We start from the raw sequence: 56,439 nt of genomic DNA, 5'->3' as shown, positions 1-56,439 counted from the left end.
ACGCCGATGGTGAACGAGAAGTACAGAAAGTCCCAATAGTTGGGCGTGGTCAGGCCTTCGGCAAAGCGCAGCGCCGGCTCCTTGCCGTCCCAGGTGTAAAACAGCCGGGCGTAGTGGACGCTGAAGATAACCCCGATCAGCAACCATGAACCGATCACCGTCAACGCGGTAAAGCCGTAGTGCAGGAGCTTGTGGGAAGTTTGCAGGTCCTTGCTGCCGACCAGTTCCAGGGTGATGGCCGCCAGACTGGCCAGCGCCGCGATGCACACAACGAACAACACCAGCCCGGCATTTTCATCCTCGACTTCGGCGATGCGTCTGACGTCCGGTGCTTTCGCGCGAGCTGTCAGCCAGAACATCAGGAGCAGATAGGTCCAGACGCCGGCGTTCCAGCCGATAAGGATTTTGCTGATGACCGAGTCGGCAGGGACCAGCAGGCCGACGGCAAGACCGAACAATGCGGCGGCGGAAAGACGAGGGTGGGTGCGGGCAAGGAAGCGCATGGGGACTCAATGGGCCAGGGTGGTTCAGACACCTTAGCCCAGCGCGGCGACCTGTGGCCACCGCGCAGGGAATGGTCAATCAATCAGGCTTGGCGAACCTGCGTACTAGTTTGATCACGACTACGAAGAACACCGGCACAAAGATTACCGCCAATGTGGCCGTAATCATCCCGCCAATCACCCCGGTACCAATCGCCTGCTGGCTCGCCGAACTCGCGCCCGTGGCAATTGCCAACGGCACCACACCCAGAATGAACGCCAGCGAAGTCATCACAATCGGCCGCAACCGCAGGCGCGCCGCTTGAAGCGTGGCGTCAATCAGGTCATGACCTTCGTCATACAGGCTCTTGGCAAATTCGATGATCAAAATCGCGTTCTTTGCCGACAGACCAATGATGGTGATCAGGCCGACCTTGAAGAACACGTCGTTGGGCATTCCGCGCAGGGTCACTGCCAGCACTGCGCCGAGTACACCGAGCGGCACAACGAGCAACACCGATGTCGGAATCGACCAGCTCTCGTACAACGCAGCCAGACACAGGAACACGATCAGCAGCGAAAGCCCGAGCAGAATCGGCGCCTGACTGCCGGACAAACGTTCCTGCAGCGACAGACCGGTCCATTCCTGACCCATACCTTTCGGGCCTTGTGCGACTAGCCGTTCAATTTCCGCCATGGCTTCGCCGGTGCTGTGGCCGGGTTTTGGTTCGCCGGAAATCGAAATCGCCGGGTAGCCGTTGTAGCGGGTCAATTGTGCCGGGCCTTGAGTCCACGTGGCTTTGACGAACGCCGACAACGGCACCATTTTCCCGGCGTCGTTGCGCACGTGCATTTTCAGCAGGTCATCGACCTGACTTCGGCGATCACCTTCAGCCTGCACGACCACCCGTTGCATGCGCCCCTGATTGGGGAAGTCGTTGACGTACGAAGAGCCGATGGCGGTGGACAGCGCATTGCCAACGTCTGCGAACGAAACCCCCAGCGCATTGGCCTGTTTGCGGTCCACTTCCAGCTGTACTTGGGGGGCTTCGGCCAGCGCGCTTTCACGCACGTTCATCAGGATCGGGCTTTTCTCGGCGGCGGCGAGCAGTTGGGTGCGCGCTTCCATCAAGGTTGCATGACCGAGGCCGCCGCGATCCTGCAGGCGGAACTCAAAGCCGCTGGACGTGCCGAGGCCATCCACCGGCGGCGGCAGCACGGCGAAGGCCACGGCATCCTTGATCTGGCTGAGGGCGATGTTGGCGCGGTCGGCAATCGAACTTGCCGAGTCGTCGCTGCCACGCTGCGACCAGTCCTTGAGCGTGGTGAACGCCAACGCAGCATTCTGGCCGCTGCCGGAGAAGCTGAACCCGAGAATCACCGTGCTGTCGCCCACGCCCGGTTCGCTGGCGTTGTGCGCTTCGATCTGCTCGACCACCTGCACTGTGCGGTTCTTGCTCGCACCGGGTGGCAGTTGAATGTCGGTGATGGTGTAACCCTGATCCTCGACCGGCAGGAACGAGGAGGGCAGGCGCGCGAAGCACAGGCCCAGACCCACCAGCAATACAACGTAGATCAGCAGATAGCGACCGGTGCGTTTCAGTGCGTAGCCGACCCAGCCCTGATAGCGATCGGTCAACTGCTCGAAGCGGCGATTGAACCAGCCGAAGAAACCGGTTTTCTCGTGGTGTTCGCCTTTGGCGATCGGCTTGAGCAGCGTTGCGCACAACGCCGGGGTCAAGGTCAGGGCGAGAAACGCCGAGAACAGGATCGAGGTGGCCATCGACAGTGAGAATTGCCGGTAAATCACGCCCACCGAACCCTGCATGAAGGCCATCGGAATGAACACCGCGACAAGCACCAGCGTAATGCCGATGATCGCGCCGGTGATCTGGGTCATCGCCTTACGCGTCGCTTCTTTCGGCGACAGGCCTTCAGTAGCCATGATCCGCTCGACGTTCTCCACCACCACGATGGCGTCGTCCACCAGAATGCCGATGGCCAGCACCATGCCGAACATGGTCAGCACGTTGATCGAGAAGCCCAGCGCCAGCATCGTCGCAAAAGTACCCATCAACGCTACCGGCACAACCAGCGTCGGAATCAGGGTGTAGCGGATGTTCTGCAGGAACAGGAACATCACCGCAAATACCAGCAGCATCGCTTCGCCAAGGGTGTAGACCACTTTGGTGATCGAGACCTTCACGAATGGCGACGTGTCGTAAGGAATCTTGTATTCCACGCCGGCCGGGAAGTAGCGCGACAGCTCATCCATCTTCGCCCGGATCAAGGTCGCGGTGCTGAGGGCGTTGGCACCCGGCGACAGTTGCACACCGACGGCGGTGGACGGCTTGCCGTTAAGACGGGTGCCGAACTGGTATTCCTGGCTGCCGATCTCGACCCGCGCCACATCCTTGATGCGCACGGTGGAACCGTCCGGGTTGGCCTTGAGCACGATGTCGGCGAACTCTTCCGGTGTCGAAAGCTGACCCTTGACCAGAATCGTCGCGGTGATTTCCTGAGTGCTCGGGTTCGGCAGATCGCCGATGCTGCCGGCCGAGACCTGGGCGTTCTGCGCGACGATGGCGGCGTTGACGTCGGCCGGTGTCAGGTTGAAGCCGATCAGCTTCTGCGGATCGACCCAGATCCGCATCGCCCGCTCGGCGCCGTACAACTGGGCCTTACCGACGCCGTCGATGCGCTTGATCTCGTTCATCACGTTGCGCGCCAGGTAATCGCTGAGTGCCACGTCGTCGAGCTTGCCGTCGCTGGAGGTCAAAGTGATCAGCAACAGGAAACCGGCGGAGACTTTCTCCACCTGCAAACCTTGCTGATTGACCGCTTGCGGCAGGCGTGACTCGACTACCTTCAGGCGATTCTGCACATCAACCTGCGCCAGCTCCGGGTTGGTGCCCGGCTGGAACGTCGCCTTGATCGTGGCGCTACCCAGGCTGCTCTGGGATTCGAAATACAGCAGGTGATCGGCGCCGTTGAGCTCTTCCTCGATCAGGCTGACCACGCTCTCGTCGACGGTCTGCGCCGAGGCGCCCGGGTACACGGCATAGATTTCGATCTGCGGCGGCGCGACATCGGGGTATTGCGCCACCGGCAGTTGCGGGATGGCCAGCGCACCGGCCAACAGGATGAACAGCGCGACGACCCAAGCGAACACCGGGCGGTCGATAAAGAACTGCGGCATAGAAGAGCGTCCTGCTTACTGACCAGAGGTCTGGGCAAGTGGAAGAGGGGTGTCGTCGATCTGCACCACTTCGCCCGGACGGGCGTGTTGCAGGCCTTCGATGACAATGCGGTCGCCGGCCTTGAGGCCGCCGGTGACGATCCAGCGGTCGTTCTGTACCGCGCCGAGCTGTACCGGTTGCTGGGCGACGCGCATCTGGTCGTCGACGGTCAGGACCTGCGCCACACCGGCGCTGTCACGTTGCACCGCGCGTTGTGGCACGGTCAGGCCATGCTGGATCACGCCTTGCTCCAGACGCACGCGAACGTAGCTACCCGGCAACAGATCGAGATCCGGATTGGGGAACTCGCTGCGCAGGATGATCTGACCGGTGCCCGGATCGACCGTAATGTCACTGAACAGCAGTTTGCCCGGCAGCGGATAAAGGCTGCCGTCGTCCTGGATCAGCGTGGCCTTGACCTGATCCTGGCCGACCTGTTGCAACTGGCCGGAACGGAATGCCCGGCGCAACTCGTTGAGTTCGCGGGTCGACTGGGTCAGGTCGGCGTGGATCGGGTTCAGCTGCTGGATCAGCGCCATGGGCGTTGTTTCGTTCTGGCCGACCAGCGCACCTTCGGTGACCAAGGCACGGCCGACGCGCCCGGAAATCGGCGCGGTGACGGTGGCGTAACCGAGGTTCAGCTTCGCGCGCTCGACGGCTGCCTTGTTGGCGGCAACGTCAGCGGCAGTCTGCCGGGCATTGGCGCGGGCGTTGTCGTAATCCTGAGCGCTGATGGCCTTGTCGTCGATCAACTGGGCGTAGCGCTGCTCCTGCAACTTCGCCTGGAACGCGTTGGCCTCGGCCTTGCGCAGGGCGGCTTCGGCGCTATCGAGGTCAGCCTTGAACGGTGCCGGATCGATGCGGAACAGCACATCGCCTTTTTTCACGTCGCTGCCTTCGCGGTAGGTGCGTTGCAGCACAACCCCGGCCACCCGGGCGCGGACTTCGGCAATGCGCGGCGCGGCAATCCGCCCGCTCAGTTCGCTGCTGATCGACAGGGGGCGCGCCTCAAGGGTTTCGATCCGCACGGTGGCCGGCGGCGCCTGTTCCTCGGCGTTGGAGGATTTATCACAGGCACTCAGCGTCAGCGCCAATGCGATCAGGCCGAGCCCAGCCAGCAGATTCTTCGACATGTACAACCCCCAATATTGATCTGCGCATCCTACGGACAGTCGCAGAGGGTAGCGGTGAAGCTTTGTAGGTGCTGTGTGAAATTGTGTAAGGGTTTTGCTCGGGGACGAGTGAGGGCGTATATCCTTTACGCCTTGATATTTATTGCGACAGATAAGCCGCCTTCGCGGGCAAGTCGAGTCGTCGCACCGCCGCTCCCACAGTGATTGTTGGTTTTCACAACATCTGTTTTCACACTGGACCTGTGGGAGCGGGCTTGCCCGCGAAGAGGCCCTGCCAGTCGCCACAGCACTTTCTGGATCATCAATGCCCAACATTCTTCTGGTCGAAGACGACACCGCCCTCGCCGAACTGATTTCCAGCTACCTGGAGCGCAACGGTTACTCCGTCAGCGTGATCGGTCGTGGCGACCATGTGCGCGAACGGGCGCGGCTCAATCCGCCGGATCTGGTGATTCTCGACCTGATGCTGCCGGGCCTCGACGGTTTGCAGGTCTGTCGCCTGCTGCGCGCCGACTCGGCAACGCTGCCGATCCTGATGCTCACCGCCCGCGACGACAGCCACGATCAGGTGCTGGGCCTGGAAATGGGCGCCGACGATTACGTCACCAAACCCTGTGAGCCGCGCGTCCTGCTGGCGCGGGTACGCACTTTATTGCGGCGCAGCAGCCTTGGTGAGCCGATGACCGCCAACGACCGGATTCTGATGGGCAACCTGTGCATCGACCTGTCGGAGCGCACGGTGACCTGGCGCGAACAGCCGGTTGAACTGTCCAGTGGCGAATACAACCTGCTGGTGGTGCTGGCTCGTCATGCCGGGGAAGTGCTGAGCCGCGACCAGATCCTGCAACGCCTGCGCGGCATCGAATTCAACGGCACCGACCGCTCGGTGGACGTGGCGATTTCCAAGCTGCGGCGCAAGTTCGACGACCACGCCGGCGAGGCGCGCAAGATCAAGACCGTGTGGGGCAAGGGTTATCTGTTCAGCCGTTCCGAGTGGGAATGCTGATTCGATGTTCAGAATCCTGTTTCGCCTTTATCTGGTGACGATCGTCTCCTACAGTGCGGCGATCTATCTGGTGCCGGATCTGGTAGTGATGGCGTTCAAGCAGCGATTCGTCACTTACAACCTCGACTATTCCCGAGGCCTGCAATCGCTGATTACCAAGCAGTTTCGCGCGGTGCCGCAGGATCAGTGGCCGGCACTCGCGGCGTCGATGGACAAGGATTTCCAGCCGCTGCACATCGTGCTCGCCCGTATCGATGACCCCGGCTTCACCGCCATCGAGCAAGAGCGGCTGCGGCGCGGCGAGAACATGGTGCGGGTGGGCGACTGGGGCTGGCGCACGCTGGCGGTCACGCCACTGAACGACGAAATGGCGGTGCAGATGGTGGTGCCGCCGGATCCGATGGACGTGAGTCTGTTGTACTGGAGCATCAACGTGCTGATCGGCGCGAGCCTGCTGGCGTGCCTGTTGCTCTGGTTTCGTCCGCACTGGCGTGATCTGGAACGCCTCAAGGGCACGGCCGAACGCTTCGGCAAGGGCCATTTGAGCGAGCGCACGCAAATCGGCCCGAGTTCCAATATCGGCAGCCTGGCCCACGTGTTCGACACCATGGCCGGTGATATCGAAAACCTGCTCAATCAGCAACGGGATCTGCTCAACGCCGTGTCCCACGAGCTGCGCACGCCGCTGACCCGCCTGGACTTCGGCCTGGCGCTGGCGCTGTCCGACGACTTGCCGCAAGCCAGCCGCGAGCGCCTGCAAGGGTTGGTCGCGCATATTCGTGAACTCGATGAATTGGTGCTGGAGTTGCTGTCCTACAGTCGCCTGCAGAATCCGGCGAAGTTGCCGGAGCAGGTCGAAGTGTCGCTGGACGAGTTCATCGACAGCATTCTGGGCAGCGTCGATGAAGAACTGGAATCCCCGGAAATCGTCATCGATGTGCTGCTGCACAATCAGCTGGAACGCTTTTCCCTCGACCCGCGCCTGACGGCCCGCGCGATTCAGAACCTGCTGCGCAACGCCATGCGCTACTGCGAAAAGCGCATTCAGATTGGCGTGCAGGTTTGTCCGAAGGGTTGTGAGATCTGGGTGGACGATGACGGAATCGGCATTCCGGAAGATGAGCGGGAGCGGATTTTCGAGCCGTTCTATCGACTGGACCGCAGCCGCGATCGGGCGACCGGCGGGTTTGGCCTGGGGCTGGCGATCAGCCGGCGGGCGTTGGAGGCGCAGGGCGGGACGTTGACGGTGGAAGGTTCGCCGTTGGGTGGGGCGCGGTTCAGACTTTGGCTGCCTACCCCGACTTGATGATCGCTGAGGTCCCACTCAGAGCGCTGATCGTTCCCACGCTCTGCGTGGGAATGCCGCCCAGGACGCTCCGCGTCCTTTGTGACGCAGAGCGTCACCGTATGCATTCCCACGCGGAGCGTGGGAACGATCAGCACGTCGGTCAAAGCAGTTCAGTGGACTGGATCAATCCAACCCCGGCCACCTGCATCCGCTCGATCGCCGATGCCAGTGATCCGTTCATGTCGATTGCCCGACACCCATCCAGCACCACAAACGTGTTGAACCCCGCCGCCCGTGCATCCAGTGCGGAGAACATCACGCAGAAATCCAGCGCCAGACCGACCATGTACACCGTGTCGATACCGCGTTCCTTCAGATAACCGGCCAGGCCCGTGGTCGTGACGCGATCCGCTTCCAGAAACGCCGAATAACTGTCGATGTCCGGGTTGCAGCCCTTGCGGATGATCAATTGCGCGTGGGGCAGATCGAGTCCCGTGTGAAACTCGGCACCGCGTGAACCCTGAATGCAGTGATCCGGCCACAGCGTCTGCTCGCCGTACGGCAGTTGAATCACCTCATAAGGCTGGCGACCGGGGTGGCTGGAGGCAAACGACGCATGCCCGGCCGGGTGCCAGTCCTGTGCGATGACCACTTGCTTGAACTGCCCGGCGAGCCGGTTGATCAACGGAACAATCAAATCACCTTCCGGCACGGCCAACTGGCCGCCGGGAATGAAGTCGTTCTGCACGTCGATGACCAGCAGGGCTGTACGTGGCGAAATCGGCATAAATCCATCCTTCTGGGAAAATCACCCGAGCAGCATAGTGACAAAATTCTTTAAACGTTCAGCCGGGTCTTAAACATTTTTGCCATGTCCTCCAGCTCGGAAGCCGGGTGGTGGCCGATCAGCATCCAGGCGTGTTCGCGTTCGGTCCAGTAAACCACGTTCATCCCGTGCCGACGTTCATGGGCCAGCGGCTGGCTGCCGCTGTTGGTGCGTGTGACGCATAGCGCCAGCGGGCCGTGGGTGGCGTCGAGCCAGGTCATCTGGGCGATGGGTACGCCGTCGTACTCGAGCAATTGCGCACGTTTGAACTGCGCACCGGGCAGTTTCAGTTTCGCCGGCGACAGACTCACGCCGAGCCGCACATCGACGGATCGCAACTGCGCCAATTGCGAGGCCTCGTCGGTAGGTAAGTGCTCAAGGGTCTGTGGCACATACAGCGCCATGTAATCGCCCACCCGTTCGCGCCAGTTGTGCGATTGCTGCGTTTGCCAGGCCAGGAACAAGCGGTCCGTCGCGACACCTGCAAGCGCCACGCCCGCTGCCGCTGCGCCGATGAACCATCGCCGGCTGAAACCGGGTTTCTGCGGTGACGGCGCGGCATCGAGCCGGGCCTGCAAGCGATCGAGCGGCGCCTGTTGCGCCAGTTCGTCGTAGGCAGCCTTGAACGGCAGGTTGCTGCGGCTCAGCCATTGCACCCGCAGGCTCAGCAGCGGATCGTCGGCGATGAGGCTGTCGAGCTGGCTGCGCTGTTCGCGGTCCAGTTCATCGTCCAGATACGCCACCAGTTGCTCGTCGGAAGGCGCATTCATTGCCGATCTCCTGCGGGGCTCTTCGGTACCGCTTGCAGCGGCGGGTATTCGGCCAGTTTCAGGCGTGCGGTGGCCAGCCGGCTCATGACTGTGCCGATCGGCACTTGCAGGATCTCGGCAACTTCGCGGTAGGAAAGCCCCTCGACGTAAACCAGATAAACCGTTTCGCGTTGGGTTTCCGGCAACGCATCGACCCGGCGGATCACCTGCGCCGCCATCACGTGGGTCTGCGCGGCGTATTCGCCATCGAACGTCAGCTGGCTGTCGGCGTCCGCCACGCCCTGGCCCTGGCGCACCCGGCGGGCGCGCACTTCGTTGAGCCAGATCGAATGCAGAATGCTCAGCAGCCAGCGATCCATGCGTGTGCCGGCCACATACTGCCCCGAACGCTCCAGCGCCCGCACGCAGGTGGCTTGCACCAGATCCTCGGCCACGTGCCGATTGCGCGACAGCAGCAAGCCGTAACGCCACAGGCGCGCCAGGTGTTGCCCGAGTTCGGCTCTGAAGGCCTGATCGCTGAAAATGTTCGCCTCCGCGTGTCGTGTCAGGTTTTCGATGAATCGTTGATGGCTTCGGCCAGGTCCCGGTATTCCTCACAGGTCGTGCCGCAGATCTTCTGGATGTGCTGCAACTGTTCCTGCGCCAGATCGACGCGGCCCTTGATGATGTAAGCCTCGCCCAGGTATTCGCGGACCTGCGCGTACTGCGGATCAAGCTTCACCGATTGCAGGTAATAACCGATGCCTTCGTCGGTGCGCCCCAGTTTGCGCGTGGCGTAACCGCGATAGTTGAGGGCCTTGGCGGTGTTCGGTTGTTCCAGCGTGTCGAGCAGGGCCAGGGCTTCTTCATAACGGCCGGCCTTGGCCAGACGGTAGGCGTAATCGGTCCGGTCGGCGTCGGGCACCAGATGGCTGGTCTGCATCACGCACTTCTGGGTCTTGGTGTCGAATACCTGGCCTTTGGGGCAGTTGGGTTTCTGCACCGGCGCCTCTTCATCGCCATTGGCGAAGGCGAGGGGGCTCGCGAAAACGGCGGCCACCAGCAACGGGGCGGCGAACATAACGGAACGGATAGTCATGGGCAAGGCTCCACAGGGGGTCATGTTTCACTTTGAACACCACAGGGTGAACATTTATTCATTGCTTTGTCAGGCTTTGTTAAAGGAAAGCCCTTTTTCCGGCGCTATGCTCGTCAGCATTCGTTGTCGATCTGCAGTTCTACCATGGGAGTTTGGCCATGAAAGATCAGGTTCACCACGCGGCCGCCAGCGGCTACAAAACTGCCGCCGACACCTACGTCAAAGGCCGGCCCGACTATCCGCCGGCGGTCAGCGATTGGCTGACAGGCACACTGGGCCTCGATGGCCACAAGACCGTTATCGACCTCGGCGCCGGCACCGGCAAGTTCACCGGACGGCTGGTGACGACCGGCGCCCAGGTAATCGCCGTGGAACCGGTGGCGCAGATGCTGGAAAAACTGTCGCTGGCCTGGCCGCAGGTGCTGGCCGTCAGCGGTACGGCAACGGATCTGCCGTTGCCCGATGCCTCGGTGGATGCCGTGGTCTGCGCGCAGGCCTTTCACTGGTTTGCCAGTCGCGAGGCGCTGGATGAAATCGCTCGGGTCCTCAAACCGGGCGGCAAGCTGGGCCTGATCTGGAACCTGCGCGACACCCGGATCGACTGGGTGCCCAAGCTGGACGCCATCGTCAATGCGCTGGAAGGCGATACACCGCGCTTCTACACCGGCGAGTGGCGCAAGGCCTTTCCCCATCCGGGTTTCGGGCCATTGCAGGCGCAGCACTTTCAGCATGGTCATACAGGCTCGCCGGAAGATGTGATTTTCAACCGGGTACGCTCCACCAGTTTCATTGCCGCGTTGAGCGATCAACAGCGCGCGAAGATCGACGAGCAGATTACTCAACTGATTGCCGGCGAGCCGCAGCTGCGGGGCAGGGAGGTGGTGACGGTGCCTTACGAAACCGCCGCCTTCGTCGCGGTGAAGAACGGCTAGAGTCCCGCATTTGGCCGAACCGCCGTGCTGATGCCTTGTTATAGTTCGGGCCTCATTTTCAGCCCGGTAAAGGATTTCTGCCATGACTCAATACACCGCCTTCAGCGTCGAACTGGCCGACAACATCGCCCATGTGCAGATCAATCGTCCGGAAAAGATCAATTCGATGAACGCCGCGTTCTGGAGTGAAATCGTCGAGGTGTTCCAGTGGATCGACGACACCGACGAAGTGCGGGTGGTGGTGCTCAGCGGCGCTGGCAAACACTTTTCCTCGGGCATCGACCTGATGATGCTGGCCGGCGTGGCCAATGAGCTGGGCAAGGACGTGGGCCGCAATGCGCGCCTGCTGCGCAAAAAGATCCTGACCCTGCAAGCCTCGTTCAATGCGGTCGACAATTGCCGTAAACCGGTACTCGCGGCGATCCAGGGTTATTGCCTGGGCGGCGCTATCGACCTGATCGCCGCCTGCGACATGCGCTACGCCGCCGAAGACGCGCAATTCTCGATCAAGGAAATCGACATCGGCATGGCGGCTGACGTCGGCACCCTGCAACGGTTGCCACGGATCATCGGTGACGGCATGCTGCGTGAACTGGCTTACACCGGTCGCACCTTTGGCGCCGAAGAAGCGCGCAGCATCGGCCTGGTCAATCGCGTCTACAGCGACAAGGACGGCTTGATCGAAGGCGTGATGGACATTGCCCGGGACATCGCCGGCAAGTCGCCGATCGCGGTCACCGGCACCAAGGAAATGATCAGCTACATGCGTGACCATCGCATTGACGACGGTCTCGAGTACGTTGCCACCTGGAACGCCGCCATGCTGCAATCCAACGATTTGCGCGTGGCCATGGCCGCCCATATGAGCAAACAGAAACCTGAATTTCTGGATTGAGAAACCATGACATCTCGCTGGACCACTGCAGTACTGGACACCGATCAACCCGGCGGCTGGGCCGTGGCGCGCAGCCCCGAGGGTTTCCTGTTCGATGACAACGGCGCGCTGTTCCCCCGGGAATGGCTCAAGCGCCAGAACTTGTCGATCCTGGCCGAGCACGGTATCGGCCATCTCGATGGCGAGCCGGTGTATCTGCTGGAACTGCACAGCACCAGCGAGGTGCCGGGCTGCAACTGGAAAGGCCTTCGGGCGTTCATGCTCGACGGCGATCACACGATCTACAAAGTGCTGGGTTACGCGGCGCAAATCGGGACCTGGGCTCGCGAACACCGGTTTTGCGGCAATTGCGGTCAGGCCATGACCCAGGTGCCACGGGAGCGGGCGATGTATTGCCAGCCCTGCGATCTGCGCAGTTATCCGCGAATTTCGCCGAGCATGATCGTGCTGGTGACCCGTGGCGATGAAGTGCTGCTGGCGCGCTCACCGCGTTTCGTCACCGGGGTCTACAGCACACTGGCCGGGTTTGCCGAACCGGGTGAGTCGGCCGAGGATTGTCTGATCCGCGAAGTGCGCGAGGAAGTGCAGATCGAGGTGAAGAACATCCAGTACATGGGCAGCCAGTGCTGGCCATTCCCGCACTCGATGATGCTCGGCTTCCATGCCGAATACGCCGGTGGCGAGATTGTCTGTCAGGAAGACGAGATCGAAGACGCCCAGTGGTTCAACGTGCACGATCTGCCGCCGTTGCCGGCGTCCAAATCGATTGCCCGATACCTGATCGACGTCTACGTGGCGCGGCGCTTAGGCCACGCTGAACCAGTGCTGCCAGGCTAGACGCACGGTCAACCCCAGCACCACGGTGATGAACACCGGACGAATGAACTTGGCGCCGCCGCTGATCGCGGTGCGCGCCCCGAAGAACGCGCCAACCATCACCGACAGGCCCATGCTCAGGCCGATGATCCAGTCCACTTGCCCGGAAAACACGAACACCGACAGCGCCGCAATGTTGCTGACGAAGTTCATGCTGCGCGCCACGCCGCTGGCCTTGACCAGATCGATCGGGTACAGCAGCAGACTGCTGACGGTCCAGAACGCACCAGTGCCGGGACCGGCCACGCCGTCGTAGAAACCGAGGCTGAAGCCCTGGGTCGATTGCCACTTCTTCTTGATCGGTGCATCGCTGTCCAACGGCGCTTTCGGCGTGCCGCCAAACAACAGGTATAGGCCACAGGCGAAGACGATCACCGGCAGCATCTTGTTCAGCCATTCGGCGGGCAGGTAATGGGCGACGATGGCGCCGGTCAGCGCACCGACCAGCGTGCCGACGATGGCGTGCATCCACTGCTTGGGATGGAACAGCTTGCGTCGGTAGAAGGTGAAACTGGCGGTGGCCGAACCGAAGGTCGAACTCAACTTGTTGGTGCCGAGCACCAGGTGCGGCGGCAGGCCGGCGGTGAGCAACGCCGGCGTGGTCAACAGACCGCCACCGCCGGCGATGGCGTCGATGAATCCGGCAATGAAAGCGACAAGGGCCAGAACGGCCAGGGTGGTGAGGTCAACGCTGAGTTCGAAAGGCATGGAATCGGCTTATTTCGGCAGGGCGCAGAGCTGGGCTGCGGGGAGGGCAGTCATGTTACTCATTTCCAGGTGTTGCGGCGACCCATATGGCCTCATCGCTGGCAAGTCCTTTCCCCGACTGTTCAACTGTTGCCCACCGAACAGGCACCCAACAAATCACCCTCCCACCATGCATGCCGATTGCCTGCATCCCCAATAAAACCGGGCCTCCTGTCGCTGGCACGCTTGCTGCTCTAGCTCACTCATCTTCATCAACTGTCCCGAGGACACGCCAATGAGTCAGCAAGCCGTTAAATTTGCCTACTGGGTGCCGAACGTCAGCGGTGGGCTGGTGGTCAGCAAGATCGAGCAGCGCACCGACTGGGGCATCGACTACAACCGCAAGCTGGCGCAACTGGCCGAAGCGGCGGGTTTCGAATACGCCCTGACGCAAATCCGCTTCACCGCCGGTTACGGCGCCGAGTTCCAGCATGAATCGGTTGCTTTCAGCCATGCGCTGCTCGCGGCCACCAGCAAGCTCAAAGTCATCGCCGCCATTCTGCCCGGGCCGTGGCAACCGGCGCTGGCGGCCAAGCAGTTGGCGACCATCGATCAACTCACCAACGGCCGGATTGCGGTGAATATCGTCAGCGGCTGGTTCAAGGGCGAATTCCAGGCCATTGGCGAGCATTGGCTGGAGCACGACGAGCGCTATCGTCGTTCGGAGGAGTTCATCCGTTCATTGCGAGGGATCTGGAGTCAGGACAACTTCACCTTCCGTGGCGATTTCTATCGCTTCGACAACTACAGCCTCAAACCGAAACCGCTGGGCCGCCCGGAAATCTTTCAGGGCGGCAGCTCCCGGGCCGCGCGGGACATGGCGGCACGGGTGTCGGACTGGTATTTCACCAACGGCAACAGCGTCGAGGGCATCAAGGCGCAGGTCGACGACATTCGCGCCAAAGCGGCGGCAAACCATCATTCAGTAAAAATCGGGGTGAATGCTTTTGTGATCGCCCGAGATACCGAGGAAGAAGCCAAAGCGGTGCTGGCGCAAATCATCGATCAGGCTGACCCGGAAGCGGTGAATGCCTTCGGTGATGCGGCGAAACAGGCGGGCAGGGCGTCGCCGGAAGGTGAGGGCAACTGGGCCAAATCGACCTTTGAAGACCTGGTGCAGTACAACGACGGCTTCAAGACCAACCTGATCGGTACGCCGCAGCAGATTGCCGAGAGGATCGTCGCATTGAAAGCGGTGGGGGTTGATCTGGTCTTGGCGGGGTTCCTGCATTTTCAGGAAGAGGTGGAGTATTTCGGCCAGCGGGTGTTGCCTTTGGTGAGGGAACTGGAAGCCAAAGCGCAATCGGTACAAACCGCTGAAGTCGCCTGAACACCAAAAAACTGTGGGAGCTGGCTTGCCAGCGATAGTGGTCTGTCAGTCAACTCAGGTGTTGAATGTTCAATTGCTATCGCCAGCAAGCCAGCTCCCACAGGGATCAGGTCGATTTCAAGTTACAGACCCAGTTCCGACAACCCCGGATGATCATCCGGGCGCCGGCCCAGTGGCCAGTGGAACTTGCGTTCGCTTTCCTTGATCGGCATGTCGTTGATGCAGGCATAACGCTGGAACATCAGACCGTTGTCATCAAATTCCCAGTTCTCATTGCCGTATGAACGGAACCAGTTGCCCGAGTCGTCGTGCCATTCATAGGCGTAGCGCACGGCGATGCGGGTGTCGGAGTAGGCCCAGAGTTCCTTGATCAGGCGGTAGTCCAGTTCCTTGGCCCATTTGCGGGTCAGGAAACCTTTGGCTTCTTCGCGATTGTTGGCGAATTCGGCGCGGTTACGCCATTTGGTGTCCAGGGTGTAGGCCAGCGACACGCGCTCCGGGTCGCGGGAGTTCCAGCCATCCTCGGCCAGACGAACTTTTTCAATGGCGGATTCACGGTTGAACGGTGGCAATGGCGGACGAACTTCGGCTGCAGTAGACATGTTTGTCTCCCGATCTATTAACAGTTAAACAACGTGTCAGGCTTATTAAGGCGTTACAGGTCCAATAACTTTCGCGCCATGCATTGCGCATTATCGGCGGCACTGTGATCACCCATCACAAGCGCTATGGTAATGGCACCGTCAATCAGGATCAGCAGCTGTTTGGCCAGCAGTTGCGGGTCCTCGGCACCATGTTCGGTACACAGCTCGCACAGGTAGTCGAGCAGTTTCTGTTTGTGGTCTTTGGCGACCCTGCGAACCGGATCCTCGGGATCGCCGGTCTCGCCACTGGTATTGATGAAGGCACAGCCCCGGAAGCCTTCCGAAGCGAACCAGCCCTTGAGCACGGTAAACAGGTTGAGCAGGCGGTCGGCCGGGGTTTCGGCCTGATCGACGGCGCTTCTGTACCAGTGCATCCAGCGCACGTCGCGGCGTTGCAGGGCGGCGACGGTCAACTCCTCCTTGTTGGCGAAGTAGCGGTAGATACTCTTTCTGGAAACACCGGCGGTTTTCACCAGAAGATCCATGCCGGTGGCCGCGATGCCACTTTTGTAGATCAACTTTTCGGTGACATCCAGAATGATGTCTCGGGTCGTGTCGTTGCGTGTGATTTCGTTCATGTGGCGAACAGTAGAACGATCGTTCTCCTTGGTCAAGCAGTTATTTTATGATCGCTCACTTGATCGTTCCCATGCTCTGCGTGGGAATGCAGCCCGGGACGCTCCGCGTCCCTTCCAGAGCTGGAACGCGGAGCGTCCCTTTAGGCATTCCCACGCAGAGCATGGGAACGATCATTAAAGGAGCGTGGGAACGATCAATCAGGCGGGAAGACCCAAAGGAGTTGATGGTGTAAGCTCTCGGGTTCTTCGGATTCGACCCATTGCGAGCCCTATGCCGTTGCTTTTCAAACGCTCTCTGCTGCCCAAACTGCGCAGCTTTCCGCTGACCGCCGAGGCCGTGACGATCCTGCCCGGTGCCGCCGATTTCCGCCGTTGCCTGCTGGAGAAAATCGCCCAGGCGACCCAGCGCATCTACCTCGTCGCGCTTTATCTGCAAAACGATGAAGCCGGCCAGGAAATCCTCGATGCCTTGCACGCCGCCAAACTCAAGCGTCCCGAGCTTGAAATCGCGGTGGTCGTCGACTGGCTGCGGGCCCAGCGCGGCTTGATCGGTGCCGGCAAACAGCCGGGCAACTCGGCGTGGTATCAGGAAATGACCCGCACCCACCAGAGCGTGGTGCCGGTCTACGGCGTGCCGGTGCAGACCCGCGAGTTGTTCGGCGTGCTGCACCTCAAAGGCTTCGTGATCGACGATTGCGTGGTCTACAGCGGTGCCAGCCTGAACAACGTCTACCTGCACAAGTTCGACAAGTACCGTTTCGACCGTTATCACGTGCTGCAAAGCCGCGAACTGGCGGACTCGATGCACCATCTGGTCAAGCACGGCCTGATCGAATCGAAAGCGGTGCATCGCCTCGACCTGCCGAACCTGCCGACCACCCGCAGCCTGCGTAACGACATCGGTGACCTGCGCAGCCGTCTCAAATATGCGGCGTACGACACGAGTGCCGGCAGCACGGCGCATATCGGCCTGTCGGTCAGTCCGTTGCTCGGCGTTGGCAAGAACAACCCGCTGAACCGGGTGATTCTGGAGCTGATCGCCAGTGCCCAAAAGCAACTGACCATCTGCACACCGTACTTCAACCTGCCGCTGGGGGTGATCCGCGAGATCAACCGGGCGCTGGCGCGCGGCGTGAAGATCGACATCGTGGTCGGCGACAAGACCGCCAACGACTTCTACATCCCGCCGAGCGAGCCGTTCAAGGTGATCGCCGCGCTGCCGTATCTGTACGAGATCAGCCTGCGCCGCTTCGCCAAGCGGCATCAGCGCAACATCGACAGCGGCCAGTTGAACCTGCACCTGTGGCGTGAAGGCGACAACAGCTATCACCTCAAGGGCATGTGGATCGACCAGCGCTACACGCTGCTGACCGGCAACAACCTCAATCCGCGGGCGTTCCGTCTCGATCTGGAAAACGCCTTGCTGATCGATGACCCGAAAGGCGAGTGGCTGGAGCCGCGCCGCGTGGAGCTGGAAAACATCTTCGAACACACCACGCGGATCGCACGTTTCCAGGACCTGGAAGCCTTGCCGGACTATCCGGCGGGCGTAGCCAAGTTCCTCAAGCGCGTGAGCCGGGTGCGGGTCGAGCGGTTGCTGTATCGCATCCTCTAAGACACAGAATTTTCGGCGCTGCTAAAAATGCCTTCGCGAGCAAGCCCGCTCCCACACAGGGTCTTTGTTGAACACAAACTTGTGCTCAGCGAAGATCCAGTGTGGGAGCGGGCTTGCCCGCGATGAGGCAATACAGAGCGGTATAGAACTCAGTTCAGACCCAATTTCCCACGCAATGTGGAAAGGTCTTCAGCCAAGGTATTGACCGGGCCGACCAGCGCCTTGCGGTCGTTGTCCTTCACCTTGTCGTAAGTCTCGAAACCACCGTCCTTGGTCTTGTACTTGGCCAGGATCTTGTCCACGGTGGCGAAGTTCTTGTCGACTTTGGCGACGAAGGCTTTGTCCTGCTTCTCGATCTGCGGACGGAACAGGTCGACGATTTTCTTCGCGCCGTCGATGTTGCCCTGGAAGTCGTACAGGTCGGTGTGGCTGTAACGGTCTTCCTCACCGGAGATCTTGGTCGCGGCGACTTCTTCGAGCAGCGCAGCCGCGCCGCCGACGACTTTCTCCGGCGGGAAGGTCAGGCCGGCGACGCGGGTCTGCAGGTCTTTCACGTCCTTGTTCAGGCCATCGGCCAGGGCGTCGAGATCCTTGGTGCTCTTTTCCGAGAACAGCGAGTATTCGATGCGGTGGAAACCGGTGAAGTCTTCGGCTTTCACGCCTTGCTCGTGGTCGTCGACGCGGGAGTCGATGGACGCGTCGAGGTCACTGAACAGCTCGGCGATCGGCTCGATCGACTCATAAAAAACGCGGGTTGGCGCGTAGAGCTTTTGCGCGGTGGCCAGGTCGCCTTTTTTCACCGCGTCGGTGAACTGCTGCGTGTGGCTGGCCAATTCATCCAGTTGTTCGGTGACGTAAATCTTGTAGTCCGACACCGGCCCCACCAGATCCAGTGGCGCGGTCGCGGCGAACGCCGACAGCGAGGTGTTGAGCAAACCTAAGGTCAGCAATAACGCGAGTGGCGTCTTTTTCATGGGGGCGGCTCCTGTTGAATGCTATGCAGTTGTTTTTGGTTGAGTAGCGTCGAGCAGCGAACGACCGATGAAGTCCTTGTCGCCCGTGACACCCGGCAGGGTGAAGAAGTAACCGCCGCCGACCGGCTTGAGGTATTCCTCCAGCGGTTCGCCATTGAGACGGGTCTGTACGGTGATGAAACCTTTTTCCAGATCCGCCTGGTAACAGATGAACAGCAGGCCCATGTCGAGCTGGCCGTTCTTGTTCACGCCGTTGGAGTAGTTGAACGGCCGGCGCAGGATCAGATTGGCGTGGCTCGCGACGGTGCGCGGGTTGGCCAGGCGAATGTGCGCGTCGAGCTTGGTCAGCTTGCCTTCCGGGTCCTTGCTGTAATCCGGGACTTCGGTTTCATGGCTGGCGCCCATCGGCGCGCCGGTGGTTTTGACTCGGCCGATGATGCTTTCCTGTTCCTGCAACGGCGTGCGGTCCCAGCGTTCGACAAAGTTGCGGATGATCCGCACCGCCTGATAACTGCCGTGGGCCGCCCAGGCCGGTTCGTCGCTGCCCGGTTGCACCCAGACGATGCGGTCCATGGCCTTGCCGTCGTTGGAATCCGGGTTGGCCGAACCGTCACGGAAACCCAGAAAGTTGCGCGCCGATTGCGCCGGCACACCGGGTTTGGCAGGGGCTTGCGGCGGCACGCTGCCTTCCTGTTTCCAGCGCACCAGCAGCAGGTCCGGCAGGTTTTTCACGATGTCGCGCAGGGCGTGGATGTTGGTGTCGGCGGTGTTGGAGCAGAACTGCAGGCTCAGGTCGCCGTGGCAGCAATCGGCTTCCAGCGCATCGTTAGGGAAACCGACCATGCGCACCAGACGCTTGGGCTTGGCGGACGCGAGGCCGAAACGCTCATCAAACAACGATTCGCCGACGGACACGGTGATGGTCAGGTTGTCCGGCGTCACCACCGGGCCGAGGATTCCGGAATCCGGCGGCGGCAACTTCGGATCGATCTGCGCCACCGGGCCGCCCTTCATCAGGAATGAGATGCGCTCGTTGAGGGTGCGGAACAGCCGCTCCAGGTCTTCACGGTCGCTGGCCAGCACATCGAACGACACCAGCATGCCGGCCGCCGGACGCGGGGTGACGATGCCAGTCTGGTGCACGCCATGGAAATCGTGGTGATCCTGGGTCTTGTCGCTGCTCGGCGCTTCGGTGACTTGCGCAGGGGCGGCGGCCATCGCCGGGCAGCTCAGGGCAGTACCGGCCAGTGCGACGCCGGCGGCGCCCATGCCCATCAGTACGCGGCGACGTTGCAGGTTGAAGTGTTCGGAATCGTTCATCGGTAGTCGTCTTCTGCTTACAGGCCGGAGAGGCCGAGGGCGGGGTCAATGGCGTCGAGGGCGTCGGCCAGGGCCTTGGCCTTGTCGGCGATCTGCTTGCGTTGCTCACCGTTGACGGTGTCGTAACTGGTGTAGCCGTCCTTGACCTTGAAACCGTTCAGCGTGGTATCGAAATCAGTCAGCGCACCGTCGATTTTCGGCAGCAGGTCGGCGGCGGATTTGCTCAGCAGCGGGCGCAGCAGTTCGACGACTTTGCGCGCGGTTTCCTGATTGGCCGCGAAGCCGTTGAGATCACTGTGACTGTAGCGTTCCTCTTCGCCGCTGGCGGCGCGCACGTCGGCGAGGGTGTTGAGGTTGCGCACGACGATTTCCACCAGTTGCTCCGGCGGCAGCGACTGGGCCAGCAGCTGTTGTTTCAGCGTGGTGACGTTGTCGAGCAAGCCTTGGGCAATCGGTGTCAGTCCGTCGAGTTTGCGTTGCTGGAACAGCGCGTATTCGAGGCGGTGGAAGCCGACGAAGGCCGGATCCTGCTCGCGCTTTTCGAAGTAATCGGCGCGGGCGTTGATGCTGTTGTCCAGTTCTGCCAGGCGTTGTGCGGCCGGGGCCAGACGCTGGTACGCGGCGCGGGCCGGCAAATACAGAGCCTGGGCTTGTGCCAGATCGCCGCTATCGATGGCTTGATTGAGCGCCGTCACGGCTTTGATCAGCGCGCTGCCCTGGCTGGCCAGATAGACGCGGAACTCCGACAACGGCCCGACGAAGGCAACCATCGACGGCTTGGCCTTGGCGGCGGCATCGGACGCGGCGGTTGGCGTCACGTGCAGGGTGCCGCGCGGGTTGCTCAGCAGGCCGCAGGTGATGGCGTAGTCGCCGGGTTGCAGGTTGGCGTTGATCACCTGGCTCAGGCCCGGCGCGATGTTCTCGCGCTCTTCGATCACCAACAAGCCGTCGAGAATTTCCCATTCCACCGCCCGGTCGGAGCGATTGACGATGCGGAAACTGGCGCGGCCGGCCGGGACTGTGAGGGCGTTCGGTTCGCAGCTGTGCGGATGAATGTTGACCACCACTTCGTCACGGTTGTGCTGACGTTTGGCGGCGGCCAGTTTCGAGGCGTAGTAGAACAGGCCACCGGCGGCGATCATCACGACCACCGAACCGGCCACCGCCCAGCGCAAGGCGCGGGGAGGCGAGGCCTGAGGAGTATTAGGCTTTGACATGAAGGCCCTTATTGGCTGGAAACGGAAGACGATTGGGCAGCGGGTTTGGGTGCCGGCATGAAGAACATGACCAGCGCCACCAGCAGATAAATCAGGTACGCGCCGAGGGTGCTGACGGTCGGTGCATCCTGATAACCGAACATGCCGGCCAGCACCGAGCCCAGCGGGCCGTCCATCGGCAGCGTCGCGCTGAAGTCGAAGAGCACGGTTTGCAGGTGGTTCCAGACCCCGGCTTCATGCAGGGCCTGCACCGAGTTGGCGAGAATCCCGGCGGCGACCACGAGGATGAACAGCCCGGTCCAGCGGAAGAACGCCGACAGGTTCAGGCGCATGCTGCCGCTGTAGATCAGGAAGCCGACGATCACCGCCAGAATCAGGCCGAGCAGGGCGCCGATCGGCGCGGCCGGGCCTTCGCTCTGCTGGAACACGGCGAGCAGGAAGAACACGGTTTCCAGACCTTCCCGGGCGACGGCGAAAAACACCATGGCAATCAGCGCGATGACCTGATGCTTCGACGCGGTCAGCGCATGATCGAGGGAGGCTTGCAGTGAATGCTTGATCGAACGCGCCACCTTGCGCATCCAGAACACCATCGAACTGAGAATGCCCACGGCCACCAGCCCGACCACGCCTTCGAACAGTTCCTGCTGCTTTTGCGGGAATTCGGCGCTGACCAGTTCCAGACCACCGCCAACCAGTAACGCCAGCGCAGCAGCGAGAAATACCCCGATCCACACCGCCGGCATCCACTGGCCACGGCCGGTCTGTTGCAGGTAGCTGGCGATGATGCCAACGATCAGCGCGGCTTCGATGCCTTCACGCAACATGATCAAAAAGGGAACGAGCATTCGACGATCACTGTGTAACGAAATGAGGTTACAAGTTGTAACATAATGAAAGTCATTCTCACATGGCATTCATTGACATTTAGCTGAACCTCAGCTGAACGAGTCTGAACATCCACGCCGCCCAGCCAGCTGCGCTAAGATGCCCGCCACTCGAACAACAACAGGGCTCAGCGGGTTCCATGTCGGAAAAAGACACCATCGCCATTCAACTGGTGCGCGAAGCACTGCTGCAAAGTTGTGCCCCGGGCGTGGCCACGGACGAAGTCTTGAGCAAGGTCGGGATCGATCCGGCGCTGCTGGCCACCGATGACGCCCGTGTGCCGGCCAGCCAGTACGCGCGGTTATGGCGCCTTTTGGCCAGGCGCGGCGATGACGAATTCTTTGGCATGGACCCGCGCAAGCTGAAATCCGGCAGCCTGGAATTCCTCTGCCGCAGCGCCATGGCTCAGCCGAATCTGGCCGCAGGGTTGAGCACCGGGTTGAATTTCCTGTCCTTGATGCTCGAGCGCCTGCCGGCGCAACTGGTGCATCAGCAGAGTCTGGCGGAGATCGTTTTGCTGGAAGACGACCCGGAACCGCGCCGCGCTTTCACCTATTTCACCTACTGGATGATCGTCCACGGCGTGGCGTGCTGGCTGGCGGGGCGGCGAATTCCGATCCTGGCCATCGAGCTGCGCTGCCCGGCGCCGGATTTTTGCGATGACTATCGGGTGATGTTCTCGGAAAACCTGCGCTTCGACCGGCCGCGCACGCGGATGATCTTCGCCGCTGACGTGCTGGATCTGCCGATCAAGCGCAGCGCCGAGGAGTTGAAGCGCTTTCTGGCCCATGCCCCGGCCAACATTCTGGTGAAGTACCGCGACCCGGAAAGCCTTGCGAGCCGGATCAAGCAGGATCTGCGGCAATTATCCGCAGATAAGTGGCCGGAAACCGACGCGCTGGCCCAGCAGTTGTGCATGTCGGCCTCAACCCTGCGCCGGCGTCTGGCTGAAGAAGGGCAGACCTATCAGGGCCTGAAGGACAGCGTGCGCAAGGAGCTGGCGATCACCTGGCTGGCGGAACCTTCGATCAGTTTTGCCGAGATCGCCACGCGGCTGGGATTTGCCGATGCGAGCTCGTTCTACAAGGCGTTTCGCAAGTGGTCGGGGACCAATCCTGGGCATTACCGCAGCTTGATTCTCAACGAAGCGGTCTGATCCACCACAGACTCACCGCCCACCGCCCACCGCCAACTCTCGTTCCCACGCTCTGCGTGGGAATGCAGCCCGGGACGCTCCGCGTCCCTTCCAGAGCTGGAACGCGGAGCGTCCCTTGAGGCATTCCCACGCAGAGCGTGGGAACGATCATCGCGGCACGGCGTGGGAGCGATCAAAGTCCGGAACCTTGGCCAAACCAGTCATCCACTTTGAGGGCTTTGACCATTGCCGCAGCCAGCGTGCGGCGCGAGTATTCCTCTATTGTTTACGGTTCCCCAACCTAATAAGAACAGAGGGATTCTGGCAATGCGCGATTACTTGTCTGCCACCGCACAGTTTGATTATCAGCACACCGTGGACGCCGCACTCAGCGGCACGCTTGAAGCGCTCAACGCCTGCGTCGAATGTTGTGACCGTCACGCCTTGCCGGGGCGCATCGCGCTGTTCTGGGAAAGCCGCGACGGTGCCAGTGCGACGTACACCTTCAGCGACCTGCAGGACAAAGCCGCGCGTTTCGCCAATTTCCTTCTCGCCCAGGGCGTGCAGAAGGGCGACAAGGTCGCCGGTCTGCTGCCGCGCAACATCGAGCTGCTGATCACCGTGTTCGCCACCTGGCGCATCGGCGCGGTGTATCAACCGCTGTTCACCGCGTTCGGCCCCAAAGCCCTCGAGCATCGCCTGAACAGCTCCGGCGCCAAAGTCGTGGTCACTGATGCAGTCAATCGGCCAAAACTCAGCGAAGTCGCCGATTGCCCGACGCTGGTCACTGTCGGTGGTCCGAAAGGCCAGGGCATCGTCCGTGGCGATTTCAGTTTCTGGGCCGAGCTGCCCAATCATTCCAGTGTCTGCGAGCCGCTGATGCTGACCGGCGAAGACCCGTTCCTGCTGATGTTCACCTCGGGTACCACTGGCCCGTCGAAGGCGCTGTCGGTGCCGCTCAAGGCCATCGTCGCGTTCCAGAGCTACACCCGCGATGCCGTGGATCTGCGCCCGGAAGACGCGTTCTGGAACGTCGCCGATCCGGGCTGGGCCTACGGCATCTATTTCGGCGTCACCGGCCCGTTGTCGATGGGCCATCCGATCACGTTCTACGATGGCCCGTTCACCCTCGAAAGCACCTGCCGGGTGATCAACAAGTACGGCATCACCAACCTAACCGGTTCGCCCACTGCGTATCGCCTGCTGATTGCCGGCGGCGACGAGTTCGCCAAGTCGATCAAGGGCAAGCTGCGCATCGTCAGCAGCGCCGGCGAGCCGTTGAATCCGGAAGTGATCCGCTGGTTCGCCGATAACCTCGGCGTGGTCATTCACGACCACTACGGCCAGACCGAACTGGGCATGGTCCTGTGCAATCACCACGGCCTCGAGCACCCGATCCACCTCGGCGCTGCCGGTTTCGCCTCGCCGGGCCATCGCATCGTGGTGCTTGACGAGCAGAACAACGAACTCGGCGTCGGCCAGCCCGGCATCCTCGCCATCGACCGCACACAGTCGCCGATGTGCTGGTTCGCCGGCTATGAAGGCGTGCCGACCAAGGCCTTCATCGGCAATTACTACCTGAGCGGCGACACCGTCGAGTGGAACCCGGACGGCAGCATCAGCTTCGTCGGCCGCAGCGATGACGTGATCACCACTTCCGGCTATCGCGTCGGCCCGTTCGACGTGGAGAGCGCACTGATCGAACACCCGGCCGTTGTCGAAGCCGCCGTGGTCGGCAAACCCGATCCGGAGCGCACCGAACTGGTCAAGGCCTTCGTCGTGCTCAACCCGCAATACCGCGCCGAACCGGCGTTGGCCGAAGAACTGCGGCAACACGTGCGCAAACGTCTGGCCGCGCATTCGTATCCCCGTGAAATCGAATTTGTCAGCGAGTTGCCGAAAACCCCGAGCGGCAAATTGCAGCGCTTTATCTTGCGCAACCAGGAAATCGCCAAGGCTCAAGAGGCCGCGGCGCACAACGTTTCAGCTTGAATCAGGAAGTCAGTCATGCAGATCGAGAACAAGGTTTTTATCGTCACCGGCGGCGCGTCCGGCCTGGGTGCCGCCACCGCTGAATTGCTGGTGAACGCCGGCGCCAAAGTGATGCTGGTGGACATGAACGCCGAAGCCGTTGCCGCCCAGGCCCAACGCTTGGGCGCGCAAAGCGTGGTGGCCGACATCAGCAACGAAGCCGCCGCCGAAGCCGCCGTTCAGGCCACGGTAAAAGCCTTCGGCAGCCTGAATGGTCTGGTGAACTGCGCCGGCATCGTTCGCGGCGAGAAGATTCTTGGCAAGAACGGCCCGCACGCCTTGTCCAGCTTCGCCCAGGTGATCAACGTCAACCTGATCGGCAGTTTCAACATGCTGCGTCTGGCAGCCGCTGCGATTGCCGAAAGCGATGCCAACGCCGACGGCGAGCGCGGCGTGATCATCAACACTGCCTCCGTGGCTGCGTTCGACGGCCAGATCGGCCAGGCCGCGTATTCGGCATCCAAAGGCGCCATCGCCAGCCTGACTCTGCCTGCCGCTCGTGAACTGGCGCGCTTCGGCATCCGGGTGATGACCATCGCCCCGGGTATCTTCGAAACCCCGATGATGGCCGGCATGACCCCGGAAGTGCGCGACTCGCTGGCCGCCGGCGTACCGTTCCCGCCGCGTCTGGGCAAACCTGCCGAGTACGCCGCGCTGGTGCGGCATATCATTGAAAACAGCATGCTCAACGGCGAGGTGATCCGTCTCGACGGTGCCTTGCGCATGGCCGCCAAGTAAGGAGGATTTCCCATGACCATCTCCAACGATCCGATTGTCATCGTCAGCGCCGTCCGCACCCCGATGGGCGGTTTCCAGGGCGAACTGAAAAGCCTGACCGCGCCGCAACTGGGCGCCGCTGCAATCAAGGCGGCGGTTGAGCGTGCCGGTGTCGCCGCCGATGCGGTCGATGAAGTGTTGTTCGGCTGCGTATTGCCGGCCGGTCTCGGTCAGGCGCCTGCACGTCAGGCTGCACTGGGCGCCGGGCTGGACAAGTCCACCCGTTGCACCACGGTCAACAAGATGTGCGGCTCGGGCATGGAAACCACGATTTTGGCCCACGACATGCTGCTGGCCGGCAGCGCCGATGTGGTGATCGCCGGCGGCATGGAAAGCATGTCCAACGCGCCGTACCTGCTGGATCGCGCCCGTGCCGGTTACCGCATGGGCCACGGCCGGGTGCTGGATTCGATGTTCCTCGACGGCCTCGAAGACGCCTACGACGAGGGCCGCCTGATGGGCACCTTCGCCGAGGATTGCGCCGAAACCAACGGCTTCAGCCGCGAGGCTCAGGATGCTTTCGCCATCGCCTCGACCACCCGCGCCCAGCAGGCAATCAAGGACGGCAGCTTCAAGGCCGAGATCGTTCCGCTGACCGTGACCGTCGGCAAAGAGCAAGTGGTCATCAGCAACGACGAGCAGCCACCAAAAGCCAAGCTGGACAAGATCGCTTCGCTGAAACCGGCGTTCCGCGAGGGCGGTACGGTAACTGCGGCCAACTCCAGCTCGATCTCCGACGGCGCCGCTGCGCTGGTGCTGATGCGTCAGTCGCAAGCACAAAAGCAGGGTCTGAAGCCGCTGGCGGTGATTCACGGTCACGCGGCCTTCGCTGATACCCCGGGCCTGTTCCCGGTGGCGCCGATTGGCGCGATCAAGAAGCTGATGAAGAAAACCGGCTGGTCGCTGGATCAGGTCGATCTGTTCGAAGTCAACGAAGCCTTCGCCGTGGTCGGCATGGCGGCGATGACCCACCTGGAAATCCCCCACGACAAGCTCAACATCCATGGCGGCGCCTGCGCCCTGGGCCACCCGATTGGTGCGTCCGGCGCGCGGATTCTGGTGACCTTGCTCTCGGCCCTGCGCCAGAAAGGCCTGAAGCGCGGCGTTGCGGCGATCTGTATCGGCGGCGGGGAAGCCACGGCGATGGCCGTGGAATGCGTTTACTAACGTTGACAATGGACCCTGTGGGAGCGGCGGTGCGACGGCTCGACTTGCCCGCGATGGCGNTTGGGTCAGACAGCCAATATGTTCACTGACACGGCCCCATCGCTGGCAAGTCGAACCGTCGCACCGCAGCTCCCACAGGGTTTTGTGTTGTCACCGGATTTTAAGGATTTGCCATGATTCCCAATGACGACCAACAACAAATCCGCGACATGGCCCGGCAGTTTGCCGAGGAACGGCTGAAACCGTTCGCCGCCGAGTGGGATCGCGAGCACCGCTTTCCGAAAGAGGCCATCGGCGAAATGGCCGGGCTGGGCTTCTTCGGCATGCTGGTGCCGGAGCAGTGGGGCGGTTGCGACACCGGTTACCTGGCCTACGCCATGGCCCTGGAAGAAATCGCCGCCGGCGACGGCGCCTGCTCGACGATCATGAGCGTGCACAACTCGGTGGGTTGCGTGCCGATCCTCAAGTTCGGCAACGACGACCAGCGCGAACGCTTCCTCAAGCCGCTGGCCAGCGGCGAGATGCTCGGCGCGTTCGCGTTGACCGAACCCCAGGCCGGTTCCGACGCCAGCAGCCTGAAAACCCGCGCGCGGTTGGAAGGCGATCACTACGTGCTCAACGGCTGCAAACAGTTCATCACTTCCGGGCAGAACGCCGGGATCGTGATCGTGTTTGCCGTGACTGATCCGAGTGCCGGCAAGCGCGGGATCAGCGCGTTCATCGTGCCGACCGACTCGCCGGGCTACAAAGTCGCCCGCGTCGAAGACAAGCTCGGCCAGCACGCCTCGGACACCTGCCAGATTCTGTTCGAAGACGTGAAAGTGCCGGTAGCCAACCGGTTGGGCGAGGAGGGCGAGGGTTACAAGATCGCCCTGGCCAACCTCGAAGGCGGGCGCGTCGGCATCGCTTCGCAATCGGTGGGCATGGCCCGCGCCGCGTTCGAAGCGGCCCGCGATTACGCCCGTGAACGTGACACTTTCGGCAAGCCGATCATCGAGCATCAGGCCGTGGCGTTCCGCTTGGCGGACATGGCGACCCAGATCGCCGTGGCGCGGCAGATGGTGCATTACGCCGCCGCCCTGCGCGACAGCGGTCAGCCGGCACTGGTCGAGGCGTCGATGGCCAAACTGTTCGCCTCGGAAATGGCCGAGAAGGTCTGCTCCATGGCCTTGCAAACCCTCGGCGGTTACGGTTACCTCAACGACTTCCCGCTGGAGCGCATCTACCGCGACGTGCGGGTCTGCCAGATCTACGAAGGCACCAGCGACATTCAGCGCATGGTCATTTCGCGCAATCTTTGAGAAGGAATCTGCACATGAGTTACGAAACGATATTGCTGGAAACCCATGGCCGCGTCGGCCTGATCACCCTCAATCGCCCGCAGGCGCTGAATGCCCTCAACGCGCAACTGGTCAGCGAAGTGAATCGCGCGCTCGACGGGTTTGAAGCCGACGCGAACATCGGCTGCATCGTCATCACCGGCTCGACCAAAGCCTTTGCCGCCGGCGCCGACATCAAGGAAATGGCCGATCTGACCTACCCGCAGATCTACATGGACGACCTGTTCAGCGACAGCGATCGCGTGGCCAACCGGCGCAAGCCGATCATCGCCGCGGTCAACGGTTTTGCCCTCGGCGGCGGTTGTGAACTGGCGCTGATGTGCGACTTCATCCTGGCCGGCGACAACGCCAAATTCGGCCAGCCGGAAATCAACCTCGGCGTACTGCCGGGCATGGGCGGCACCCAGCGCCTGACCCGCGCGGTGGGCAAGGCCAAGGCCATGGAAATGTGCCTGAGCGGCCGCATGATCGACGCGGTGGAAGCCGAACGCTGCGGCATCGTCGCGCGGATCGTGCCGAGTGCCGAGTTGCTGGACGAAGCGCTGAAAGTCGCCGCAGTGATCGCCAGCAAATCGCTGCCGATTACGATGATGGTCAAGGAAAGCGTGAATCGTGCGTTCGAAGTGAACCTGACTGAAGGCGTGCGATTCGAGCGTCGGGTGTTCCATGCGGCGTTTGCGACGCAGGATCAGAAGGAAGGGATGGCGGCGTTTGTGGCCAAGCGGCCTGCCGAGTTCCAGGGCAAGTAACGCGGCGTATTCACTGACGCCATCGCTGGCAAGCCAGCTCCCACATTGGATCTGAGGTTTACACCAATCCCTGTGGGAGCTGGCTTGCCAGCGATGCTTTTGCCTTTTAGAGCTGATAGTTCTTCAACTCCCGAGCAATCACCATCCGCTGTATCTCGCTCGACCCCTCGTAAATCTGGGTAATCCGCGCATCCCGGTAGTACTTCTCAACCGGGTAATCCTCCAGATACCCATACCCGCCATGAATCTGAATCGCTGACGAGCACACCTTCTCGGCCATTTCCGATGCAAACAGCTTGGCCTGCGAAGCCTCCGACAGACACGGCTTACCCGCCGTCCTCAGCCGCGCCGCGTGCAGGATCATCAAGCGCGCTGCGTTGATCTGCATCTGCATGTCCGCCAGCAGGTTGGCGATGCTCTGGTGCTCGACAATCGCCTTGCCGAACTGCACCCGATCACGGGCGTAACCCAGTGCAGCTTCAAACGCCGCACGGGCGATGCCCAATGCTTGCGCGGCGATACCGATACGTCCGCCTTCCAGGTTGGAAAGGGCAATCGCCAGACCTTTACCGCGTTCACCCAGCAGATTGGCTTCGGGAATGCTGCAGTTGTTCAGGGTCACCGCGCAGGTGTCGGAGGCGCGGATGCCCATCTTGTGTTCGGTGCGATCAACGATGAAACCCGGCGTGTCGGTCGGCACCAGAAACGCCGAGATCCCGCGCTTGCCCAGATCCGGATCGGTCACCGCAAACACGATCGCCAGTTTCGCCCGCTTGCCATTGCTGACAAATTGCTTGGCGCCGTTGATTACCCATTGGCCGTCGCGCAGTTCGGCACGGGTGCGCAGGTTGTGTGCTTCGGAGCCGGCCTGGGGTTCGGTCAGGCAGAAGCAGCCGATCACCGCGCCGCTGGCCAGATCCGCCAGCCAGGTCTGTTTCTGTTCTTCGCTGCCGTAATTGAGCACCGGCCCGCAGCCCACCGAGTTGTGAATGCTCATGAATGCGCCGGTGGCGCCGTCGCCGGCGGAAATCTCTTCCACCGCCAACGCATAGGCCACGTAGTCGACGTAAGTGCCGCCCCATTCCTCAGGCACCACCATGCCCAGCAGGCCGAGTTCGCCCATCTTCGCCACCAGACCGTCATCGATCCAGCCGGCCTTTTCCCAGGCTTGCGCGTGGGGGGCGATTTCGCCACGGGCAAAGTCCCGGGCCATGTCGCGGATCATTACCTGGTCTTCAGTCAATTCGAGATCGTGCATGGCTCAGCTCCCGCTCTCTTCGAAACCGTGGAAGAAACTCGCGACCTGTTCGGCGTGCAGTGCAGCCAGGGTCGGCGGGTTCCAGCGTGGTGATTTGTCTTTGTCGATCAGTAAGGCGCGCACGCCTTCGATCAGGTCGCCGCGTTCGAACCACTGGCGATCCAGATGCAGTTCGAGGGCGAAGCAGTGTTCCAGACTCAGGTGGCGGCCGCGACGCAGCATTTCCAGGGTCACGCCCATGGCCAGCGGCGAGCGGGCTTCCAGCAGGTCGGCGGTGGTGGTCGCCCATTCATGGCTGTCGGCGACGGTCACGGCGCGCAGTTGCTCGACAATGCTCGGCACGTCCGGCAACGCGAAGAAGTGGTCGATGGCCGGGCGCAAGGCTTCCAGCGGCGCATCCGGCAGGGTTTGCACGGCGTGGCGGGCCAGCAGGTTTTGCAGGTCTTTAAGCGGCGTGTCGTGCCACTCCAGGTGATCGAGTTGTTCGTCGAGGATGCCGAGTTTGCTGCTGTCCAGATACCAGTCGGCCAGCCCGCAATACAGCGCATCCGCCGCACGGATCTGCACGCCGCTGACGCCCAGATAAATCCCCAGCTCGCCGGCAATCCGTGGCAGGAAATAACTGCCACCGACATCCGGGAAATACCCGATCGCCACTTCCGGCATCGCCAGACGGCTCTTCTCGGTGACCACCCGCAGATCGGCGCCTTGCACCAGACCCATGCCGCCGCCGAGGACGAAACCGTCCATCAGCGCCAGCACCGGTTTGCGGTAATGGTGGATCGTCAGGTCGAGGGCGTATTCCTCGACGAAGAAATCTTCGTGCAGCGTGTCGCCGCTTTTGTGGCTGTCGTACAGGGATCGAATGTCGCCACCGGCACAGAAGGCTTTCTCGCCGGCACCGCGCAGCACGACCGCGTGGATATCGGCATCGGCGGCCCAGGCGTCCAGGTGTTGCTGGAGCTGGCGCACCATCTCGAGGGTCAGGGCATTGAGGCCGGCGGGGCGGTTGAGGGTCAGATGACCGATGTGATTGCGAACCTCGGCCAGCACTTCGTGCGGCGTGGCATCCATGGACGAAGTCCGCGGGGATGAAGCCTGAGCAGTCATCACTAACTCCCTGCTTTTATTGTCTTTATTCGAGAAGCTCGCGCGCGAGCGTTACCGGATCGTAACAGTGCAAATTTGCCATGTACAACGGGGATATGTGCATGGGGTGTCTGCATTTTTGCCTTGTCTGGAAAGCGGCTTGCAGACGCTGACTCGAGTCCCTTTCATTACTCTGCGCGAAGCTGTGCCTGAAGGGTTCGGGCGCAAAGCAGCAGTGCTCGTCGGGCCTCATCATGGGCGGCCGGGTAGTTCATGAAACCGTGGCGCATCCCTGAAAACTCTTTGTGTTCGACAGTGACACCCGCGGCCCGCAGTTGCGCAGCGTAAGCACGGCCTTCATCGCGCAGGACATCAAGTCCGCAGGTGATGATCATTGTCCGGGGCAATCCATGCAGCGAGTCACTGAGCAGGGGCGACAGCCGTGTATCCACGCGCGATGTTCCGGGTGGCAGGTATTGGCCGAGGTACCATTCGAGCAGGTCGACAGTCAGTCCATATCCTTGCCCGAATCTCGTGTGGGAGCGGCGGCGAGTGTGACAGTCGAGCAAAGGGTAAAGCAGCAGTTGAAAGCAGATACATGGCTTGTCACATTTAGCGTCGCGCTGGCTGATGACGGCGGCCATCCCGCCTCCTGAACCACCCCCTGCGACTGCAATGCTTGAAGTATCCAGCTTGCAATCGGCGCCTTGACGTGTCACCCACTTGAAAGCTGTCCAGCAGTCTTCCAGAGCTGTCGGAAACAAGTGTTCCGGAGGGCGGGCGTAATCAACGGCGACGACGGCGCAACCAGCCCACTCACACATCAACCGACAGAACCCGTCATGCGTGTCCAGGTCTCCCGTGACCCAACCACCGCCATGGAAGAAAACCAGCACGGGAAACGGCCCCTTGCCTGGTGGCGCGTAGAGACGCAGCGGCAGTGACCGGCCATGGCTTTCGATCGCCAGATCATGAACGCAGGTGACTTGCGCCTGACGCAACGCCGATCTGGCGTCCTCTGCAGTCAACGAGGTTTCATTCACGGCCGCAGCCCTTGCCCGAACGGGCCTCTGCCTCGATCTCGATAACGTATTCAGGGCTGACCAGTCGAGAGACTTCCAGCAACATTGTCGTCGGTGGATGCCCTTCGAAAAACGCTTTGTGCGCCCGCGCGATTTCTGGCAAGAGATCCATGTTGGTGGTGTACATGCGCGTGGCAATGATGCGGGTACGATCCTCACCCAGTTGCTTTAGCGCCTGTTCGATGATTTTCAGACATCGCCGTGTCTGGGCATAGGCATCGCCGGGTTTGAAGGGCTTGCCGTTCTTGCGAAATGCCACCGTACCTCCGACCAGAATAGTGTTACCAGCCTTCACGGCTCTGCAGTAACCGGCAAGGCGTTCCCAAGGTGCTCCGGAATAAACACGTTTGAATTTCATGGTTCAGACTCCTGTTCCCAGATCGACCGGAAGCGTCTTCAACCCCCGGAACTGCAGGTTGCTGTTGCGCCACGTGGCAGGCCGCCGCGCGATGAGGTGCAAGTGGGGGAAGCGTTTCAACAGCGAGCTGAATACAATCTCGGCCTCAAGTCTGAACAGCGCCGTGCCCATGCAGAAATGTTCACCTCTTCCAAACGTCAGGTGCTCGTTCTTCGCACGACGAATGTCGAATTTGTCGGGATCGGGGAATTTTTCCGGATCACGATTGGCGGAGGCCCGGATCAGGTAAACCAGCTGTCCTTTTTTCATCGTGACGTCATCGATGGTGACGTCTTCCATCAGCAACCGATGGCTCAGGGAGCCGGCAGGATCGAAGCGCAGCATTTCTTCAATGAAGGAGCCGATCAATGTCGGGTCTGCCAACAGGGCTTCGAGTTGTTGGGGATGCTTCAGTAAATGCAACAGGCCGAGGCATAGCTGGTCTGCGCTGGTGGTATAACCCGCCACCAGAATGAACACGATCTGTGCCAGCACTTCATCAAGACTGGCGGCGCTGTTCTGGCCACTCTCCAGTACCCGGCTCACGAGATCATCCCTGGGTTGCCTGCGCCGTAGTTCAATGAGCTCAGCGAAAAAGGCGTACATTTCCTTGATGCCTTCCAGAGCCTGGACCGGCCCCTGATCCGTGTCCTGGCTGCCACCGAGAAACATGACGATGTCTCGTGTCCAGCGTCGCAATTTCAGTGCCTCGCCATCCTCCATACCGTATAGCCGGGCCAGAATCAGGGCTGGAATTCGGTCGAAAAGCCCGGCCTTCAAATCGATTTGCCCGTGCAGGCCGGACAGTTCTCGATCAGTGATGTCTTGAATGATTTTTCTCAAGGATTCGATGGAGCGCGGTGTAAAGGCATTGCCCAGCAAGTGACGGCTGGCCTTGTGAGTGTCGCCATCCTGGGAATACATCCACCTGGACGCCAACTTGATGAATTCGATCAGCTGCGTGCGCTTGCTTTCAGGCACCCGGGTGTCGATCAGTTGTTGCATGCGGTTTGAAGAAAATCGTCGGGAATCGGCCTGTGCGGCGATGACATCGCAATAACGGGTCAAAAACCAGGCCTGTAAGTGTTCGCACCAGTACACCGGCTGATGTTTTCGCAGCCACGTATACGCCCGGTAAGGGTTACGAATCGTGTTGCGGTTCGAGAAGTCCGGCTTGTTGTCGTACAGCGGTTTTGTGAAGTGCTTTACGTAGTTCTTTTTGTCGATGGGGGCCCTGACCAGCTCTGACGGCGGTTTGAGCAGCTTGTTTAACAAGATCAGTTGAGCTTCGGTGGCGTTCTGCTCCAGCTTGGTGCTGGCAACAAGCTCCCATTCGTAAAGTTTCGGCGAAAAGACGTGGACGATGTCTTCGAATATCTCGGATGACACGAGCGGATGGTGTTTACCCTCATTGATGATCAGATCCAGCGCTCGAGCATAGGTGAGCGCAACCGCCTGTCGATGGGAAAAATCGCCGGCACGGCGACACTGATCGACAATCAGCGATTCAATTCGCTGGGCGATGTTCTCGTTGGCAAATCGTGGCCGGTTGATGGCGTCCCGTGCAACCTGACAGCACAGGATGTTGTTATCGCCCGCGAAGGTGGTGCTGATGCCGTGATCCATGACCAAAGTGACAATTCGGTTGTGATGGTGGAAGCCTTGCGAACCACAAAGCTCCCTGCATGCACTCATGACTTCGAGCCCCAGCCAGGTGCCGACACTTTTGACGACAGCGGCGAGAATATGCAGCTCCTTTCGCCGTGCTGGCTGATGCCAGCACGCTTCGAACCGCGACAGAACCGCCTGCTCCAGCAACTTCAGGGCCAATACCTTAAGTTGTTCGGCATACAGCCGTTGTCGGAAAAGTGCCTTGGTCAGGAGAGACTGGCTTCCCTCGTTCCCCTTGACCAGGCGATGGCAAGCGAAACGGTACGCCAGATAAACACACATGCTGGCGGCACCACGGGCGCCAGCGATGAGGAACAGGCGCTCCTGGATGAATGTCTGCATAGCGCTTTTCAGGCGATCCTTTGGCGGGATCTCACTGCTGAAAACGCCTTGCGCAGAAAACCTGGCATAGCGTTGCATCAGTGCGTCGAGTGGCAGCTTCATGTTGCAAAAACGGATGCCGGCAACTTGATTGGCGTGAATCCCTCCCTTGGGATCGCAGGTGGTGATCCTGACACCTGGCAGGAGCGGGCCATTCTCTTCCTCGCGAATTCGTACCCGAAACCAGTGCAAGCCCTCATCCACACCCTTGACGATCAGACGTCCCAGCACCATGACCACCACCGCCGCGTGCAATGCGTTGCCTATCCAGAACTTGCAGGACTGCGGCGTGGGTGAGTTCAAAATCAGGCAATGTTTGTGTGAGTCGTAGTTGATCGTGGTTTGCAGGTTAGCCACATCGGAGCCGCTGGCGATCTCCGTGCAACCAAAGGCGTAAACCGCTTTCAGTTGGCAGATTTCCTGGTGGTACTGCGCAATCTGGTGCTGACTGCCGTGTGCAAAAAATGCGTCGCCGGCAATGAAGTGGTCGACGATGCAGGCAAGCAGGGAGTAATCCACGGCACCGATCAATGCTGCACGTTCAAGCATCAACCGGAATTCAGACTGACGGGGTTGGCTCAGCCACATGGCATTGGTCATGAGCCCGTTGCCGATGATTGCGCGCATCCGATCGATATTCAGATCCATGTATTCGCGCAGAGACACGCGATGGCGCTTTTCGGGGTCGAACAGGGGCTTTTGCAGCAACTTCAGCAATGGGTCGCTCATGAAACGGTCCTCTCGCAGATTTCGAAACCATGGATTCGAAAACCACCAGATTCACGGAGCTGGCGAAAAACACACGTGCCCGCATGCTACAGGCGGGGCATTTGGGCGGACTGCTGGTTACGCAGAAATGCGGTGTTTGAGGAAAGTAACGTTTCAGTCAAAGCGCAAAGCCAGCTCGCTTCTCAACAACGTTGAGCGTTTTTCCATAGCCAGACTACCGATGTCATCGCTACTGGACATTACAGCGGGCCAGACTTCCAAGTGAAAGGCAGACAAATCTGTGCGGTACAAAGCTGAAAGGTAGTCGTTGGTCATGTCTTGGCAAGGGCGTTCGACAACCTTCGGTCGGATCACGTATTACCTGCGACCACCCAGCACTTCACCAATGCTCCGCCGCTTGGCGTGCAGTTCACTGGCATGAATCAACTGCTCCAGATCTTCCGGCGTGACATCGATGAAGGCCTCCATGTCCGCCAGTGCCAGTTTCAGATCCTCGGCCGTGATGGCCTGAATGTCGACCGGTGCCACGGCTGGCGCCGGTTCGGCGGGGCGTTTCGGGTAGCGGATGCGGGTGAGGTTGTTGTAGGCCAGTGCGGCCAGCAGCAGGCACGCGGCGCTGAGCATCACCGGTTCCAGGGCTTTCCAGTCCATGGCGATGGTCATCGGGTCGGCCAGTACCATGGTCAACGCGACGGCGCCGGCCGGTGGGTGCAGGCAGCGCAGCCAGCACATCAGGATCAGCGCCATGCCGGCGGCGAGGCACGCGCTGGCGAGGGTTCGGCCGAGGACGTGGGCCACCAGCAACGCGACCACGCCTGCACACAGGTAGCCGCCGATGATCGACCACGGCTGGGCGAGGGCGCCGGAGGACACCGCGAACAGCAACACCGCCGAGGCGCCCAGCGGGCCGATCAAGTGGTAAGCCACTTCAATGCCGAACACCTGACTGCACGCCCACACGCTGAACAACGTGCCCAGGGCCATGCCGATCGCGGCGCGGCTCCATTCGGTGGGGCGGGTGTTGATGGCGGCGGGCAACCAGCGAGCGAGCATGCAGAATCGATCCTTTGCGAAATTCAGGGCAAAAAAAAGGACTTGTCCGTAAGCGCGGAAAGTCCTTCGAAGTGTTCCAACTATTGGGGGAGGAACGCGCACAGTGTGCCAAGCAATCACGATGCTGACAAATTCATATAAATGCAGTTTCAGTGCATTATTTGTGAAGTAAAGCCACGCGCCGCCCGCTCATGAAACACAGGAAGCCGCCCATCGCCGTCAGTGCGCTGAGGGCATAGAACATGGTCGGCGCCGGCGTGTGCATCAGCAGGAAACCGCAAATCACCGGGCTCAACGCGCCACCCAGCGCCGCCAGGTTCTGCGCGCCGTAATAGCTGCCGCGCAGTTCTTCCGGGGCCAAAGTGTCGACGAACAGAAATTCCGACGGGTAAATGATCATCTCGCCGAGGGTGAAGATGAACATCGCGATGCACCAGCTCACCAGGCTGTCGGCGAGGCTGAAACCGATCAATCCAACGATGAACAGGCTGGTACCGGCGGCGATCCAGTAGCGCAGTTTCTCCCGGTTGAGGAAGCGGCCGATCTGGTACTGCAACAGGATTACCGCGATGGCGTTGCAGGCGAGCAGGGCGGCCATGGTTTGCAACGCTCGTTGTGAGTCTTCGACCACCAGCAGGTATTGCGACAGGTACAACGTGAAACGCCCGTGAACCACGGTGCTGAGCAGACAGCCGCAGGTGAACATGATCAGCGTGCGGTCGTTTTTCAGGGTGATCAGGGTTTTCAGGAAGCTTTGCGGCTGGCCGATGGCGGCGACCGGGCTGGCATCCTTGGGAATCCCGATCATCAGGAAGATGCTGCCGAAAGCGATGCCGGCGGCTATCAGGAACGGCGCAATCGGGTAGACCCCGGCGATCACCACGCCGAGCATCGGGCCGGTGGCGTAGCCGATGTTGGTCAGGGTATAGCGCAGGGAAAACGCCTTGGCCCGTTGGCCCATGGGCAGGTTTTCACTGAGGATCGCCTTGGAGCCGATCAGGAACAACGCCGAGGCGGTTTCAGTGATGACCAGGGTGGCGGTCGTCAGGTACAGGTCTTTGGCGAAGGTCAGCAGTACGAAGCCGATGGCGCTGGAGAGCATTGCCAGAATCAGCAACCGGCGCTTTTCCAGCCGGTCGATGATGTAGCCGCCGTACAGCGCAAGCAGGGTGGCGATGAACACCGCGGTGCCCAGCAACAACCCGACGTCCTGTTGGTTGAGGCCGAGCTTGTTACTCAGGAACAAAGTGAGCAACGGACTGGTGATGGCGCGGCTGACGACGATGGTCAGCGAGACGATCATCAGGCGGCGGATAACGAGCGAGTAGGTGGCCACGGAAAATCAAATGTCCTTATTCGGTTAACAGGTGCTCGAGATCGCGCACGGAATCCAGCGTTTGCAGTTGCCGCAGCTGCGCCAGTAACGGCTCGGCCTTGACCGGAGAAATGACCCGCAACGCCAGACTGAAAAACTTCTCCTCCAGCGCCGCCTCGCTCAGCGGATTGCCCGGCGCGCCCAGCGGCACCTCGACACACAGACTCGCCTGACGCCCGTCGCGGGTTCGCACGACGACCACCGGCTCGCCATCCTCCGACAGTCGCTCATCCACTTCAAGGCGAATGCGCGTCAGCCAGTGGGCTATGCGCGGATCGTTGCGCGGCTGTTCGTCGTAAGCCTCGAGTCGGCAATGACCGTGCACCAGTCGCGCGGCGAGGGCGTAGGGCAGGCTCATCTGCGCAGCGGCCAGACTGCGGGTGTCGCGACCGCCGCACATGTCGAGCAGAAACCCGCACAGGTGTACCTGGATGTCTTCCACCTGATCGGCGCCGACCTGCAATTGCTCCAGCACCAAGCCGAGCGCGTCGATGGCCGAATGGGTGCCACGACACGCGGCATAGGGTTTGATCGAACAGCGCGCGAGTTTCCAGACCCGTCCCAAATCAGCATCCAGCGCGGCCGGTTGCGCACTGCCCGGCGCGAGGGTTTTGAGGAAACCACCCCAGACATCCTCGAACAACACCGACGGCCCGCTGACGCCTTCGCGGGCAAAACGCGCGGCGAGCAAACCACCCTCGGCTGCACGGCCGCTGTGCAGTTTCTTGCTTTGCGAACCGTCATGGATGAACGCCCACAATCCGCCGCTGAAACTGCCGGCGATGCCCAGCGCCGACACGGTTTGCCCGACATCCAGTGTAAATATCCGCGCACAGGCCGCCGCCGCGCCGAACACTCCGCAAGTGGCGGTGGAATGCCAGCCGGCGCCGTTGTGCGCCGAATAACTGCCGCAGGCTTCCAGCACCCGCCGGCCGATTTCGTAGCCGATCACCACGGCGGTGATGAACTCGCGACCGTCCACCGGCCGATCCAACAGCGACAGCGCCGCCATCACCGCCGGCAGCACTACCGCGCCGGAGTGATCGCACCCGCCGGTGTCGTCCAGCTCCAGCGCGTGGGCGGCGATGCCGTTGAGCAACGCCGCATGCCCCGCGCCGACCCGCAGTGACGAACCCCAGACCAGCGCGGTGCCCGGCTCGGCGCCGAACACCTGCCGCGCCTGAAGCGCCACCGCGCTGTCGGCCCCGGCCAGCGCTGCGCCGAAGGTGTCGAGAATGTGTCGCTTGGCCTGTTCCACCAACGCTGGCGGCAGATCTTCAAACCGCGTTTCGACGCAAAACTGCGCCAGCCGCTGCATGCGTTCGGTCATACGAGATAGTCCCGATAATGGCGCTCATACACCGACGCCGGATGATCCTGCGCAACCGGCGCCGCCGTCTGCGCCCACCATTGCGCGACTTCGGCGCCAGTAGCGATCCACACGTCGTCGTGTTGCTGAATGCCCTGTAGCAATTCGCGCAACACGCCGATTCGCCCGGGCGTAGCGATGATTTCCGGGTGCAGGCGCAGCACGTAGCACAGGCCGAAGCGGTGGAACCCGGCGAAGTCCATTTGCAGGTTGCCCAGGGTGTGGCTGTAAGAGGCGATCCGCGATTGCGCCGGCGGCACGGCCGGGCTCAGGTTGAAGGCGAAGTAAGGCTCGTCTTCCAGTTCGTAATGCAGCGGCAGCTCGACCACTTCCGGCGCCGTCGGATGCAAGAACGGCAGGTCATCGCCACGCCATGAGGAAGACCAGTGAATGCCGTGATCTTTCAAGGCTTCGATGAAGCCCGGCGCGCCGTTACCCGCAGGAATCCGGAAACCGGTCGGACGCACGCCGGTCAATGTTTCCAGCGCTGCACAACCCTTGGCGACTTCCGCGCTCTGCGCCGGCAGATCCAGCGTGTCGTAATCCTGATGGCGGTAGCCGGCGCAGGCGATCTCATGCCCGTCAGCCTGGATGGTTGCGATGTGTTGCGGGTTATCCTCGGCAACGATGCCGGGCACGAACCAGCTGCTGCGAACCCCGAGTTCCCTGAACAGGCCGAGCAATCGCTCGACGCCGCGTTGGGTGCCGTAGCGCCACACCGACAGTGTCTTGTCGCGCCCGGCGACTTCTGGGGCCTGAGTGAGAATGCCGTAGATGTCGTTGTAATCGACGGTCAGCACCACCGCGCAGCGTTTGCCGGCGGGCCAGAGTTTGCTGGAGTCAGCCATGGTGATGCTCCTTCAGCCACCAGCGGGCAACGTCGCGGCACGTGGCGAACCACACGTCATCGCGCTGGCGCATGTGTTCGAAGAGTTTCTCCAGCAACAGGATGCGCCCCGGTTTGCCGGTGATTTTCGGGTGGAACAGGGTGGTCAGGCACAGGCCTTCGTCCATCGCCCCGTCGTACTCGCGCTGCCAGTTGTCGAGGGTCAGCTCGTAGCTGGCGGTGCGGTCGAGGCCGGACGGGAAGTTCGGTGCGCGGGTGTAGGCGAGGGAGGCGTAGTCATCCATTTCCCAGCGGCCGGGGATTTCCACCAGCGGGGTGTCGTGGCCGGGGACGTTGACCAGGTATGGGCGATCATCGCCGCGCATGCTGCTGGAATAGATGACGCCGTTGTCGGCCAGCATCGCCGGGGTTTCGGCGCGCCAGTCGCCGGAAGGGGTGCGAAAGCCCTCGGCGCGGATGTGCAGGTATTGCCAGAACACGTCGCGGGATTTGTTCATCACGGCCTGCTGCTGGTCCAGCGTCAGGGCGTAGAAGGATTCGTGTTTGTAGCCGTGGTAGGCGACTTCATGACCGCGCTCGACGATGGCCTGGCACTGTTTCGGCCAGTTTTCCACGACCCAGGCGGGAACGAAGAAGGTGGTCGGGATCTTGAAGGCGTCGAGCAGGTCGAGCAGGCGGGGCAGGGCGCGGTAGGGGCCGTAGCCGCCGAAGCCGAAGTATTCGGGTTTGTGCCAGATCGAGTTGTTGAGCATGGCGTCACCGGTCGGGCCGTCGAGGTCGAAGGCCAGGGCGAGGCAGGCTTTGTGCTGGTCGGGCCAGGTGGGTTGCAAGGAGGACATCGATAACTCTCCAACTGTTCACGACCCCTGTGGGAGCTGGCTTGCCAGCGATGAGGCCGGTACATTCAACATGGATGTCGACTGATCGAGCGCCATCGCGGGCAAGCCCGCTCCCACAGAGGAACCAGTTACTTGCCCGCGTTAATGGTCACATCCTTGATCGCACCCAGCTCCAGATCCCACTTCTTCAGGATCGCGCCATAGCTGCCGTCATCCACCATGCTCTGCAACGCCACTTTCACCGCTTCACTCAGCTCCGGCTTCTTCTTGCTCACACCCAACCCGGTGAACTGCACGGAGATCGGCTGGCCGACCGTCTTGTACATGTCCTTTTCCTGGGTCTTGAGGTACGACAGGGTTTCGCTGCCCTGCATCGCCGCATCGATGCGGCTCTGGCGCAGTTGCGCACGGGCGTCGGCCGAGCCTTCGGTGCCGATCACGTTGATCGCCGGTTTGCCGGCGGCTTCACAGTTGGCCTTGCTCCACGCAGCGATTTCCGCCGGGAAGGTGGTGCGGCGGCTGGTGCCGACTTTCTTGCCGCACAGGTCGATGATTTCGTTGGTCGCCGCGTTCTTCTGCAGGGTGTAGAACTGCGGGCCGCTGGTGAAATAGTCGACGAAGGTCACGCTGGCCTGACGCTCGGCGGTGTCGGTCATGCCCGACAGGACCATGTCCACGCGCTCGGTGGTCAGGGCGTTGATCATTTGCTCGAAGCCGGTTTCCTGCCACTTGATCTTCACCCCGAGGCGTTCGGCCAGGGCGTTGCCCAGGTCGTAGTCAAGGCCGGTGAGCTTGTTGGTGGCCGGATCCTTGAAGTCCATCGGCGGATAGTTGGGCATGATCGCGACGACGATCTCGCCTTTTTCCTTGATGCTGGCCGGCAACTCGGCGGCCACGGCGAAACCGCAAGACATGAGGGAGGTGAGTACTGCTGGAATGACGAAGTTCTTCATGGACGTTCTCTTATGAGTGTTGTGAAGGCCAAAGGGGCCTCAGGTTCGAACGGCAGAAATGAAGCTTTGGGTGCGCGGGTTTTGCGGACTTATTAGTATTTCTTCGGGGCTTCCAGCCTCCACGATCTGCCCGCCGTCCATGAACACCATGCGGTTGGAAACCTCCCGGGCGAAGCCCAGTTCATGGGTGACGACGATCATGGTCATGCCGGTCTGCGCCAGATCGCGCATCACCGACAGCACCTCACCGACCAGTTCCGGGTCGAGTGCCGAAGTGGGTTCATCGAACAGCATCAGCTTGGGTCGCATGGCCAGGGCGCGGGCAATCGCCACCCGTTGCTGCTGACCGCCCGACAGTTCGATCGGGTAGCTGTCGCGTTTGTCGGCCAGGCCGACCCGGGCCAGCAGTTCCAGGGCTTCTTCGTGCGCCTCCTTGGGCGAACGCTTGAGCACCTGGCACGGGCCTTCGATGATGTTTTGCAGCACGGTCATGTGCGGGAACAGGTTGAAACGCTGGAACACCATGCCGGTAGCCAGGCGCTGACGGGCGATCTGCGACTCGTTGAGTTCGTGCAGCTTGTGCCCGACCACGCGGTAGCCGACCAGTTCGCCGTCGACCCAGAGACCGCCCTTGTCGATCTTTTCCAGTTGGTTGACGCAGCGCAGCAGGGTGCTCTTGCCCGAGCCGGACGGACCGATGATGCACAGCACTTCGCCTTGCTCGACCTCGATGTTGATGTCCTTGAGCGCGTGGTACTGGTCGTAATATTTGTTCAGGCTCACGGCCTTGACGATGCTTCTCATGACGGATTCCTCAAGAACGCTTGCCGGCGCCGCGAGCGAAACGACGCTCCAGACGGCTTTGACCAAAGGACAGGACGGTGACGGTGGCCAGGTACCAGATACCGGCGACGATCAGCAGCTCCATGACCCGGGCGTTGGCGTAGTAGATGTTCTGGGCGTTGTAGAGCAGTTCCGAGTACTGGATGACGCTCGCCAGCGAGGTCATTTTCACCATGCCGATGAATTCGTTGCCGACCGGCGGAATGATGATCCGCATGGCCTGGGGCAGGATGATCCGGCGCAGTGCCTGCAGGCGCGGCATGCCGATCGACTTGGCCGCTTCGTACTGGCCGGTGTCCACCGACAGCAGGCCGGCGCGCACCACTTCAGCGGTGTAGGCGCCCTGGTTGATGCTCAAGCCGAGCAGGGCGGCCACGAACGGGGTCATCAGGCTCACGGTGTCGAGTTCGAACAGGCCGGGAATGCCGATGGTGGGGAAGATCAGCGCCAGGTTGAACCACAACAGCAGTTGCAGAATCAGCGGCGTACCGCGAAACAGCCAGGTGTAGGTCACTGCCACGTAGCGCAGGATCGGGTTGGCCGACATGCGCATGATCGCCGTGATCACCCCGAACACGATGCCCAGCGCCATGGCCAGCACGGCCATGATGATCGTGTTGAACAGGCCCCACATGATCGCTTCGGAGGTGAGGAACTGGCCGATGTACGACCATTCGATCTTGCCTTCGGCGAAGGCCCGCACCAGTCCGATGATCGCGATGACGATCACGGTGGCGAAGAAAATCCGCCCGTAATAACGCCGGGGCACGTGCTGGTACTGGGTAATGTCGAACTGGTTTTCCGCCAGTTTGCGCTCCGCCTGGAGTCGTTCTGCCTGAGTCTGGCTCATGGTGTTTCTCCGAACTGTACTTTCAAATCCAACACTGGCCCTTGTGGGAGCTGCGGTGCGACGACTCGACTTGCCAGCGATTGCGTTGGGTCATCCAGCATCAATATCGACTGGCTGGACGCCATCGCTGGCAAGCCAGCTCCCACAGGGACCGCGGTGGTGTCTTAGAGGCGGAAGCCCTGGTAGTTTTCGGTCCACTGTTGCTGCGCGGCGAGGGCGGTTTTCAGGCGGCCGATCTGCTCGCGCACCTGTTGCGGTGCGGTGCCGCCCCAGCCGCTGCGGGCAGCGATGGCGGCTTCCAGGGTCAGGCTGTCACGCACGTCTGCCGTGAGGCGCGGGTCGATCTCGGCCAGCAATGCCGGTGAGGCTTCCCACAATTCGAGGTCGTGTTTCTCGCAGGCCTGCACCAGCGCACCGGTGATTTCGTGGGCTTCCTTGAACGGCACGCCGCGCACCGCCAGCCAGTCGGCGACTTCGGTGGCGAGGGTGAAACCCAGTGGTGCCTGACGGCGCAGTTCCTCGACGTTGACGGTCATGGTCGCGACCATCCCGGCCATCGCTGGCAGTACCAGCAGCAGGGTGTCGACGCTGTCGAGCACGCCGTTCTTGTCTTCGCTGAGGTCGCGGTTGTACGACAGCGGCAGGGATTTGAGCGTCGACAGCAGGCCGGTCAGGTTGCCGATCAGACGCCCAGCCTTGCCCCGGGCCAGTTCGGCGATGTCCGGGTTTTTCTTTTGCGGCATGATCGAACTGCCGGTGGCGTAGGCATCGTCCAGATCGACCCAGCGGAACTGGCGCGACGACCACAGGCAGAACTCTTCGGCCAGACGCGAGATGTTGATCCCGAGCATGCTGGCGATGAACAGGAACTCGGCGACGTGATCGCGGCTGGCTACGGCGTCGATGGAGTTTTCGCAGACCCCGGCGTAGCCCATTTCCTTGGCCGACTGTTGCGGCTGGCGAGCGATCGCGGAACCGGCCATGGCCGCAGCACCGAGGGGCGACAGCGAAGTGCGGGCGTCCCAATCCACCAGACGTTGCACGTCACGCAACATCGATTGGGCGTGGGCCAGCAGGTGATGGGCGAACACGATCGGTTGCGCCTGCTGCAAGTGGGTGAAGCCCGGGCAGATGCTTTCGACGTGCTGCTCGGCCTGATCCACCAGCGCCGTTTGCAAGGCCAGCACTTCCACGGCCAGGGTGCGGACGTGATCACGCAGGAACAGGCGCAGGTCGTTGGCAGTCTGGTCATTGCGCGAGCGGCCGGCGCGCAGCTTGCCGCCCAGCGTGCCGAGGCGTTCGGTCAGCAGGCGCTCGATGAAGGTGTGAACGTCTTCATCGTCCAGGGTCGGGGCGATGCGCCCGGCGGCGAAATCGGCACCGATGCCGTCCAGGGCTTCGATCATCGTGCGGGTTTCCTGCTCGTCGAGCAGGCCGGCACGTTGCAGTTCCCCGGCGTGGGCCTTGGAGCCGGCCAGATCGTACGGCGTCAGGCGGAAATAGCGCTCGGGGCAACGGGACAGGGCCGCCAGGGCTGCGGACGGGCCGCTTTTGAAACGGGCACCCCAGAGACGGTCGGTGGTTTGAGACATTTGTTGTTTTCCTCGTCGGTAACGCGAACTGAAATCGGTGTGCTGGGCCCTGAAAAATCGTGCCGGCCAATTAGTGGACAGAAGCGGCAGACAGAATCAGGCCAAAGCAGTTTTCAAGAGGGCAGTTGCAAAGAGACAAGAGCTGATCGAAGTGTCAGCTTTTAATGTTTGGCGATCAGTGAGTTGGCACTGATGTTCGGAATTTTCTGGCGGTTGCCAAGGCTGGTTTTCTGTGACCATTATTATTAGCCGGCGATGTTTTTGTTGTTGGACACAGATTGTTGAACATTGCGCCAGAGGTAAATCAGCATTATGGAAACCCCACTTTCCAATTCCGGAAACCCACCGGTCAAAACCGCTCACCGGGCACCGTTGGCCCTCAGCGGACTGGATTTCAAACTGCTCAAGGTGTTCAAGGCGGTGGTCGAGGCCGGCGGCTTCAGCGCGGCGCAAAACGAGCTGAATGTGGGCCTGGCCGCGATCAGCAAACAGATCTCCGACCTGGAAATCCGCATCGGCATGCGCCTGTGCACCCGGGGGCGCGAAGGGTTTCACCTGACCGAGGAAGGGCGTCTGGTGTATCAGGCGTCAATCGATCTATTTGCCTCGGTCGACAACTTTCGTGACCGGCTTAGTTCGGCGCAGAACGAACTTATCGGCGATCTCGGAGTGGGGGTGATCGATAATACGATTAGCGACGATAATTCGCCGTTAGTTGCTGCGCTTAGAAAGATAAATGAACATTCGCCGAAAGTAAGGTTTCAACTTCAGGCGACCCAGCTGGATGAAGTGGAAAGAGGCGTAGTTGAAGGGCGCTTGGTTGCCGGAATAGTCCCGGTATATCAAAAGCGCGAAGAGTTCGATTATTACCCGCTCTATGAAGAACGCTCGCAGGCTTACTGCGCGGTCGGCCATCCTTTGTTCGACATGCCGGCGGAGCAGATGGGCGGCAATGTGCTGCAGGACTACGAGTGCATCAACCACCGTTATGCGATCCATCGCGATAAGCTCAACTTCGCCCGCTACGACAGTTTTTCCGCTTCGGCGACCCAGGTCGAAGCGGTGGCACTGTTGATCAAAACCGGGCGTTTTGTGGGCTTTCTACCGCAACACTATGCCGCCACGCTGGTGGCCGCCGGGCAGTTTCGCGCGGTGTGCCCGGAGCTGATTCACTTCGACACGCCATTCAATCTGATCCTGCGGCACAACACCGTGCGCAGTCCGTTGGTCAAGGCGTTTGCCCAGGCGCTGGGGGTTGATCTCAAGGCGACGGCGTGAGCATCAGGCGCATGGCGCAACGTCGCTCGCCGGGCAATCCATGAGCGATTTCATCGCGCAATACATGCTTCAGACGCACGTCGATGTCGTTGGCGTTCAATAACGCAAAACCCATGCGTAGATAGAACGGTGCATTCCACGGCAGATCACGAAAGGTAGTGAGTGTCACCGCTCGAAGTTGCCACAGACGCGCCTGTTCAATCGCCGCCAACAGCAACTTGCGACCGACGCCCCGGCCCTGAAAGTGTTGGCTGACGGACAGTTCCTCAATGTGCAACTGATGCTCGACCGTCACCGCCCTTAAAAAACCGGCAAGTTGCCCGTCGTTGTTTAGCGCGACCCACATTTCACCGCGCTCGATGGCCGGTAAATGCGCTGTTGCCTGAGGTACGTCGGCATCCGCCAGCCAGGCCAGTGACGGGTCGAGGCGAAACAACTCGGCGGCCGAACGCTCGATGGCGGGGAGGACGATGGCATCGGCTGCCAGGGCCTGTCGCACGGTAAAGGTCATCAGTCAGCGGTCCCTGTGGAAATCACGTCGCGCAGGTTAAGGCGTCAGCCACAGCAACACATAATCGTTTTTGTCGAAACGCCCGCTCAGCACCGGTTGCAGCGCCCCCAGCGGCGTGCCTTGCAGGGCTTGATAGTCGCTGCGATCCATCATCAGCCACGCCGGCCCCTTGAGTGCTTCGAGCGCTTGCGTGGTTTCAGTGAACAGCGGTTGCAGATCCTGCTCGACGTTGACCATGAACTTGATGGCCTTGGCATCCTTGCCCATGCCGTGCAGCACCAGCGGTGCGGGTTGCTCGTGGATCCGCACCATGGCGGCCTGGCTGAAGGATCGCGTGTCATACAGCTGGCGCTCCACCGGCTCGAACACCAGTGCGTACGCCGCCCAGACCGCCAGCACGGCGCAGAACGCGAGAACTTCGGTTCGCCAGCGCGGTAGCCACAACCGTGACAACGCGGCCAGTTGCAGCAATCCCAGCACGATCATTACCGACGTCAGGCCGGTCAACGACTCGGGAAACCGTCGTTTCGCTACCCATAACAGGACGATCAACAATCCGGGAATCAACAACCACAGTCCCTGTATGCCGAGGCGTAGCCAGGCAAACACCCGGCCATGCAACACCTGAAACGGATACGCCGCAATAATCGCCGCCATGGGTAGCATCGGCAGCAGGTAACGGGCCTTTTTCGCCTGTGGAATCGACAGCCCGACCATCACGATCAACCCTGCAGCGGCGCAGTACTGCACCAGTCGCAACGCCGGGCCGCGTTGCCGGGGCTTGCTCAACCATGCCGCCGCCAGCGCGAGCAAGGCCAGCGGATAGGCCAGCGCGTAGTTGCCCAGGGAGCTGGTGAAGTAATACAGCGAACCGCTGACGCCTTCGCTGCCGTCCATGCGCCCCATGAACTGCATGCGGATCACGTCCTGACGAAACGCCGGCCCGCCGCTGACCTCCGCCAGCCACAACAACAGCCCGACGCAGGCCGCCAGCAGCAGCGAAGCCAGCACCCCGAAGAGCAACAGGCGCGACCATTGGCGATCCAGCAGGTAGTAGCTGCACAGCATGCCGGTCGGCACCACCAGCCCGATCGGCCCGCGAATGCCAAACCCCAGCAGCAACAGAATGAACACCAGCGGCCAGCGCCGACCGGCAGCGAAATGGTCGTGGGCATAGCCGAGGTAGAACACCGAAAACGCTACGGCGGCGAGCATCAGGTCCTGCGACACCGCGCGCGTTTCGGTGATGAAGGTGCTGGTGAGCATCAGCAACGCGATGCTGACGATCGCCCAGCGCACGGACGAGGGCGCGAGCAATCGATACATCAACGTCACGATCACCGCGCCGGCAACCGCGCTCGGCAGCCACGCTGTCAGGCTGTTGACCGTGCCGAACGGCAACGACAACAGCCAGATGAACAGCGTCGACAGCGCCGAATAATCGGCGTACGGCTCACCATAAGTGGTGGGAAACACGCTGGGCCCGTGTCGCAGCATTTCCTGGGTGAACAACACGAAGCGCGAGTCAAAACCGATGGGCGCCTGCCCGTACACGCCGGCGATGAACAGCAGAAACGCCAGCAGCCCTGCGATCAGGGACTGCCGGCGCAGGGCAGGGGTTAAACCGATCAAGCCACGTCCGAGGCGTGCGGCCACTGCTGCAAAGGAATCGGCAGGGAGCGCGATTCGCCACGGCCCATCGGGAAATAATGGAAGCCGTTTCGGGCCAGGCGTTCAGCGTCGTACAGATTGCGACCGTCGAAGATCACCGGGGCCTTGAGGCGTTGCTGGATCAGGTCGAAATCCGGCGCCTTGAACTGCTGCCATTCGGTACAGATGATCAGTGCATCGGAACCGGCGAGAACCGATTCCGGGGTGCCCATCAGCATCAGTTTCGATTCGTCCGGGTACAGATGCTGGGTTTCCTGCATGGCTTCCGGGTCGAATGCCCGCACGTTGGCGCCGGCGGCCCACAGCGATTCGAGCAAGACCCGGCTTGGCGCGTCGCGCATGTCGTCGGTGTTCGGCTTGAAGGCCAGGCCCCAGACCGCGAAGGTTTTGCCGCGCAGTTCGCCCTTGTAAAACGCGTTGATCCGTTCGAACAGCTTGTGTTTCTGCCGCTGGTTGATCGCTTCCACCGCTTGCAGCAGATCGCTGGAGCAGTGCGCTTCTTCGGCGCTATGGATCAGCGCGCGCATGTCTTTGGGGAAGCACGAGCCGCCGTAACCGCAACCGGGGTAGATGAAGTGATAGCCGATACGGCTGTCGGCGCCGATGCCCTGGCGTACCGATTCGATGTCCGCGCCCAGGTGTTCGGCCAGTTCGGCGATCTGGTTGATGAAGCTGATCTTGGTCGCCAGCATGCAGTTGGCGGCGTACTTGGTCAGCTCGGCGCTGCGCAGGTCCATGAACATGATGCGGTCGTGGTTGCGGTTGAACGGCGAGTACAGGTCGCGCATCACGTCGCGCACTTCTTCGCGTTCGCAACCGATGACGATCCGGTCCGGCCGGCGGCAATCGGCGACCGCCGAGCCTTCCTTGAGAAATTCCGGGTTGGACACGATATCGAACTGCAGCAGGCGCCCGGCCTTGACCAGGGCTTTGTCCAGGTGCGTGCGCAAGGTATCGCCGGTGCCCACGGGTACGGTGGATTTCTCCACCAGAATCAGTGGCTGCTCACGGTGCCGGGCCACCGCGTCGCCCACCGACAGCACGTAACGCAGGTCGGCCGAACCGTCTTCTTTCGACGGAGTGCCAACGGCAATGAACGCGACCTTGCCGTGCTGCACCGCGAGTTTTTCATCGCAGGTGAATTGCAGGCGTCCGGCGTCCAGGCCTTCGCGGACCAGACTGGCCAGCCCCGGCTCGAAGATGCTGACGTGACCCTGGCGCAGCAGCTCGACTTTTTTCTCGTCGATGTCCATGCACACCACGTCATGGCCGACCTCGGCCAGCACGGCGGCCTGCACCAGGCCGACATAACCGCTACCAAACACTGTGATTTTCATGGCGAACTCCTCAATTCGGGCGCACGGGCCGGACGAGTGTTGATGGTGATGACCCCGAGCATGACCAGCGCCACACCCAGTGATTTAGAGAAACTGAAGGATTCGTTGAACAGCGGCAGGCTGGCCGCCAGCAGGTACACCAGCGCGTAGCTGATGCTCAGCAGCGAATAGGCCCGGCCCAGCGGCAGATCGCGCAGGGCGGCAAGCCAGCAGAGCATCGACAGCGCATAGGCGAAGATCGCCGCCAGCACCACGACCAGCGCGACTGAGTCGACACTGGGCATGGCCAGCCACTGATCAGGCCGGGGCAGGCGCGTCATGCTCCAGCGCATGCTCAGTTGCGCCCCGCTGACCAGCAGCACGCTGGCCAGGGCGAAGAAGATTCCACGGCACCGGTTCATGACTGTTGCCCCAGCAGCGCCACGCCACCAATCACCAGCACCACACCGAACCAGTGCTGAGCGTCGACGGGCTCCCTGAATACGAAGCGAGCGATCAGGGTGATGATCACGAAATTGAGGCTGAGCATCGGGTAGGCGATGCTGACCGGCAGGCGCTGCAACACCAGCAGCCACACCAGCAGACCGGTGCCGAGGGCAAACAGCGCCAGCCACAGCCACGGCGAGCGCAATTTGCGCGACCACGACAGGCTCGCGCCGCGCCAGCTCTCGACGGCAAATTTCTGCGCGATTTGGCCCAGGCAGGTCAGCAGGCAGGCGAACAACAGCAACCACAGGCTCATGACGCCTCCTGCGGAAGAATCATGATCACCAGGTTGCCCTGCTCATAACGAACGCCGTCCTTGGGCAGTCTGTCGAGTTCGTCCAGTTCGTCTTGCCCCTTGACCCGCATCACCACGCCGACCGAACCGGTCTTGCGGGCTTGGCGCATCCACTGTTGCACCTGATCGGGATCGACCCGTTGTTGAATGCCGTCAGGATAGGCAAGGCCATATTTCAATTCGCCTATCGTGTTGTACAGCGCCACCTGCGGGCGTTTGAGGCGCCAGGACAGGGCCGACGCGGCGCCCAGGTCGTTGCTCAACAGGTGCGTGGTCGTCGCCAGCTCCGTTTGGTGGGCGAGGACGAACTGGTCCGGCATCTTGTTCGCCACCACCGATTTGGGCAGTGCCGCCGGCAGCAATGCGATCAGCAGCAGACTGCCCACCGCCGGCGCCGCCCAGCATTGCAACGGGCGGAAGGCCTGCAGCAGGTTGCTGATGATCCAGCCGGTCAGGGCGATGAACACCAGCACCAGACTGTGCAATTCGTGGTCGTACAACGGACGCTTGAGCTGCACGTAAACCAGCCCGATCAGCGTGACGATGCCCAGCAACAGATTCAGTAGACCATTGAGGCCCAGCGCCCGGCCTTGCTCCAGACGCAAGCGATCGGCCAGCGCGTGGCCCAGCAGCAACGCCAGCGGCAGCAGGCACGGCAGGATGTAGGTCGGCAGCTTGCCGTTGCTCAGGCTGAAGAACAGCAGCGGCATCAGCAGCCACAGGCCGAGAAACGCGATGCCGGTTTCGCGGCGGGTCTGCCACGCCTGCTTCAGCGCCACCGGCAGCATCCCGACCCACGGCAGACTGAAGGCCACCAGCAGCGGCAGATAGAACCACCACGGCGCGTCATGCTGCGCATCGTCCCCGGCAAAGCGGCGGATGTGTTCGTGCCAGAAGAAGAACCGCCAGTAATCCGGTTCCTGACCATGAACCGCCAACACCCACGGCAGGCTGACGATGATCGCCACCGCAATGGCCACCGGGCCGTACAGCAGCAATTCCTTCCAGCGTTTTTGCCAGAGCATCCACGGCAACGCGATCAGCACCGGCAGCAACCAGGCGAGAAAACCCTTGGTCATGAACCCCATGCCGCACGCCAGACCCAGCACCGCCCAGCCGGCGATCCGCTGACCATTGGAACGGCTGTCGAGGGCAAACCACAACGCCACCAGACTCAGGTTGACCCAGAAGGTGAATTGCGGATCGAGGTTGGCGTAACCGGCCTGGCCGGCGACGATGACGAAACTCATGTAGAGCAGGGCGCAGACGAAGCTTTTGCGCGGGTCGTTCCACAAACGGCGGGCGATAAGGAAGCACAGCAGCACGCTCAACCCGGTGCTCAGGGCCGAGGCAAACCGCACGCCGAACAGGTTTTGCCCGAACACGGCCTGCCCGATGGCAATCATCCAGTAACCGGCCGCCGGTTTTTCGAAGTAACGCAGGCTCATGAAATGCGGCGACACCCAGTTGCCGCTCAGCAGCATCTCCTGGCTGATCTGCGCATAACGGGTTTCATCGGGAATCCACAAACCATGGCTGCCCAGCGGCAGCAGATAAGCCAGCAGAAAAATCCCCAGCAACAGCGGCAATGCCCAGCGTTTGCTCATGCGCCTTGCACTCCCAGCCAGCCTTCGCGGCCTTCGAGTGCGCCGCGTTGCACACGGCCGACGGGCAGGGTGTTGAGAAACTCGGGCAGCAAGTCGCCCAGCGGCTGAAAGTGGATATGTCGCTGGCGCGCATCGGCCAGCAGTCGACGAAAATCATCGGCCATCAGAATCCCTTCTACTTCGGCGTGAATGGTGTAGACGTTGAGGTTGTCCGGGCGGAACCGGTCGAGGATGAAGGCGTTGAAATCCTTCGCTGCCACACGCGGCCCGACCACTTCATCGAAGGTCGGCAGGTCCACCGGAATCTGCGGCGCACCGACCGAACCATCGGCCAGCAACGGACGGAACACCCGCTGCCCACGGCAATCGCTGTTGTAGCGAAAGCCGAAGGCCTGCTTGGCTTCGATCACACGCTCGTCCGCGCGCCAACCGGCGGCGGCCGAACAGGTGACCTTTTCGCCAAGGATGTCGCCCAAGGTGTCGACGCCCTGACGGATCTGCTCGACCAGTTGTGCATCGCTCCAGCGCCCGGCATTGGCCTGCCAGCCGTGGTGATCCCAGGCGTGCAGACCGACTTCGTGGCCGGCGGCCCGGGCCTGACGCATCAGGTGCCCGAGGTCGCGACCGATCGGCTTGCCCGGCCACGCCGTGCCCGCCAGCAGGATGTCCCAGCCGTACAGGCCGGCGGCGTTGGAACGCAGCATCTTCCAGAGGAACTGCGGACGGATCAGGCGCCACAGGTGCCGGCCCATGTTGTCCGGGCCGACACTGAAGAAAAACGTCGCCTTGATCTGCGCCTCGTCGAGCATGTCGAGCAGACGCGGCACGCCTTCACGGGTGCCGCGAAAGGTGTCGACATCGATGCGCAAGCCGGCCTGCATCAACGCTTGCTCTCGATTTCGGCCATGGCCTCACGCAGGAAGAAGTCCAGCGTGTTGCCGATGGTCTCGCGCATTTCCACGGTCGGCGTCCAGTCCAGCAGGCGCTTGGCATTGGCGATGCTCGGCTTGCGGTGCTCGACGTCCTGATAACCGGCGCCGTAGAACGCCTTGCTTTCCACGTCGCGGAAACCGGCGAACGGCGGGAAGTTGCTGCGCAGCGGGTGAGCCTCGAACTGGCGCAGCAGTTCCTCGCCCAACTGGCGAATGCTCGCTTCGTTGTCCGGGTTGCCGATGTTGATGATCTGGCCGTTGCAGACGTCGTTGTCGTTATCGATGATCCGCGCCAGTGCTTCGACGCCGTCGGCGATGTCGGTGAAGCAGCGCTTCTGCTCGCCGCCGTCGAACAGGCGGATCGGCGTGCCTTCCACCAGGTTGAGGATCAACTGGGTAATGGCGCGGGAGCTGCCGATACGTGCCGAATCGAGGCGATCCAGCCGAGGGCCCATCCAGTTGAAGGGACGGAACAGGGTGAAGTTCAGGCCCTTGGCGCCGTAGGCCCAGATCACCCGGTCCAGCAGTTGCTTGGACACCGAGTAGATCCAGCGCTGCTTGTTGATCGGGCCGACGATCAGGTTGGAGCGGTCTTCGTCGAAGTGCTTGTCCTGGCACATGCCATAGACTTCCGAGGTCGACGGGAAGATCACGCGCTTGTTGTACTTGACGCAGTAGCGCACCAGTTTCAGGTTTTCTTCGAAGTCGAGCTCGAATACCCGCAGCGGGTTGCGCGTGTATTCGATCGGCGTGGCGATGGCCACCAGCGGCAGCACAACGTCGCATTTCTTGATGTGGTACTCGATCCACTCCGAGTGAATGCTGATGTCGCCTTCTACGAAGTGAAAACGCGGGTGGCTGCGCAGGCGGTCGATGGCGTCGGAGCCGATGTCCAGGCCATAGACTTCGTAGCGCTCGTCACGCAGCAGGCGCTCGGACAAATGGTTGCCGATGAAGCCATTGACGCCAAGGATCAGCACCCGTGTGCGGCGCGGGCCACGGCCGGACTCGGCACCGCGCAGCAGCGAACCGTCCACCAGACCGAGTTCATTGGCCAGTTGCGGGCCGCTGAGGTACAGGCCGTTGTCGTTGCGCTGGCCGGCGTTGATCACCAGCGAATCTTCACCGCAGGCGATGCGCAGCGGATCGACACTGATGACACGGCCCGGCGCCTGACCTTCGTTGCCCTTGACGACTTCGGCACTCCAGACGATCAGCTTGTGCTCGCCCACGGCGCAGAAGGCGCCGGGGTAGGGCTGAGTCACGGCCCGCACCAGGTTGAACAGTTTTTCGGCCGGTTGCGCCCAGACCAGTTTGCCGTCCGCCGGGGTACGGCGACCGAACACGGTGGCTTTGGATTCGTCTTGCGGGGTTTCGGTGATTTTGCCCTGAAGCATCGCTGGCAGCGCGTCGCGCAGCAGGTCGCTTGCGGCCGTGCGCAGTTTGCCGTGCAGGCTCAGCGCGGTGTCGCTGCGTTCGATGGCTACACGTTGTTGGGCGACGATGGCGCCGGCGTCGGCGCGTTTGACCATGCGGTGCAGGGTGACACCGGTTTCGGTTTCGCCGTTGACCAGCACCCAGTTGGCCGGCGCGCGGCCACGGTAGCGCGGCAACAAGGAGCCGTGCAGGTTGAACGCGCCTTTTTTGGCCAGCGCCAGCAGCGGCTCGCTCAGCAGGTTGCGGTAGTAGAACGAGAAGATGTAATCCGGGTCGAGCTTGGCGATCCGTTCGATCCACAGCGGATGGTTGGCGTCTTCCGGTGCGTGAACCGCGATGCCTTTGTTGGCGCACAGTTGTGCAACCGAGGCGTAGAAGGCGTTCTCCTTGGGATCATCGGCATGGGTAAACACCGCCGCAATGTCATAGCCACTGTCGAGCAGGGCTTGAATGCCGGCGCAGCCAATATCGTGGTAAGCGAAGACAACGGTTTTTGCGCTCATGAGAGAACCTGATCGGACGTGGAGTTGGAAGTGAGGCCGTCAACGGTGATGGCGGGGGCCGGCGTGGCGGGATGGCCGCGCAGGACTTTTTCAATGAAGAAACGTGGACGGGCGCGCACGTCGCTGTACATGCGGCCCAGGTATTCGCCCAGCAGGCCCATGCCGATGAACTGGCCACCAGTGAACACGAACAGCACGGCGAACAGTACGAACAGGCCATCGCCGGCCCATCCGGCGCCAAACGCCAGGCGCATGAAGATCAGCGCCGCCGCGAACAGCACGCCGAGCCCGGCCATGGCGAAACCGACGATGCTCAGCAGGCGCAGGGGCGTGGTGGTCATGCAGGTGATCAGGTCGAACATCAGGTTGATCAAACGCATCGGGCTGTACTTCGAATCACCGTGCTCGCGCTCGGCGTGGGCCACGGTGATTTCCGTGGTGTGGCGGGCGAAGCTGTTGGCGAGGATCGGAATGAACGTGCTGCGTTCGCGGCAGGCGAGCATCGCGTCGATGATGGTGCGGCGGTAGGCGCGCAGCATGCAGCCGTAATCGCTCATGGCAACGCCGGTGGAGCGTTGCACGGCGAGGTTGATCAGTTTCGAAGGGTAGCGACGCAGCGCCGAATCCTGACGGTTGCCGCGCACGGTGCCGACCACGTCAAAGCCTTTTTCGGCCTCGGCCACCAGCCGCGGGATTTCTTCCGGCGGGTTCTGCAGGTCGGCGTCGAGGGTGATCACCACGTCGCCCTTGCACTGTTCGAAACCGGCCATGATCGCCGCGTGCTGACCGTAGTTGCGGTTGAGGATGACGGCCACAAACGGGCTGTCATCGACCGAGGCAGCGTCCTCGAGCAGTTGCGCGGAGGCGTCGCGGCTGCCGTCGTCGACCAGCACGATTTCGTAATCATGATGCAGTTGCTGGCAGGCGGCCTGGGTACGGCGCAGCAGTTCCGGCAGGCTGTCTTCTTCGTTGTAGACCGGGATGACGATCGACACGCAATGAATCGGATAAGGTCTC

At 61.6% G+C, this 56,439-nt stretch carries 52 protein-coding genes (3 of these 52 only partly in view); 14 read left to right on the top strand and 38 right to left on the bottom strand.

Annotated features, from left to right (window positions below; genetic code table 11):
- The 3 genes from ACTJK7_RS01435 to ACTJK7_RS01425 form a co-directional block, all read right to left on the bottom strand.
- Window positions 1-503 carry the 5' portion of a DUF1345 domain-containing protein gene (locus tag ACTJK7_RS01435; RefSeq protein ID WP_440779584.1) on the bottom strand. Its footprint begins 139 nt before the window's first position, so the window shows 503 of its 642 coding nt (coding positions 1-503); the start codon lies at window positions 501-503; the stop codon falls past the left edge of the window.
- Window positions 504-582: 79 nt separating this feature from the next.
- A complete protein-coding gene (locus ACTJK7_RS01430; protein WP_108562107.1) occupies window positions 583-3,681 on the bottom strand; it encodes an efflux RND transporter permease subunit in 3,099 nt (1,032 codons plus the stop codon).
- Window positions 3,682-3,696: 15 nt separating this feature from the next.
- Window positions 3,697-4,854 carry an efflux RND transporter periplasmic adaptor subunit gene (locus ACTJK7_RS01425; RefSeq protein WP_011334302.1) on the bottom strand — a complete coding sequence of 386 codons (1,158 nt, stop codon included), beginning with the start codon at window positions 4,852-4,854 and terminating at the stop codon, window positions 3,697-3,699.
- 304 nt (window positions 4,855-5,158) lie between these two features.
- On the opposite strand from ACTJK7_RS01425, the gene ACTJK7_RS01420 reads away from it, so the two are divergent.
- Window positions 5,159-5,860 carry a response regulator transcription factor gene (locus ACTJK7_RS01420; protein WP_007960391.1) on the top strand — a complete coding sequence of 234 codons (702 nt, stop codon included), beginning with the start codon at window positions 5,159-5,161 and terminating at the stop codon, window positions 5,858-5,860.
- 4 nt (window positions 5,861-5,864) lie between these two features.
- Window positions 5,865-7,166, top strand: a complete 1,302-nt coding sequence (locus ACTJK7_RS01415; RefSeq protein ID WP_108562105.1) for an ATP-binding protein — start codon at window positions 5,865-5,867, stop codon at window positions 7,164-7,166.
- 142 nt (window positions 7,167-7,308) lie between these two features.
- On the opposite strand, the gene pncA is transcribed toward ACTJK7_RS01415, so the two are convergent.
- The 4 genes from pncA to ACTJK7_RS01395 all read right to left on the bottom strand — a co-directional run bounded on the left by pncA (window position 7,309) and on the right by ACTJK7_RS01395 (window position 9,822).
- Complete coding sequence (gene pncA, locus ACTJK7_RS01410) at window positions 7,309-7,935, bottom strand: bifunctional nicotinamidase/pyrazinamidase (protein WP_108562103.1); 627 nt, start codon at window positions 7,933-7,935, stop codon at window positions 7,309-7,311.
- A 50-nt stretch (window positions 7,936-7,985) separates the two neighbouring features.
- Complete coding sequence (locus ACTJK7_RS01405) at window positions 7,986-8,744, bottom strand: anti-sigma factor family protein (protein WP_108562101.1); 759 nt, start codon at window positions 8,742-8,744, stop codon at window positions 7,986-7,988.
- Complete coding sequence (locus ACTJK7_RS01400) at window positions 8,741-9,226, bottom strand: sigma-70 family RNA polymerase sigma factor (protein WP_373874627.1); 486 nt, start codon at window positions 9,224-9,226, stop codon at window positions 8,741-8,743. The genes ACTJK7_RS01405 and ACTJK7_RS01400 overlap by 4 nt, the downstream gene beginning before the upstream one ends.
- Window positions 9,227-9,288: 62 nt before the next feature.
- Window positions 9,289-9,822 (bottom strand): tetratricopeptide repeat protein, encoded by a 534-nt coding sequence (locus ACTJK7_RS01395; RefSeq protein ID WP_108562097.1) that lies wholly within the window; start codon window positions 9,820-9,822, stop codon window positions 9,289-9,291.
- Window positions 9,823-9,980: 158 nt separating this feature from the next.
- Between ACTJK7_RS01395 and ACTJK7_RS01390 the strand changes: the two genes are divergently transcribed.
- The 3 genes from ACTJK7_RS01390 to nudC all read left to right on the top strand — a co-directional run bounded on the left by ACTJK7_RS01390 (window position 9,981) and on the right by nudC (window position 12,486).
- A complete protein-coding gene (locus ACTJK7_RS01390) occupies window positions 9,981-10,754 on the top strand; it encodes a methyltransferase domain-containing protein (RefSeq protein ID WP_440779587.1) in 774 nt (257 codons plus the stop codon).
- An 82-nt stretch (window positions 10,755-10,836) separates the two neighbouring features.
- On the top strand, window positions 10,837-11,649 hold the full coding sequence (locus tag ACTJK7_RS01385) for a crotonase/enoyl-CoA hydratase family protein (RefSeq protein WP_011334292.1): 813 nt from the start codon (window positions 10,837-10,839) through the stop codon (window positions 11,647-11,649).
- Window positions 11,650-11,655: 6 nt separating this feature from the next.
- Window positions 11,656-12,486, top strand: coding sequence for an NAD(+) diphosphatase (gene nudC / locus ACTJK7_RS01380; RefSeq protein WP_440779588.1), 831 nt, complete (start codon window positions 11,656-11,658; stop codon window positions 12,484-12,486).
- Here the strand turns inward: nudC and ACTJK7_RS01375 are convergent.
- Window positions 12,454-13,233 carry a TSUP family transporter gene (locus tag ACTJK7_RS01375; protein WP_011334290.1) on the bottom strand — a complete coding sequence of 260 codons (780 nt, stop codon included), beginning with the start codon at window positions 13,231-13,233 and terminating at the stop codon, window positions 12,454-12,456. The two genes, nudC and ACTJK7_RS01375, sit on opposite strands and share 33 nt — an antisense overlap.
- A gap of 274 nt (window positions 13,234-13,507) precedes the next feature.
- Between ACTJK7_RS01375 and sfnG the strand changes: the two genes are divergently transcribed.
- Window positions 13,508-14,602, top strand: a complete 1,095-nt coding sequence (gene sfnG / locus ACTJK7_RS01370; RefSeq protein ID WP_064381473.1) for a dimethylsulfone monooxygenase SfnG — start codon at window positions 13,508-13,510, stop codon at window positions 14,600-14,602.
- A gap of 122 nt (window positions 14,603-14,724) precedes the next feature.
- Here sfnG and ACTJK7_RS01365 read toward each other — a convergent pair whose 3' ends face one another.
- Both ACTJK7_RS01365 and ACTJK7_RS01360 read right to left on the bottom strand, forming a co-directional pair.
- Window positions 14,725-15,204: a nuclear transport factor 2 family protein gene (locus ACTJK7_RS01365; RefSeq protein ID WP_039768666.1), complete on the bottom strand. Its 480-nt coding sequence runs from the start codon at window positions 15,202-15,204 to the stop codon at window positions 14,725-14,727.
- Between the two features lie 53 nt (window positions 15,205-15,257).
- A complete protein-coding gene (locus ACTJK7_RS01360; protein WP_085654166.1) occupies window positions 15,258-15,824 on the bottom strand; it encodes a TetR/AcrR family transcriptional regulator in 567 nt (188 codons plus the stop codon).
- Window positions 15,825-16,095: 271 nt separating this feature from the next.
- On the opposite strand from ACTJK7_RS01360, the gene pssA reads away from it, so the two are divergent.
- Window positions 16,096-17,439, top strand: a complete 1,344-nt coding sequence (pssA, locus tag ACTJK7_RS01355; RefSeq protein ID WP_440779589.1) for a CDP-diacylglycerol--serine O-phosphatidyltransferase — start codon at window positions 16,096-16,098, stop codon at window positions 17,437-17,439.
- Window positions 17,440-17,588: 149 nt separating this feature from the next.
- On the opposite strand, the gene efeO (ACTJK7_RS01350) is transcribed toward pssA, so the two are convergent.
- Genes efeO (ACTJK7_RS01350) through efeU form a run of 4 tightly spaced genes read right to left on the bottom strand, consistent with a single transcriptional unit; the run spans window position 17,589 to window position 21,798 of the window.
- On the bottom strand, window positions 17,589-18,413 hold the full coding sequence (gene efeO, locus ACTJK7_RS01350; RefSeq protein WP_108562087.1) for an iron uptake system protein EfeO: 825 nt from the start codon (window positions 18,411-18,413) through the stop codon (window positions 17,589-17,591).
- A 21-nt stretch (window positions 18,414-18,434) separates the two neighbouring features.
- Window positions 18,435-19,733, bottom strand: a complete 1,299-nt coding sequence (gene efeB, locus ACTJK7_RS01345; RefSeq protein WP_108562084.1) for an iron uptake transporter deferrochelatase/peroxidase subunit — start codon at window positions 19,731-19,733, stop codon at window positions 18,435-18,437.
- 17 nt (window positions 19,734-19,750) lie between these two features.
- Window positions 19,751-20,950 carry an iron uptake system protein EfeO gene (efeO, locus tag ACTJK7_RS01340; protein ID WP_440779590.1) on the bottom strand — a complete coding sequence of 400 codons (1,200 nt, stop codon included), beginning with the start codon at window positions 20,948-20,950 and terminating at the stop codon, window positions 19,751-19,753.
- A gap of 8 nt (window positions 20,951-20,958) precedes the next feature.
- Entirely contained in the window at window positions 20,959-21,798 is an 840-nt protein-coding gene (efeU, locus tag ACTJK7_RS01335) for an iron uptake transporter permease EfeU (protein WP_064381482.1), read from the bottom strand.
- Between the two features lie 179 nt (window positions 21,799-21,977).
- Here efeU and ACTJK7_RS01330 point away from each other — a divergent pair, with 179 nt between their 5' ends.
- The 6 genes from ACTJK7_RS01330 (at window position 21,978) to ACTJK7_RS01305 (ending at window position 29,037) form a co-directional block, all read left to right on the top strand.
- The gene (locus tag ACTJK7_RS01330; protein WP_323151715.1) at window positions 21,978-22,994 is read left to right on the top strand and encodes an AraC family transcriptional regulator; all 1,017 of its coding nucleotides are present in this window, start codon (window positions 21,978-21,980) and stop codon (window positions 22,992-22,994) included.
- 306 nt (window positions 22,995-23,300) lie between these two features.
- Entirely contained in the window at window positions 23,301-24,965 is a 1,665-nt protein-coding gene (locus ACTJK7_RS01325; RefSeq protein WP_323151987.1) for an AMP-binding protein, read from the top strand.
- Window positions 24,966-24,980: 15 nt separating this feature from the next.
- On the top strand, window positions 24,981-25,742 hold the full coding sequence (locus ACTJK7_RS01320) for an SDR family NAD(P)-dependent oxidoreductase (protein WP_108562077.1): 762 nt from the start codon (window positions 24,981-24,983) through the stop codon (window positions 25,740-25,742).
- A 12-nt stretch (window positions 25,743-25,754) separates the two neighbouring features.
- A complete protein-coding gene (locus ACTJK7_RS01315) occupies window positions 25,755-26,948 on the top strand; it encodes an acetyl-CoA C-acyltransferase (protein ID WP_440779592.1) in 1,194 nt (397 codons plus the stop codon).
- A gap of 173 nt (window positions 26,949-27,121) precedes the next feature.
- A complete protein-coding gene (locus tag ACTJK7_RS01310) occupies window positions 27,122-28,249 on the top strand; it encodes an acyl-CoA dehydrogenase (protein WP_011334278.1) in 1,128 nt (375 codons plus the stop codon).
- Between the two features lie 14 nt (window positions 28,250-28,263).
- Entirely contained in the window at window positions 28,264-29,037 is a 774-nt protein-coding gene (locus tag ACTJK7_RS01305; protein WP_064381493.1) for an enoyl-CoA hydratase, read from the top strand.
- A 106-nt stretch (window positions 29,038-29,143) separates the two neighbouring features.
- On the opposite strand, the gene ACTJK7_RS01300 is transcribed toward ACTJK7_RS01305, so the two are convergent.
- The 14 genes from ACTJK7_RS01300 to argH all read right to left on the bottom strand — a co-directional run bounded on the left by ACTJK7_RS01300 (window position 29,144) and on the right by argH (window position 45,365).
- Window positions 29,144-30,295: an acyl-CoA dehydrogenase family protein gene (locus tag ACTJK7_RS01300; protein WP_039768643.1), complete on the bottom strand. Its 1,152-nt coding sequence runs from the start codon at window positions 30,293-30,295 to the stop codon at window positions 29,144-29,146.
- A gap of 3 nt (window positions 30,296-30,298) precedes the next feature.
- Window positions 30,299-31,405 (bottom strand): enoyl-CoA hydratase/isomerase family protein, encoded by a 1,107-nt coding sequence (locus ACTJK7_RS01295; protein ID WP_440779593.1) that lies wholly within the window; start codon window positions 31,403-31,405, stop codon window positions 30,299-30,301.
- A 167-nt stretch (window positions 31,406-31,572) separates the two neighbouring features.
- Window positions 31,573-32,427, bottom strand: a complete 855-nt coding sequence (locus ACTJK7_RS01290; protein WP_108562070.1) for an alpha/beta hydrolase — start codon at window positions 32,425-32,427, stop codon at window positions 31,573-31,575.
- On the bottom strand, window positions 32,420-32,824 hold the full coding sequence (locus tag ACTJK7_RS01285; protein ID WP_108562068.1) for a RidA family protein: 405 nt from the start codon (window positions 32,822-32,824) through the stop codon (window positions 32,420-32,422). Before ACTJK7_RS01285 ends, ACTJK7_RS01290 begins: the two co-directional genes overlap by 8 nt.
- Before the next feature lie 3 nt (window positions 32,825-32,827).
- Window positions 32,828-35,644, bottom strand: a complete 2,817-nt coding sequence (locus tag ACTJK7_RS01280; RefSeq protein ID WP_108562066.1) for a cytochrome P450 — start codon at window positions 35,642-35,644, stop codon at window positions 32,828-32,830.
- Between the two features lie 357 nt (window positions 35,645-36,001).
- Window positions 36,002-36,697, bottom strand: coding sequence for an HPP family protein (locus tag ACTJK7_RS01275; RefSeq protein ID WP_108562064.1), 696 nt, complete (start codon window positions 36,695-36,697; stop codon window positions 36,002-36,004).
- A 157-nt stretch (window positions 36,698-36,854) separates the two neighbouring features.
- Window positions 36,855-38,033, bottom strand: coding sequence for an MFS transporter (locus ACTJK7_RS01270; RefSeq protein ID WP_440779594.1), 1,179 nt, complete (start codon window positions 38,031-38,033; stop codon window positions 36,855-36,857).
- 16 nt (window positions 38,034-38,049) lie between these two features.
- Window positions 38,050-39,402: an MmgE/PrpD family protein gene (locus tag ACTJK7_RS01265; RefSeq protein ID WP_440779595.1), complete on the bottom strand. Its 1,353-nt coding sequence runs from the start codon at window positions 39,400-39,402 to the stop codon at window positions 38,050-38,052.
- Window positions 39,399-40,289 carry a polysaccharide deacetylase family protein gene (locus ACTJK7_RS01260; protein WP_323152018.1) on the bottom strand — a complete coding sequence of 297 codons (891 nt, stop codon included), beginning with the start codon at window positions 40,287-40,289 and terminating at the stop codon, window positions 39,399-39,401. Before ACTJK7_RS01260 ends, ACTJK7_RS01265 begins: the two co-directional genes overlap by 4 nt.
- Window positions 40,282-41,127 (bottom strand): polysaccharide deacetylase family protein, encoded by an 846-nt coding sequence (locus tag ACTJK7_RS01255; protein WP_011334267.1) that lies wholly within the window; start codon window positions 41,125-41,127, stop codon window positions 40,282-40,284. Before ACTJK7_RS01255 ends, ACTJK7_RS01260 begins: the two co-directional genes overlap by 8 nt.
- A 128-nt stretch (window positions 41,128-41,255) precedes the next feature.
- Window positions 41,256-42,080, bottom strand: a complete 825-nt coding sequence (locus ACTJK7_RS01250) for an ABC transporter substrate-binding protein (RefSeq protein ID WP_108562056.1) — start codon at window positions 42,078-42,080, stop codon at window positions 41,256-41,258.
- 39 nt (window positions 42,081-42,119) lie between these two features.
- Window positions 42,120-42,884, bottom strand: coding sequence for an amino acid ABC transporter ATP-binding protein (locus ACTJK7_RS01245; RefSeq protein WP_064381510.1), 765 nt, complete (start codon window positions 42,882-42,884; stop codon window positions 42,120-42,122).
- A gap of 10 nt (window positions 42,885-42,894) precedes the next feature.
- On the bottom strand, window positions 42,895-43,773 hold the full coding sequence (locus tag ACTJK7_RS01240) for an amino acid ABC transporter permease (protein WP_011334265.1): 879 nt from the start codon (window positions 43,771-43,773) through the stop codon (window positions 42,895-42,897).
- Between the two features lie 164 nt (window positions 43,774-43,937).
- On the bottom strand, window positions 43,938-45,365 hold the full coding sequence (gene argH, locus ACTJK7_RS01235; protein ID WP_323162361.1) for an argininosuccinate lyase: 1,428 nt from the start codon (window positions 45,363-45,365) through the stop codon (window positions 43,938-43,940).
- A gap of 312 nt (window positions 45,366-45,677) precedes the next feature.
- Between argH and ACTJK7_RS01230 the strand changes: the two genes are divergently transcribed.
- Window positions 45,678-46,643 carry a LysR family transcriptional regulator gene (locus ACTJK7_RS01230; protein ID WP_064381512.1) on the top strand — a complete coding sequence of 322 codons (966 nt, stop codon included), beginning with the start codon at window positions 45,678-45,680 and terminating at the stop codon, window positions 46,641-46,643.
- Here ACTJK7_RS01230 and ACTJK7_RS01225 read toward each other — a convergent pair.
- The gene (locus ACTJK7_RS01225; protein ID WP_108562052.1) at window positions 46,627-47,154 is read right to left on the bottom strand and encodes a GNAT family N-acetyltransferase; all 528 of its coding nucleotides are present in this window, start codon (window positions 47,152-47,154) and stop codon (window positions 46,627-46,629) included. The genes ACTJK7_RS01230 and ACTJK7_RS01225 overlap by 17 nt on opposite strands.
- A 36-nt stretch (window positions 47,155-47,190) precedes the next feature.
- Window positions 47,191-48,786, bottom strand: coding sequence for an ArnT family glycosyltransferase (locus tag ACTJK7_RS01220; protein WP_440779598.1), 1,596 nt, complete (start codon window positions 48,784-48,786; stop codon window positions 47,191-47,193).
- Window positions 48,783-50,162, bottom strand: coding sequence for a UDP-glucose dehydrogenase family protein (locus ACTJK7_RS01215; RefSeq protein WP_064596803.1), 1,380 nt, complete (start codon window positions 50,160-50,162; stop codon window positions 48,783-48,785). Before ACTJK7_RS01215 ends, ACTJK7_RS01220 begins: the two co-directional genes overlap by 4 nt.
- On the bottom strand, window positions 50,159-50,563 hold the full coding sequence (arnF, locus tag ACTJK7_RS01210; protein WP_108562046.1) for a 4-amino-4-deoxy-L-arabinose-phosphoundecaprenol flippase subunit ArnF: 405 nt from the start codon (window positions 50,561-50,563) through the stop codon (window positions 50,159-50,161). The genes ACTJK7_RS01215 and arnF overlap by 4 nt, the downstream gene beginning before the upstream one ends.
- A complete protein-coding gene (gene arnE, locus ACTJK7_RS01205; RefSeq protein ID WP_108562044.1) occupies window positions 50,560-50,904 on the bottom strand; it encodes a 4-amino-4-deoxy-L-arabinose-phosphoundecaprenol flippase subunit ArnE in 345 nt (114 codons plus the stop codon). The genes arnF and arnE overlap by 4 nt, the downstream gene beginning before the upstream one ends.
- The gene (gene arnT / locus ACTJK7_RS01200) at window positions 50,901-52,550 is read right to left on the bottom strand and encodes a lipid IV(A) 4-amino-4-deoxy-L-arabinosyltransferase (protein WP_108562042.1); all 1,650 of its coding nucleotides are present in this window, start codon (window positions 52,548-52,550) and stop codon (window positions 50,901-50,903) included. The genes arnE and arnT overlap by 4 nt, the downstream gene beginning before the upstream one ends.
- Window positions 52,547-53,431: a 4-deoxy-4-formamido-L-arabinose-phosphoundecaprenol deformylase gene (gene arnD / locus ACTJK7_RS01195; RefSeq protein ID WP_108562040.1), complete on the bottom strand. Its 885-nt coding sequence runs from the start codon at window positions 53,429-53,431 to the stop codon at window positions 52,547-52,549. The genes arnT and arnD overlap by 4 nt, the downstream gene beginning before the upstream one ends.
- Window positions 53,431-55,422 carry a bifunctional UDP-4-amino-4-deoxy-L-arabinose formyltransferase/UDP-glucuronic acid oxidase ArnA gene (gene arnA, locus ACTJK7_RS01190; protein WP_440779599.1) on the bottom strand — a complete coding sequence of 664 codons (1,992 nt, stop codon included), beginning with the start codon at window positions 55,420-55,422 and terminating at the stop codon, window positions 53,431-53,433. The genes arnD and arnA overlap by 1 nt, the downstream gene beginning before the upstream one ends.
- On the bottom strand, window positions 55,419-56,439 hold the 3' portion of the coding sequence (gene arnC, locus ACTJK7_RS01185) for an undecaprenyl-phosphate 4-deoxy-4-formamido-L-arabinose transferase (protein ID WP_103385223.1). 2 nt of this gene lie beyond the right edge of the window; only the last 1,021 of its 1,023 coding nucleotides appear in the window; the start codon is cut by the window's right edge — 1 of its three bases falls inside, at window position 56,439; its stop codon occupies window positions 55,419-55,421. Before arnC ends, arnA begins: the two co-directional genes overlap by 4 nt.
- A protein-coding gene (gene arnB, locus ACTJK7_RS01180; protein WP_440779600.1) for a UDP-4-amino-4-deoxy-L-arabinose aminotransferase crosses the window boundary here: on the bottom strand, window positions 56,438-56,439 show a 2-nt sliver of it. Its footprint extends 1,147 nt past the window's final position; just 2 of its 1,149 coding nucleotides fall inside the window; its start codon lies off the right edge, out of view; its stop codon straddles the right edge of the window (only 2 of its three bases are visible, at window positions 56,438-56,439). The genes arnC and arnB overlap by 4 nt, the downstream gene beginning before the upstream one ends.

Source organism: Pseudomonas sp. 22085 (assembly GCF_052045815.1).
Lineage (GTDB): Bacteria > Pseudomonadota > Gammaproteobacteria > Pseudomonadales > Pseudomonadaceae > Aquipseudomonas > Aquipseudomonas glycinae.
This window is presented reverse-complemented; position numbering and strand designations above follow the sequence as displayed.

Excerpts from the sequence above, each read along its gene's own strand:
- ACTJK7_RS01430 (WP_108562107.1), bottom strand. The coding sequence starts at position 3,681 with ATGCCGCAGTTCTTTATCGACCGCCCGGTGTTCGCTTGGGTCGTCGCG.
- ACTJK7_RS01425 (WP_011334302.1), bottom strand. The coding sequence starts at position 4,854 with ATGTCGAAGAATCTGCTGGCTGGGCTCGGCCTGATCGCATTGGCGCTG.
- ACTJK7_RS01420 (WP_007960391.1), top strand. The coding sequence starts at position 5,159 with ATGCCCAACATTCTTCTGGTCGAAGACGACACCGCCCTCGCCGAACTG.
- ACTJK7_RS01415 (WP_108562105.1), top strand. The coding sequence starts at position 5,865 with ATGTTCAGAATCCTGTTTCGCCTTTATCTGGTGACGATCGTCTCCTAC.
- pncA (WP_108562103.1), bottom strand. The coding sequence starts at position 7,935 with ATGCCGATTTCGCCACGTACAGCCCTGCTGGTCATCGACGTGCAGAAC.
- ACTJK7_RS01405 (WP_108562101.1), bottom strand. The coding sequence starts at position 8,744 with ATGAATGCGCCTTCCGACGAGCAACTGGTGGCGTATCTGGACGATGAA.
- ACTJK7_RS01395 (WP_108562097.1), bottom strand. The coding sequence starts at position 9,822 with ATGACTATCCGTTCCGTTATGTTCGCCGCCCCGTTGCTGGTGGCCGCC.
- ACTJK7_RS01390 (WP_440779587.1), top strand. The coding sequence starts at position 9,981 with ATGAAAGATCAGGTTCACCACGCGGCCGCCAGCGGCTACAAAACTGCC.
- ACTJK7_RS01385 (WP_011334292.1), top strand. The coding sequence starts at position 10,837 with ATGACTCAATACACCGCCTTCAGCGTCGAACTGGCCGACAACATCGCC.
- nudC (WP_440779588.1), top strand. The coding sequence starts at position 11,656 with ATGACATCTCGCTGGACCACTGCAGTACTGGACACCGATCAACCCGGC.
- ACTJK7_RS01375 (WP_011334290.1), bottom strand. The coding sequence starts at position 13,233 with ATGCCTTTCGAACTCAGCGTTGACCTCACCACCCTGGCCGTTCTGGCC.
- sfnG (WP_064381473.1), top strand. The coding sequence starts at position 13,508 with ATGAGTCAGCAAGCCGTTAAATTTGCCTACTGGGTGCCGAACGTCAGC.
- ACTJK7_RS01365 (WP_039768666.1), bottom strand. The coding sequence starts at position 15,204 with ATGTCTACTGCAGCCGAAGTTCGTCCGCCATTGCCACCGTTCAACCGT.
- ACTJK7_RS01360 (WP_085654166.1), bottom strand. The coding sequence starts at position 15,824 with ATGAACGAAATCACACGCAACGACACGACCCGAGACATCATTCTGGAT.
- pssA (WP_440779589.1), top strand. The coding sequence starts at position 16,096 with ATGCCGTTGCTTTTCAAACGCTCTCTGCTGCCCAAACTGCGCAGCTTT.
- efeO (WP_108562087.1), bottom strand. The coding sequence starts at position 18,413 with ATGAAAAAGACGCCACTCGCGTTATTGCTGACCTTAGGTTTGCTCAAC.
- efeB (WP_108562084.1), bottom strand. The coding sequence starts at position 19,733 with ATGAACGATTCCGAACACTTCAACCTGCAACGTCGCCGCGTACTGATG.
- efeO (WP_440779590.1), bottom strand. The coding sequence starts at position 20,950 with ATGTCAAAGCCTAATACTCCTCAGGCCTCGCCTCCCCGCGCCTTGCGC.
- efeU (WP_064381482.1), bottom strand. The coding sequence starts at position 21,798 with ATGCTCGTTCCCTTTTTGATCATGTTGCGTGAAGGCATCGAAGCCGCG.
- ACTJK7_RS01330 (WP_323151715.1), top strand. The coding sequence starts at position 21,978 with ATGTCGGAAAAAGACACCATCGCCATTCAACTGGTGCGCGAAGCACTG.
- ACTJK7_RS01325 (WP_323151987.1), top strand. The coding sequence starts at position 23,301 with ATGCGCGATTACTTGTCTGCCACCGCACAGTTTGATTATCAGCACACC.
- ACTJK7_RS01320 (WP_108562077.1), top strand. The coding sequence starts at position 24,981 with ATGCAGATCGAGAACAAGGTTTTTATCGTCACCGGCGGCGCGTCCGGC.
- ACTJK7_RS01315 (WP_440779592.1), top strand. The coding sequence starts at position 25,755 with ATGACCATCTCCAACGATCCGATTGTCATCGTCAGCGCCGTCCGCACC.
- ACTJK7_RS01310 (WP_011334278.1), top strand. The coding sequence starts at position 27,122 with ATGATTCCCAATGACGACCAACAACAAATCCGCGACATGGCCCGGCAG.
- ACTJK7_RS01305 (WP_064381493.1), top strand. The coding sequence starts at position 28,264 with ATGAGTTACGAAACGATATTGCTGGAAACCCATGGCCGCGTCGGCCTG.
- ACTJK7_RS01300 (WP_039768643.1), bottom strand. The coding sequence starts at position 30,295 with ATGCACGATCTCGAATTGACTGAAGACCAGGTAATGATCCGCGACATG.
- ACTJK7_RS01295 (WP_440779593.1), bottom strand. The coding sequence starts at position 31,405 with ATGACTGCTCAGGCTTCATCCCCGCGGACTTCGTCCATGGATGCCACG.
- ACTJK7_RS01285 (WP_108562068.1), bottom strand. The coding sequence starts at position 32,824 with ATGAAATTCAAACGTGTTTATTCCGGAGCACCTTGGGAACGCCTTGCC.
- ACTJK7_RS01280 (WP_108562066.1), bottom strand. The coding sequence starts at position 35,644 with ATGAGCGACCCATTGCTGAAGTTGCTGCAAAAGCCCCTGTTCGACCCC.
- ACTJK7_RS01275 (WP_108562064.1), bottom strand. The coding sequence starts at position 36,697 with ATGCTCGCTCGCTGGTTGCCCGCCGCCATCAACACCCGCCCCACCGAA.
- ACTJK7_RS01265 (WP_440779595.1), bottom strand. The coding sequence starts at position 39,402 with ATGACCGAACGCATGCAGCGGCTGGCGCAGTTTTGCGTCGAAACGCGG.
- ACTJK7_RS01260 (WP_323152018.1), bottom strand. The coding sequence starts at position 40,289 with ATGGCTGACTCCAGCAAACTCTGGCCCGCCGGCAAACGCTGCGCGGTG.
- ACTJK7_RS01255 (WP_011334267.1), bottom strand. The coding sequence starts at position 41,127 with ATGTCCTCCTTGCAACCCACCTGGCCCGACCAGCACAAAGCCTGCCTC.
- ACTJK7_RS01250 (WP_108562056.1), bottom strand. The coding sequence starts at position 42,080 with ATGAAGAACTTCGTCATTCCAGCAGTACTCACCTCCCTCATGTCTTGC.
- ACTJK7_RS01245 (WP_064381510.1), bottom strand. The coding sequence starts at position 42,884 with ATGAGAAGCATCGTCAAGGCCGTGAGCCTGAACAAATATTACGACCAG.
- ACTJK7_RS01240 (WP_011334265.1), bottom strand. The coding sequence starts at position 43,773 with ATGAGCCAGACTCAGGCAGAACGACTCCAGGCGGAGCGCAAACTGGCG.
- argH (WP_323162361.1), bottom strand. The coding sequence starts at position 45,365 with ATGTCTCAAACCACCGACCGTCTCTGGGGTGCCCGTTTCAAAAGCGGC.
- ACTJK7_RS01230 (WP_064381512.1), top strand. The coding sequence starts at position 45,678 with ATGGAAACCCCACTTTCCAATTCCGGAAACCCACCGGTCAAAACCGCT.
- ACTJK7_RS01225 (WP_108562052.1), bottom strand. The coding sequence starts at position 47,154 with ATGACCTTTACCGTGCGACAGGCCCTGGCAGCCGATGCCATCGTCCTC.
- ACTJK7_RS01215 (WP_064596803.1), bottom strand. The coding sequence starts at position 50,162 with ATGAAAATCACAGTGTTTGGTAGCGGTTATGTCGGCCTGGTGCAGGCC.
- arnF (WP_108562046.1), bottom strand. The coding sequence starts at position 50,563 with ATGAACCGGTGCCGTGGAATCTTCTTCGCCCTGGCCAGCGTGCTGCTG.
- arnE (WP_108562044.1), bottom strand. The coding sequence starts at position 50,904 with ATGAGCCTGTGGTTGCTGTTGTTCGCCTGCCTGCTGACCTGCCTGGGC.
- arnT (WP_108562042.1), bottom strand. The coding sequence starts at position 52,550 with ATGAGCAAACGCTGGGCATTGCCGCTGTTGCTGGGGATTTTTCTGCTG.
- arnD (WP_108562040.1), bottom strand. The coding sequence starts at position 53,431 with ATGCAGGCCGGCTTGCGCATCGATGTCGACACCTTTCGCGGCACCCGT.
- arnA (WP_440779599.1), bottom strand. The coding sequence starts at position 55,422 with ATGAGCGCAAAAACCGTTGTCTTCGCTTACCACGATATTGGCTGCGCC.